Raw genomic sequence first — 57,671 nt, 5'->3', positions numbered from 1 at the left:
GCTGCAGGCGGTGCAGACGGTAACGCGGCGCATAGAGCAGCAGGCCAGCAAACACCGCTACCGCGTATTGCTGGACAATTTCAACCACGGGAAGCAAACCTCCTGGAACCTGCTGCTGCCGCTGGCCGGCGGGCAGGAAACCACCATTCATACCACCGCTATCGAGTACCTGGAATCCTGTACGGACAAATGCGCGTTTTACATGGATAATGGTATGGTGCTGTACGCAGAGCGTAACTTCCGCCATTACGCGGACCTGCTGATCCCCCTGCGTTTCTACCAGGTGAATAACACGCAGATGGTGCAGTTGTCGCATATCCACCGGGTGGCGCAGGACAGCCAGCACATACAACTGAACAGTGGTGCGCAACTGGAGATCACGGAAAGGAGAAAAAAGGACCTGCTGAGCTTTTACAACCGGTAAAATGCCGATTTTGGCAACATTTTAGCTATATAACGGTTATATTAATTACCATAGACTATGAAAAAGACTTTAAAAATTGTTTGCGGAATATTGGCTGCGGGCGTGCTGTTCAGCAGTTGCGTAGTGCACCGGGAGGCCGGGAACCCGCATGGCATACCACCCGGCCAGCAGAAAAAGATCTACGGCACAAAATCCGCCAAACCGTTTGCACCGGGTCAGCAGAAAAAACAATATTGATACGTTGAGTTGATAAAAAGAACGCTCCGGCAAGCCGGAGCGTTCTTTTTATATAGTGCTTTATAAAGTTTACCCGTTCATGGATATCAGGAACTCTTCGTTGTTCTTTGTGCCACGCATGTGCTGCAGCATAAAGTTCATGGATTCCTCCGTATTCATATCCGCCAGGTGGTTGCGCAGGATGTAGATACGCTTCAGCATATCCTTGTCCAGCAGCAGCTCGTCGCGGCGGGTAGAGGATGCGGTTACATCTATGGCCGGGAATACGCGCCTGTTGGCCAGTTTGCGATCCAGTTGCAGTTCCATGTTACCGGTACCCTTGAACTCTTCGAAGATCACTTCATCCATTTTGGAGCCGGTGTCTATCAAAGCGGTAGCCAGTATGGTGAGGGAGCCGCCGTTCTCTATTTTACGGGCAGCGCCAAAGAACTGTTTCGGTTTCTGCATGGCGTTGGCTTCCACACCACCGCTCAGCACTTTACCGGAAGCGGGAGCCACGGTGTTGTGCGCACGGGCCAGGCGGGTAATAGAGTCCAGCAGGATCACCACGTCATGCCCGCATTCTACCAGGCGTTTGGCTTTCTGCAATGCGATGGCGGATACCTTCACATGCTTTTCTGCCGGCTCGTCAAAGGTAGAGGCGATCACTTCGGCCTTTACGCTGCGTTCCATGTCCGTTACTTCTTCCGGGCGCTCATCTATCAGCACTACCATCAGGTATACTTCCGGGTGGTTGGTGGCGATAGCGTTAGCTACTTCTTTCAGCAGCATGGTCTTACCCACTTTAGGCTGCGCTACGATCAGTCCGCGCTGGCCCTTACCGATGGGGGTAAACATGTCCATGATGCGGGTAGAGTAGTTATTGGAAGTAGTAGTAAGCCTTAATTTTTCAAAGGGGAACAAAGGCGTCAGGTAGTCGAAAGGCACGCGGTCGCGCACTTCTTCCGGCTGCTTGCCGTTGATGGTTTCCACTTTGAGCAGGGCGAAATATTTCTCTCCTTCTTTCGGCGGGCGCACGGAACCTTTTACGGTGTCGCCGGTTTTAAGACCGAACAGTTTTATCTGGGAGGGAGAAACGTAGATATCGTCCGGGGAGCTGAGGTAATTATAGTCGGAAGAGCGCAGGAAGCCATAGCCGTCCGGCATCATTTCCAGCACGCCTTCGCTCACGATAATGCCGTCAAACTCGATGTTGAACGCAGGTTCCTTTTTGGGAAAGCGTTGCTGCTGGCGGGCCGGCAGTGGTTCTATCGGCATGTCGTCGGGCAGCACAAAATCGTCTTCTTCCTCTTCTTCTTCTACTGCGGGCGCTTCCTCTTCCTGTATGTCTTCTGTGAAAGCGGGTAACACAATGTCCTCGTCGTCATCAAAAGTAAGGGAGGGAATGCTGTCCAGGTCTATATCGAAGTCTTTTGCTTTGGGTTTGGAGGCGGTTTCTTTCTTTGGTTTTTCTTTTTCTTCCTCGGGCTCGGCAGCGCTTTTGGATTTGGCGGTGGTTTTTCTTCCGCGTTTGGCTGGTTTTTCATCTGCGGTAGCAGCTTCTTCAGCGGCTGGCGTTTCTTCTTCTTCTTCGTCTTTTTTTACAGGTTTCCGTTTACGAGTTTTCTTTTCTTCACCGTTGGCCGGGTTACCTTCAGAGGCCATGACGGCCTGCTTGTCGAGGATCTTGTAGATAAGATCCTGTTTGCTGAGCTTCTTTGCGTTGGTTACATCCAGCTTCTCGGCAATGTCAAGCAGCTCAGGAACGAGCATGTCGTTCAATTGTAAGATGTCGTACATCATTGTGAGTTGTCTAATTTTAGGAGTGTGTTGAGGCGGGTACCACTACATACCAACATACACCAATTACAAATAATTGTTTTTTTGAGTCCAATAAATTTAATTTGGTTTATTAAATCTGATAGGGATTGCTGAGTTCAGGACTGCTGATGAAGATGGAAAAATAAACTTGATCAGACAGATTGTAAATGCAAGATTAATACAAGTTTTACTAATCTCCAAAAAAAAGTGGCCATCTCCGGGGCCCAGAAACCATTGCCCATAGCCACGCTCCTGCATCCTGCCCTGTTCCAACCAGTCCTGTGGCCGGTTTCGCCGCTCCCCGATCTTCATCCGGTTACAGCCCCTACCGGCAGCTTTCCTGCAGATTTAACATTTTTTTATGCCGGTCCCTTTTTCCGGGTGGGATGCCGGCAGGTTATGGACTCTGACCTTTAACCCTTATTTTTGCAGTCCAATAAAACAAATACTATACAAGTTATGAGCCAAAGAGTGAAAGTCAAGCAGATCTTGTCAGATGACAAAGTGCAATATGACGTAACGGTAAAAGGTTGGATACGGTCATTCCGGAACAACCAGTTTATAGCATTGAACGACGGCTCTACCAATAATAACCTGCAAATAGTAATAGACCCGGCAACAGACCCGGCCGTACAGAGGCGGCTCACCACGGGTGCGGCCATCAGCGTAAAAGGGGAGGTAGTAGCTTCCCTGGGCAAGGGCCAGCGCGTGGAGGTAAAAGCCCGGGAACTGGAAATACTGGGCGACTGCGACCCGGAAAAATACCCCCTGCAGCTTAAAAACCGCCCCAGCCTGGAATACCTGCGCGAAATAGCGCACCTGCGCTTCCGCACCAACACCTTCGGGGCGGTGTTCCGCGTCCGGCATGCCCTGGCCTTTGCCGTACACCGTTTCTTTAACGAACGGGGATTTGTATACCTGCATACGCCCATCGTCACCGCCTCCGATGCAGAGGGCGCGGGCGAAATGTTCCGCGTTACCACGCTGGACCTGAAAAACCCGCCGCTGACGGAACAGGGAGACATCGACTTTTCGGAGGATTTCTTTGGCCGCCCTACCAACCTGACGGTATCCGGGCAACTGGAAGGCGAGCTGGGCGCTATGGCCTTTGGGGATATCTACACCTTTGGCCCCACATTCCGGGCAGAAAATTCCAATACGGCCCGCCACCTGGCAGAGTTCTGGATGATAGAACCGGAAATGGCCTTCTATGACCTGGAAGACAATATGAACCTGGCGGAAGCCTTTATTAAGTCCGTGATCGCCTATGTGCTGGAGCACAACCGGGAAGACCTGGAATTCCTGGCGCAGCGCCTGGCCGACGAGGAAAAGCAGAAACCCCAGCAGGAGCGCAGCGACATGGGCCTGCTGGAAAAACTGGAATTTGTGCTCAACAACGAGTTTGTGCGCATTACCTACACGGAGGCTATTGACATCCTGAAAAACAGCAAACCCAATAAGAACAAAAAGTTCCAGTACCCGATAGAAGACTGGGGCGCCGACCTGCAAAGCGAACATGAGCGCTACCTGGTAGAAAAGCATTTCAAAAAACCGGTGATCCTCACGGACTACCCCAAGGCCATCAAAGCCTTCTACATGAAGCAGAATGATGATGGCAAAACCGTGCGCGCCATGGACATTCTTTTCCCCGGCATCGGGGAGATCGTGGGCGGCTCCCAAAGGGAGGAGCGCTATGACAAGCTGGTGGAAAGAATGGAAGAGCTGCACCTGCCGGTAGAAGAGCTGAGCTGGTACCTGGATACCCGCCGCTTTGGCGCCTGCCCCCACGCCGGCTTTGGCCTGGGCTTTGAGCGGCTGGTACAGTTTGTTTCCGGCATGGGCAACATACGGGACGTAATACCCTTCCCCCGCACGCCCAAGAATGCAGCGTTTTAGAAAATTCCAAATCCCAAATTCCAAAATGGCGGTAATCACTTAACTATTTGTAACCGTTCAGTATTATTGATGGCCTGCTCCCATTTTGGAATTTGGAATTTGGAATTTTCCTTATGGATTTCCCGCACTAACGCATCTACATATACGAAAGCTTCTTTTCCTCATCTGTAAATCGTTATTGTATGGCTGAGATCAATACCGCCGCCACCGGACGCGGCCAGGGAGGCGTACGCCGCAAAGTATTGTCCACCCGGGTAGACATGACGCCCATGGTAGACCTGGGCTTTTTACTCATCACTTTTTTCATGCTGGCCACCACGCTGGCAGCCCCCAAAGCCATGGACCTGGCGCTGCCCCGCAACGACGGCGATTCCATGCAGTTGGCCGACAGCAAGGCCCTCACCATTATGCTGGGCGGCAACAACCGCATTGCTTATTACGAGGGGATGGGTAATGACCCCGCCCGGCCGCCGCAGGTACGGCATACCAGCTTTGCCATGCACAAAGGCATTGGGGATGTAATACGCGCCAAACGCCGGCAGGTAATGGAACGGCATGGTAAAAATGAGCTGATGGTGCTCATAAAAGCCGACTCCTCCGCCAATTACAGGAACATGGTGGACATAATGGACGAAATGCTGATCAATGATGTGCCCCGCTATGCGCTGGTAGCCCTGACGCCTGCTGAACAGGAAATGCTGCGCTGAAGCGCTGCCGGTTTTCATGGATTTTAACCCGTTCCTTTACCGGAACGGGCCAACCAGTAAGTATAGGTTGCTTTCAACTGCCCGGCGCTTTATATTTACTTACTACAGCCAGGCATTATACACGGTATACAACAACAATTCGATCAAATGGCGATGTAACGGCTTCCATTCAATTCCAAATGCCTTTACTATGTCAACAATTACCCCCGCCGTGGATACAGCGGCCATGATGAACAGTGACAAAATCGCCGCTTTTAAGGCCACCCTGCGTGGCGAGTTAATTGAGCCCGGAGACCCGCAATATGATACCGCCCGCAAGGTATATAACGGCATGATAGACTGCCATCCCCGTTTTATCGCCCGCTGTGTGGACGAAGCAGACGTTATCAACTGCGTTCATTTTTGCCGGGACAACCAACTGCTGACGGCCATCCGGAGCGGCGGCCACAACGGCGGCGGCCTGGGCGTATGTGATGACGGCCTGGTAATAGACCTCTCGCGTATGAAAGGCATTTCCGTAGACCCGGATGCACGTACCGCCTGGGTGGCGGCCGGCTGCACCCTGGGAGATATAGACCATGCCACGCATGCTTTTGGGCTGGCTACTCCCAGCGGCATTATTTCCACCACCGGCGTAGGGGGCATTACCCTGGGCGGCGGCCTGGGCCACCTGACGCGCCGGTATGGGCTGGCTATTGACAACCTGCTGGCAGCCAACATGGTATTGGCCGACGGCCGTTTTGTAAAAGCCAGCGCTACGGAAAACGCGGACCTTTTCTGGGCTATCCGGGGCGGCGGCGGCAATTTTGGCGTAGTCACCTCCTTCCTGTTCCGGCTGCACCCCATCAGCCAGGTATACGGCGGTCCCATGCTTTGGGAAATGGAACATGCCACAAAGATCCTGCAATGGTACCGCTCCTTCATCTGCATCGCCCCGGAAGAGCTGAACGGCTTCTTTGCATTCCTGACCGTACCGCCGGCGCCGCCTTTCCCCGAGCACCTGCACAATAAAAAGATGTGCGGCGTGGTGTGGGCCTATACCGGGGAAGCGGAAAAGGCGGAGGCCCTGCTGGGCAATATCCGCAGCCAGGAGCCGCCGGCGCTGGAACTGCTGCACTACATACCGGTGCCCGCGCTGAACAGCATGTTTGACGCCCTGTACCCGCCCGGCCTGCAATGGTACTGGAAAGCCGATTTCGTGAATGAGCTGAGCGATGAAGCCATTGCAGAGCATGTAAAATTCGGGGCACAGTTGCCCAGCATGCATTCTACCATGCACCTGTACCCGGTAAACGGGGCGGCCCGGCGCGTAGACAATACGGATACCGCCTGGAGCTACCGGCAGGCCAACTGGGCGGAGGTGATCGTAGGCGTAGACCCCGACCCGGGACATAACGATGTGATCACGGCCTGGACCAAGGCCTACTGGGAGGCCCTGCACCCCTATTCCGCCGGCGGCGCTTATGTAAACTTTATGATGAACGAAGGGGAAGAGCGGGTAAAAGCCACCTACGGCGAAAACTATGAGCGCCTGGTAGCGGTGAAGAACAAGTATGACCCCGGCAACCTGTTCCGGGTGAACCAGAACATTCGCCCCACTGTTGTTTGATTGAAGATAGTCCCGTATATTTAGTAACGGAGGATAAAAAATATCCTCCGTTACTTTTTTTATGCGCAAAACGGCATAAAATACGTTATAGAAAAGAACTGTGTCACACTTTTTATTACGGGACCTACAACATGTTAATACCCTGCAGAAAAAAACCAATGCCACTGAGCAGCAAGGCGCCTTACCTGTGGACGGCCCTGTTGCTGCTACTGGGATGCCTGAGCGCTTGCGATAAGGAAACGATGGAAAGAGCGCTGCCCGCATTCGGGCCTGCTGCTGCAGATGCCCAGGGCGGCACCTGGCGAACAGTGGTACTGGAAAGCGCTTCGGAAGTGCGCATTCCCGCTGCCGCCACCACGGGCAGCGCCGCCTACCAGCAGGAGATCAGCCAGATCGTACAGCTCCAGGCCAGCCTGATGGATACAGACCGCGCGCTCATTAATCAATGGAGAGGCAGCGGCATTTTACGCTGGAATGAAAAACTGCGCGCGCTGGTGGCCAAATACAACCTGCCCCCGGACCCCGATGCTGACAGTGTTCCTCCATTTTCCTTTGCACATCCTGCCTACGCGGCCCGTGCCTATGCCGCTTTTAATGTGGCGGTATACGACGCCATGGTTAGCTGCTGGTACTACAAGTTCCTCAACATGCGGCCGCAGCCGGCGGTGATCAGCGGGCAGATACAATCCCTGGAACCTTACCAGATAGAGCTGCCCGGCTATCCTTCAGAGGATGCCGTGGTGGCGCAGGTAGGCTACCGTTTGCTGAAGGCGCTGTTCCCTCAGGACAGCGCGTCATTACTGGAAATGGCGAATGCGCAGAAGAAGGCGAAACTGCTGTCCGGCATTGCTACTTTCAGCGATATTGCCGGGGGGGAAGCCATTGCCGATTTTGTAACGGACAAGGTGCTGGCCAGGCTGCGTAAGGATGGCCTGGAGCAGGCGCTCCGGCAGGTTGCGCAGCAGAAGCTTCTTCCTGCTGCAGATACGATACTGCGTATCAGCGGCGGACCGCGGGAAAACCCGGAAATTTCCAGCCAGCCGCCGGCATTTTTTGATGATATCATATTGTGGACGCTTTCCGTTGCCGAGCGGGACTCCCTGCGTCCCGGCCCGCCTCCCGCCCCCGGGTCGCCGGGCTTTAATGAAGCGCAGCAGGAATTACAGCGCTACAGGCAGGAGCCCGGCGCGGCAGCGCAGCTTGTAGCAAAACAGTGGGCGGACAGCGCAGGCTCCTGCACCCCGGCCGGCCACTGGAATGAAATAGCCTGCGCCAGCATCGCCCGGCAACGGCCTGGCGAACTAAGGGTGGCCCGCGCCCTTTGCCTGCTGAACCTGGCCCTCTGCGATGCCGGCGTTTGCGCCCTGGAGGCCGGCGCCCGCTATGCTTACCTCCGCCCGGCAGGGCAGCCGGCAAGCGCCTCCTGCCACGCCGCATTTGCAGGCGCTGCAGCTACCGTATTGGGCTACCTGTTTCCCGCAGATGCGCAACGCTTTAGCGACATGGCCGGGGAAGCCAGCCTGTCTCGTATATACAGCGGCGCGCAATACCGCTTCGAGGCGGACAGCAGCCTGCAATACGGGAAGGAAATAGGCAGCTTTGCCGTAAAACTGGGGCAGGCGGATGGCAGCCGCTAAGGCAGTAAAATTTATATTTTGCTTTTTTACGGTACCTTTATTTCTCCTAAAAAATCCATTATGGCAACAGTAACACATTCCATCCCTGTTGTGGACCTCGCCGCCTTTACCTCCGGCGACGCTAAAAGCAAGACCGGTTTTGTGCAGGCGCTGGGAAAAGCCTACGAGGAAGTAGGCTTTGTAGCGGTAAAGAACCACGGCATCCCCGACGCCCTGATCGCGGATCTCTACAAGTACGTGCAACGTTTTTTTGCATTGCCCCCCGATACCAAGTACCAGTACGAGATACCGGAGTTGGCGGGTCAGCGCGGCTACACCTCTTTCGGGAAGGAACATGCCAAGGGATTTGACGCGCCGGACCTGAAAGAGTTCTTCCAGTTCGGGCAAACCGTGGAAGATGAAGACCCCATTAAAGAAGAATACCCGCCTAACGTGGAAGTAAAGGAAGTACCGGAGTTTACCCCTACCTTTTTCAAGGCCTACCGCGCCTTTGAAAAATCGGGCCGCTACCTGCTGCAGGCCATTGCCCTGTACCTGGACCTGGACGAACATTATTTTGACGGCAAGATCCATAACGGCAATTCCATCCTGCGCGCTATCCACTATCCTCCTATCACGCAGGAGCCCAGGTCCGCCATCCGGGCAGAACAGCATGAGGACATCAACCTCATCACCCTGCTGGTAGGCGCTTCTGCAGACGGGTTGCAGATACTGGACAAGCAAAACAACTGGGTACCGGTCACCTCCCTGCCCGAACAGATCGTAGTGAACGTGGGCGACATGCTGCAGCGCCTGACCAATAACCGCCTGAAGTCCACAACCCACCGCGTGGTAAACCCGCCCCGGGAAATGTGGCATACCAGCCGTTACTCCATTCCCTTTTTCCTGCATCCCCAATCCGGTATGCGGCTGGACTGCCTGGAAAGCTGCGTGGATGCTGCGCATCCGCTGGAGTACGCGCCTATTACTGCCGGGGAATACCTGGACGAGCGGTTGAGGGAAATCGGGCTGAAGAAATAAATTCCAAATCCCAAAATCCAAATTCCAAAAAGAAACATATACCTTTCAACTAAAGGCAGACGGTTTTCATTACTGGTACGTTATCCCGTTTGGAATTTGGATTTTGGGATTTGGAATTTTAGCATTTGGAATTTCGCAAATTTATGTTTCTACGTCATATTCCTTTTTTAAAAGCTGTATTATTCCATAGCATCACCGCTTACGGGGGGCCCCAAGGCCACCTGGCCATGATGATGAAAACCTTTGTGAACCAGCGTAAAGACGTTACGGCGGAGGAGCTGATGGAATACAATGCTTTCTGCCAGTTGCTGCCGGGCGCTTCTTCCACCCAAACGCTTACCCTGATAGGTTTCAAACGCGGCGGGGTGCCCTTGGCCGTTGTTACCATGCTGATATGGGTAACGCCGGCCTGCCTGCTCATGGGCTCCCTGAGCTTCCTGCTGCAGTATTTTGACAAGAAGGCGCTGGACGTGGACATATTCAAGTATGTACAGCCGATGGCCGTAGGCTTCCTGGCCTTTGGCGGCATCCGGGCCTATAGCATCAGCATCCGCAACAAGGCTACCTTTTTTATTATGCTGGTGGCCATGCTGGGCTCCCTGTACCTGAAATCGCCCTGGGCCTTTCCGATCCTGATCATACTGGGCGGCGTGGTATCCAACTTCAGTAACAGGCGCATACCCGGCTCCACGGAGAAACCCAGGAAGCTGCAGTGGAACAACCTGTGGCTGTTTGCCCTGCTGTTCATCCTGGCCGGTTTTTTCTCCGAGCTGGCGCGTACGCATAACTGGATCACCCGCCGGCCGTTTAACCTGTTTGAGAACTTCTATCGTTTTGGCAGCCTGGTATTTGGTGGTGGCGACATGCTGATAGCCATGATGCTGGAGCAGTATGTTACCCGCGCCAAAACGCAGTTTATGACCGCAGAAGAGCTGCTCACCGGCGCGGGCATTATGCGGGCGCTACCGGGGCCTACCTTCTCCATGTCCGCCTATGTGGGCGGCATGGTAATGCGTAACCTGGGCATGGGCTACCAGTTCCTGGGCTGCCTGCTGGCCCCCCTGGCCATTTTCCTTCCCAGCCTGCTGCTGGTGCTTTTCTTTTTTCCGCTGTGGCACAATCTAAAAAAATACGTGGTGATATACCGCGCGCTGGAAGGGATCAATGCGGTAGTGGTAGGTATTATGTGGGCGGCCACCTTTATGCTGTTCTTTGCAATACCGGTGAACTGGTATAACCTGCTGATCATGCTCACCACCCTGGCAGTGCTTTGCCTTACGCAGGTGCCTTCACCCTTTATCGTACTGGCATGCCTGTTACTGGGGTGGTGGTTATAAATTATACTCCCTGATCTTATTGTACAACGTCGTCAGCCCGATCTCCATCAGTTCTGCCGCTTTTGTTTTATTGCCGCTGGTAAAGGCCAGCACCTTGCGGATATGCTGTTTCTCCATGTCTGCCAGGCGCAGGGAACCGGTTTCGCCGGCAGGGGGGCGCCACTGAAAATCCAGGGGCAGCACGGCGGCTTCCAGTACTTCCGTGTCCGTTAGTATGATAGCCCGCTCTATTACGTTGCGCAGCTCCCGGATATTGCCTTTCCACACGTGCTGCTGCAGGGCCTGCAGGAAGGCGGGCGCCATACCGCTTACCCTTTTATTGAGCTTAGGCCCCAGTTGCTGTATAAACCAGCCGGCCAGCAGGGGAATATCTTCCGGGCGCTGGTTCAGCGAAGGCAACTGCACCTGGAAACCGGACAACCGGTAGTAGAGGTCTTCCCGGAAGTGGCCGGCGGCTATCTCCGCCTCCAGGTTCCGGTTGGTAGCGGCAATAATGCGTACATCCGTTTTGGTAGGCACCGCCTCCCCTACGCGGTAAAACTCACCCGACTCCAGCACCCGCAACAATTTAGCCTGCAGTTCTACCGGCATCTCGCCTATTTCGTCCAGGAAGATGGTGCCGCCCCCCGCTTCTTCGAAAAATCCCTTTCTGTCCTTTACTGCACCGGTAAAAGCCCCGGCCACGGAACCGAACAATTCGCTTTCCAGCAACTCCCGGCCAAAGGCGCTGCAGTTCACCGCCACAAAAGGCTGCTGGCGGCGCCCGCTGCCCTGGTGAATCGCCTGGGCAAAGACTTCCTTACCCGCCCCGGTTTCGCCCAGCAGCAGCACGGTAACATCTGCCGGCGCCGCTTTCTCTGCCAGCGCAATGGCCGACCGGATAGCCGGGGATTGCCCGATGATATTGTCAAAACTGTATTTGCCGCCTATCTGCTTTTCCAGGTGCCGTACCCTGAATTGCAGCAGGGCCTTATCCATGGCCTTGCTCACCAGGGGTAGTATCCGGTTGTTGTCATCCCCTTTCACTATGTAATCAAAAGCCCCGTTCTTGATGGCCTGCACCCCGTCCGCTATATTACCGTATGCCGTCAGCACGATCACTTCAGTTTCAGGATACCGGTTTTTCAGCGTGGCGGTCCAGACCACCCCGTTGCCATCCGGCAGCTTCACATCAGACAGGACCACGTGCACGGCTTCCTTTTCCAGCAGCCTGGTGGCGGCGCGGATGCTGCCCGCCTCGTGCAGCGTGTAGCCTTCCAGCGTTAGCAAACGGCTGAGCAGCTTACGCAGTTGCTCTTCATCATCAATAATCAGGATATGACCTTTGGGCATGGTGCTTCAGATAAAACAGCACAAAGGTAGGTATTTGCGCAGCACGCCTAATCTTCGTAGGTGCTTTTCTGGTTCCGCTTAAAGTACATGGCGCCCATCAGCGAGGCCAGTATGCCTACTACGCCGTTGGAGAAAAAAACGTTACTGATCAGGAACACCCAGAAATTCCTCGGCACATCTACTCCCTGCGGGCCTGTTCCCTCACTGCCCTGCGCCGCGATGGCGCTGCCGGAAGGGTTGTTTAGTGCGATCAGGTGCAGTATAATGGAAAAAATGGTGAGCACCACGGTTACCACCAGGGTAATGCGCAGGCCGATGCCGAAAAGCGCCTTCATGGAAGACTTATCCTCGTGCTGCCGGTTGTAATGCCAGATAGCAAACAGCACGCCCAGGAAAAGCACCGCGTTTACAAAGTATCCTGTCCACAGCACTGAATACGTATTGGTGGCGTAGAAAATAATAGTGAGCACCAGCGATATGACAGAAATGACCAGGCTGTACAGGAAGCCTACTTTTACGGGATGATGCGCGGTAGCCATAATTTAACTGTTTTGTTCTCCTGTAAATTTTACAAACACTATTCCATTTCTGCCTGCGCCATTTTTTCGATCTGCTGTATCACTTTCCGCAGGTCGTTCTTTTCCTGTTGCACAGGCTGCCAGAGATCGCCCATAGCCTGTATGCGGTCCAGGGTATTGCCCATATGGAAGTCCGTTACATTCAGGCCATCGTTCACCTCCTCCCACAGCAGGGGTGTGGCCACCGGCGCGCCGGGACGTGGTCGTACAGCGTAAGGCGCGGCAATGGTCTGCCCCCGGCTGTTCTGCAGGTAATCCACATACACCTTTTTCCTGCGCTGGGATTTGGCGCGCACAATGCTGGTGGTGCGAGGCAACTGCTGATGGGTTTGCCGGGCAATGTATTCGGCAAACAGGCGACAGGTTTCGTAGGTATATTTTGCACCGGTGGGTACATATATATGCAGGCCCGAAGCGCCGGAAGTCTTGCACCAGGCTTTTATTTTCAGGTGGTCCAGGATGTCCTTGATGCAGAGCGCCGTTTCCACTACGTATTTAAACCCGATGCCTTCCGGGTCCAGGTCCATCACCAGGTAATCCGGGTTATCCAGGCGGCCAATGCGGGACAGCCAGGGATTTACCTCTATACATCCCAGGTTGATCATATAGGCCAGGGTGGCTTCATTGTTACATACCAGGTAATCCACGTTCTTGTTGGAAGAAGTGGAAAAGTGCGGCAGGGTCTTTACCCAGGAGGGCGTATTTTCCAGGTCCAGGTCTTTCTGGTAAAAACTGCTGCCTTTAATGCCATTGGGAAAGCGGTGCAGGCTCAGGGGCCTGTTCTTCAGGTAGGGCAGCAGGTATTGCGCGACGGACAGGTAGTAGTCTATCAACTGGCCTTTGGTGATCTTTTCATCCGGCCAGAATATCTTCTGCTGGTTGGTCAGTGTTACTTCTTTCCCGTTCAGCTTCAGCGTGCGCTCTTTGGCGGCTGGTGCAGCCGCCTTTCTGGTAGTAGCCATGTGCAATGATTTTGCGGTTTCCTGGTGCACCTCCTGTACCGGCTTGTCTTCCCGCAGGCCCAGGAATATGGGCTGGCGCAGGTGCCCGCCTTCAGTCCAGGAGGAGAATTTTACCTGGCATACCAGCACCGGCTTTACCCAGGTAACCGGCATATTGGTTTTGATCTTTTCTTTGAATACCGATGTGCGCTGGCGCAGGGGCTGCAGCTTTTCATACAGCAGGTTGATCATGGCGCCATTCAGCCCGCCGCCGCAATGCCCTATATACCGCAGCCCGCCTTTGTCATCCAGCACACCCAGCACCAGTGCGCCCAGCTTCTTTCGGCTGCCGCGCGGCGCCGTATAGCCGCAAATGATAGCCTCCTGCTGGTTCAGTATTTTCATCTTCAGCCAGCTCATGGTGCGCCGGTTCTCTTCATACTGGCTATCTGTTTTTTTGGCTATAATGCCTTCCCATCCTTTTCCCGTGGCCTTTTTCAGCAGCTTTTCCCCATCTGTGAGCACATGATCGGAATACAGTACTGTTTTGTCATTCAACTGCCGCACTACCTCCTGCAGCAATGTTTTTCTTTCGATCAGGGGCATTTGCAGCAGGTCTTCCCCGTTCAGGTACAACAGGTCAAACACCACGTAGGTGAGCTTTCCCTTCCCGGTGGTCTTGTAATTCTGTAAAGCCTGGAAATCGGATACGCCTTTGCTGTTCAGCACTACCACCTCTCCATCCAGCACCACACTGTGCGCAATTTTCTCTACGGCTTTTACGATAGGCACATAGTCTTTGTTAAAGGAGATGTTGTTCCGGGAGTACAGGTCTGCCTTACCATTCCGCACATCGGCAATAGCGCGGTAGCCGTCCCACTTGGGCTCAAACAGCCATCCTTCCCGGCTGAAAGCTTCGTCCACCAGGGTGGCCATAGTGGGCTTATACTTTTTGGCGGTGGGTACTTTTGCTTTTGGACGGGCTTTCTTTTTACTGCCGGCGCCGGACTTCTCCTGCTGCCAGTAGCGAATGCCTTTTGCTTTTTCCCGTTCCGGCGTGTAATCTTCACTGTTATACTCCTCTTTTACGGCATAATCGTCCTTATGCTTCAGCAGCAGCCAGGAGTTATCTTCCTTGTTCTTCATCTTCACCAGGGCAAATTCTCCTTTCAGCTTGTGGCCCTTGAGCCGGAGCTTCAGGTTGCCCTCATTGATCTCGCGCAGGGCGGTTTTGTCAAAATCCTTCCCGTTGGCATTCACCAGCTCATAAGCGCCTTTGTCCCATACGTACACGGTACCTGCGCCATAGTTGCCGCGTGGTATCTCGCCGGAAAAATCCTTGTAATCATACGGATGGTCTTCCACCTGCATAGCCAGCCTTTTATCGTTGGGGTTCAGGGAGGGGCCTTTGGGCACGGCCCAGCTTTTCAGCACTCCCGCCACTTCCAGGCGAAAATCATAGTGTATACGGGAAGCATGGTGGCGCTGTATCACAAATACGTGCTTCCCCCTGTCCGCCTTGCCTCCTTTTGGCTCCGATGTTTTCTTAAAGTCCCGTTTCTGGTGATACGTGGTCAGGCTCATGATGCGCGTTTTTTACCGCCGCCGCTCAGGCTGGCCTTCAGTTGGTTAAACAGGTCGTCGCTCTTGGTGTGCACCACCTTCATTTTACGGACGGTACGGCGCTTGCCGCTGGCCTTAGCTTTGATGATCTTCATCAGCTCCGCCGTATACTCATCTTTGTACTGGCTGATGTCAAAAGGCGCGCTGTACTGTTTCACCAGCTCCTCCGCCATATCCAGCTCCTTTTTGTTGATGCGCACTTTGCTGTCCGGCAGCGACAGGTCTTCGGGGTTGCGCAGCTCCTGCTCAAAACGCAGTTGCTGCAGCAGCAGGTAGTTATCCCGCGGACGCACCACCGCCAGGTGCTCCCTGGAGCGCAGCACAAAACGGCTGAGCCCCACCTTGCCGGTTTTCTGCAGGGTTTTCATCAGCAGCTCATATGCTTTGGCGCCGCCTTTGTCCGGCTCAATGAAATAAGGCATTTCAAAATAAATGTCGTCTATTTCACTCTCCTTCACGAAGGCCTCAATCTCTATGATCTTGCTCTTTTTAGGGCTGGCGTCCTCAAAATCCGCCTCTTCGAGGATCACATATTCATCGTTGTACAGGTAGCCCTTTACGATCTGGTCCCAGGGCACTTCCTTGCCGGTATCTTCGTTCACACGCTGGTAGCGGATACGGGCATGATTTTTCCGGTCCAGCATATCCAGGTCCAGGCGGCTTTCCTGCACCGCGCTGTACAGCTTTACCGGTATGTTTACCAGCCCAAACCCGATTGTTCCCGACCAAATGGATCGCATAGTAATAAGTTTGTGAGGTTTATGTCTTACTAGTACTTTACAAACAGGATGCCGGTGGCATAACTTTTGACTTTTATAAGGTGAACTAAACACCTTTTTTATGCAAGACAAACCAGGTGAAATGGCCACGCTTACCCAGGTAATGGAGAAGATGAGGGCCAAAGGTTACGAGCAGGAATTTAAGATGAGTGATCACGGCAGGATGCAGTTACCGGGCAGTAAGAAAGTATATAATGCCGAGGAGCTGAAGATCGTCAGAACCTTCCGTTTTGAGGGTGAGTCTGATCCTGCGGATTCCTCTGTGCTATATTTGCTGGAAACCCGGGACGGGGAGAAAGGCTTTTTACTGGATGCTTATGGTGCTTACAGCGGGCATGCGGAAAGCGGGTTTGACGAGTTTCTCAAGAAGATCCCGGTAGAGGACCGGGACGACCAGTTCTGATTGATCCATGTGCTGATATGCTGATTGATGGGTACCAGCCCCGTCCGGCATATCAGCACATCATTCTACCTGTTCTTTCGCAGGAAAGCCAGCAGCACTTTCTCATCATGGTGCAGGACGCCATTTTCAGGGCGGTTCCGGCTACTTCGCACCCGCTGCAGGTAAGGCTCCAGGGAACCATCCTCATACGCCTCCAGCAAGCGGGGGTGCACATAATATTTTTTGCAAACCGCCCTGGTATTCCCCAACCTGGCGGCTACGCCGTCCATTACACTTATCACATTGCGTTTGCAGGCGGTAGCCGATTCAAAGGGAGGCAGGTCTGCCAGCAGGTTCAGCGCATGCACGCTGCCGGCCCAGGTACGAAAGTCCTTACAGGAAAAATCCTCTTCCGTACATGCTTTCAGGAAATCGTTCATATCGCCGGAATCCAGGCTGCGGTGCTCGCCCTGTTCATCATAATACTGGAACAGCTCCTGTCCCGGGATATCCTTTACTTTTTTCAGCATCCTGGCCAGGGCCGTATGCCGGACCATGATCTGCTGCACAACGCCTTTTTTGCCTTTAAAATGAAAGAAAAGCGTGCTGCCGTTTATTTTCAGGTGCCGGTTGCGCAGGGTGGTCAACCCGTAAGAACCATACAGCTTCTCATAGGCGGAATTGCCTACCCGTATCCAGGTTTCCTGCAGCACGCTTAATGCAATGGCGGTCACCTTCTCCTTATCCATCTGCTTTTTCCTGAGCCCGGCTTGCAGCCGCTTTCGTATCTGGGGCAGTTTCTCCCCAAAATGTAGCAGGCGGTCGTACTTGGTCTCATTCCGCACCTCCGTCCAGGTGTTATGATAGCGGTACTGGCGGCGGCCCATCGCATCTATACCGGTAGCCTGCAAATGGCCGTTGGCATAAGGGCATATCCATACCTGCTCCCAGGCCGGCGGCAATACCAGCTTGCGGATGCGCTCCAGTGTGGCTTCATCTGTGATCCTTTGGCCCTGCCGGTCGGTATAATATACTTCCTGCCCGTTCTTCACACGGGTATAACCGGGCATGTCTGTTCTGACATAGCGAAGCCGGGCGGCCCTGGCCACCTCCAATGTATCCGCGATCTCCATATATGCACTATTATCCGTTGATGATCTCTCCGCCGTTGGGATGCAGCACCTGCCCGGTGATGTAGCTGGCATCGTCGCTGGCCAGGAATACATAGCAGGGCGCTACTTCTGCCGGCTCCCCGGCCCGTTTCAGCGGTACATCGGTGCCAAATTTCGCCACTCCTTCCGCCGGGAAGGTAGCCGGTATCAGCGGCGTCCAGATAGGGCCGGGCGCCACCCCGTTTACCCGGATGCCCATTTCTGCCAGCGCGGCGGAAAGGGAGCGGGTAAAGCTTACAATAGCGCCTTTGGTGGCCGCATAGTCCAGCAGGTGGGAGCTGCCGCGGTAAGCGGTCACCGAAGTGGTGTTGATAATGCTGCTTCCCTTTTTCAGGTGTGGCAGGGCGGCTTTTGTAAGATAAAAATGAGCGAAAATGTTGGTAGCAAAAGTACGCTGCAACTGTTCGGCGGTGATATTTTCAATGGAAGGCTGGGGATACTGTACGGCGGCATTGTTCACTACAATATCCACCTGCCCGAACTTTTTGATGGCCTGCTGTACAATACGCTGGCAATGCTTTTCTTTGGATACATCGCCGGCTACCAGCAGGGCCTTGCTTCCCCGCTCCTCTACCAGTTGCTGCGTTTTGCGGGCATCCACTTCTTCGTCCAGGTAGGCAATGACCACCTGCGCGCCTTCCCCGGCAAAGGCTACGGCTACTGCGCGGCCTATACCGCTGTCGCCGCCGGTAATGATGGCCACCTTATCCTTCAGGCGCCCGCCGGGCGGGGTGGGCGGCCTGGCATACTGCGGCTCGGGCCGCATTTCCTTTTCAATGCCCGGTTGCCTTTCCTGGTGTTGCGGCGGGCGTACCGGTTTTTTCTTGGCTGACTTTTGCATAATATCCTTTTTTAGTGATCACTCCATTCATGTCATATTCCCTGAAGCAGTTGCAGCAGTCGTGGATGATCCGCCATGCATATTCCTCCATAACCTTCTCCGGCTCCGTAGCTGCGGGCATGATCCGTTGTGCTGCTATAATGCTGCCTTTACAGGCAATGGCGTAATAAGCGTACAGCTCCCGGACGCCCAGTTCCGGTACCGGTGCGGCATAGCCGGTAACCGCCAGTCCCATGCTGCTGTTGAACAGCGTGCAAACACCCAGCGCCATCTGGGCGGCCACCTGTGGCGATATGGCGTTACAGGACTGCGCATGTATCGGCTCCACCCCCAGGTGCTTTACCTTCTGGCCGGTGTTATAGGCCGTAATGCCACCCTGGAAAAACTGCGTGGCGCCTGCTGCCCTGCTCAAAAGCATCTGCAGGTACCCGGCAGTTACGCTTTCTGCTACGGCAATGGTAAGGCCATTTGCCAGGCAGTGATCATGTATGAAGGTAATTGGTGATTGCATCGGCTCCGGAATTTAAAAGGCCGCCTGCATTTATATGCAGGGGGCCTTCATGGGTTTCCATTCAATGAAATACAGCATTATTCTGCAGCGGCTTCTTCATTAATAGAAGACTCTGCAATTTCGGTCAGCAGTTGGTCTGTTTCCTTCTCTTCGTCCAGCGTTTGTTCCAGCAGGGATGCTGCTTCCGTATGCCCCATTTTCATGGCCAGGGCGCGGAGGCTCCCATAGGCGGCTATTTCATAGTGCTCGATCTTTTGCGCAGCTATGATCAGGCCTGCATCCCTGACAGCGCTGTCCTCTTCCGTATCGCTGATCACGGTTTGGCCTTCTGCTATCAGGCCCTCCATGGCATCACATTTTTTCCCGGTGGCCCTTACGCCCATCATGTCAAAAATGTTTTCCAGGCGGGTTACGTGCTCCTTGGTTACTTCCAGGTGCTCTTCTATGGCATTGGCCAGTTCTTCGGAAGTAGCGGCCTTGCGCATTTTCGGGAGGGCTTTTACCAGGTGCTTTTCGGCCCAGTAAATGTCTTTAAGCTCGTCCATGAACAGGTGATGGAACCGGGAGTCGCCATTATGTTTGCTCCTGGAGGAAGCGGCCTTTGTAGTTCTGGATGATGTTCTTGTTGTACCAGCCATAAAAATTGAGTTTTAATGCATGAATAAAATAGTGTTGAACGTTTAGCTCTTTTTCCTGTCCTGCGGGTTGGCAGGAGTACGTTTTATTTCCCGTTCGGGTATCTCGTCCGGTATTTCGCGCTTGTCCGGCGATTGCTGCGATGGGTTGCTGTCTTTACCGGGCGGATGTTTTATTTCGGGCGGCACTTTCGGATTGCCTTTCGGCTTATCGCCCTTATCCTGTCCAGGTTTCATGATTTACGTTTTTGAGATGAGAAAATATGTGTGATGCATGTACCAGTTTGTAAAAGTCGTACAGTATACAACGTGTAAAACAAAGTTCATTCCATTGGCACATAGTATACCGTTTCCGCTTTTTTACAGAGATAAGCGCCGCAAGCTCTATTCGCCAATCGCCGCAAATGCCCGCCAGTGCTGTAGAAATCCATTTTCACAATGTGGAAATTCTTTCACGGGAAAAGATTGGTTATATTTGATACAGAAGTACTTAACGCATGCATAATCCGGTACAAAAGAAAATACGGCTAGGCTTTTTCATTGCTTTCTCGGTTATTATCGCTGCCTCTTTTTTTTCTTACCTGGTCACCAAGAACCTGCTGGACAACGCCACCAGGCTCAACCGTGCCATAGAAGTATCCAGGCGGCTGGAAACGATCGTAAAGCAACTGAAGGATGCCGAAGCCGCCATCAGGGGCTACAATCTTACCAACGACAGCTCTTTTCTGCGGCCGGACATGGAGGAGAGAAGCAACCGCATAGCGGATGAGTACCATGCGCTGCGCCGCATCACAGCCGGCAATCCCCGGCAGCAGGAGCACCTGGACACTTTAAGGCGGCTGCTGGATATCAAGTACGCGCAGCTAAGAGTGGGCGCCCGCCGGGACACCCCGCGGAAGGAAAAACAGTCCGTTACGGAGGGGGAACGCATCATGGAGCGTATTGAGCGGCGGGTGCAGGCCATGATGCATATTGAGAATGCGCAGCTCCATGAGAAGGCGGAGCTGTTCCGCTTCTTCTCCGCCATCTGGGTACCGGTGATCTTCATTTCTTCACTGGTGGCTATCCTGATCGGCATCTACTCCTATATTACCCTTACCAGGGAATTCAGGCTGCAATTGCATATTGAATCCAAGCTCAAATCCTACCAGCGGGACCTGCAGCAGAACATTATGCTGCTGAACAAAAGCAACCAGGAGCTGGAGCAGTTCGCCTATGTAGCCTCCCATGACCTGCAGGAGCCACTGCGCAAAATATCCACTTTCAGCGACCGGCTGCAGGTGAAATACCGGGAGCAGTTGCCGCCGGACGCCTCGCAACTGCTGGACCGCATGGTGGTAGCGGTATCCCGTATGCGGGTGCTGATCAGTGACCTGCTGGCATTCTCCAGGGCGGGCCGCACAGCCCCGGAAAGCGTTGCGGCCGTGGACCTGAGCCAGTTGCTGCAGAACGTGCTGAGCGACCTGGAACTGAGCCTGCAGGAAAAGAACGCCGTGGTAAATGCGGCAGAGCTGCCGGTGGTGGAAGGCAATGCTACCAATTTCCAGCAACTGTTCCAGAACCTGCTGGCCAATGCCATCAAATTTGCGCACCCGGACCGGCGCCTGGCCATCAACATCACCTGCCAGTTGCTGAAAGGAAAAGAGATCAACGTGATCAAGGAAAACCGCTGGGAGGACACCTTCTGCCGCATTTGTATAGAGGACAACGGGATCGGGTTTGACCAGGCGTACGCAGAGCGCATATTCCTGATATTTCAGCGCCTGCATGGCGTGAGCGAATATTCCGGCACCGGTATAGGGCTGGCCATCTGTAAAAAAATAGTGGACAGCCACCAGGGGTTCATTATGGCATACGGCTACCCGGACAAGGGAGCCACCTTTGTAATTATTTTACCATTAAAACAAAAAAAATGAGCCCAGGAACGCCGGCGGGAAAGTTTAGCATCCTAATTGCGGAGGATGATGCAGATGACAGGGAATTGCTGAAAGCGGCTTTTGACGAGCATGACTTTGACCACAACGTTAAATTCGTAGAAAATGGAGAGGAACTGATATGTTACCTGAAACGGAAAGGCGCTTATGCGGATGAGCTGCAACACCCGCTTCCGCAAATTATCCTCATGGACCTGAATATGCCAAAAAAGGACGGGCGGGAGGCGCTGAAGGAGATCAAAACGGACCATTACCTGAAAAGTATTCCCGTTATCATACTAACCACGTCGACGGAAGAAAAAGATGTATTAAACAGCTACGAGCTGGGGGTGAACAGCTTCATCATTAAGCCCGTTACTTTCCGGCAACTGGTGACCTTCACCCAAACCCTCTGGAGATACTGGTTTGAGTTCGTAGCACTGCCAAATGTTCAAACACTGCCATGACAGACCAACCCATACATATTTTGATGATTGATGATGACGAAGATGATTTTTTCCTGGTAAACGAGCTGCTGCAGGACATTTCGCCGGGGCAGTACCAACTGGAATGGGCGCCCACCTATGCGCTGGCCCTGACAGAAATAGAGCGCCGCGCGCACGACATTTACCTGGTGGATTACCGGCTGGGGCCCTATACCGGTATAGACATTCTCCACCATTTCCAGCAACTGCATTACAAGGCCCCGGTGATCATGCTGACCGGCAAGGGAGACTATAACATTGACAAGGAGGCTATGATGGCCGGCGCTTCCGACTACCTGGTAAAAGGCGACATCAGTGCAGACCTGCTGGAACGTTCCATCCGCTATGCGCTGGATGAAATGAACCACCTGCGCACCCTGGCGGAGAGCGAGAAAAAGTACTACGGCGTATTTGAAAAAGCCCATGACCTGATCCTGCTGGCGGATTGCGACAAGAACATTATAGATGCGAACCCTTCCGCTTTGAGGGTGCTGCAGTACAGCAAAGAGGAAATAATGCGCATGAACCTGAAGGACCTGTTCCTCTTCGAGGAGCAGTGCCGGCATTTCTTTGACCAGATATGCGGGGAGCAGGGCAGCGTACAAACGGAATATAATTTTGTGAACAAGGCTGGCAAAAAGCTGGACGTGCTCGTCAATGCCGTCATGCTGGATGAAGCAGAACAGATATTCCTGTGCGTGGTGCAGGACATTACGGAAAAGAAAAAAGAGGAGCAGGAGAAGCAGCAGCAGCAAAAGTTCGTGATCACCGGCCGCATTGCCCGGGTAATAGCACATGAAGTAAGGAACCCCCTCACCAATATCCTGCTGGCCGTGAGCCAGTTTAAACAGGAGCCGCCGGACTCGGAGGACAGCCAGTTATATACCGATATCATTGAACGGAACTGCATCCGCATCAACCAGCTCATTACCGAGCTGCTGCACAGCACGCGCATGATAGAGCTGCACATGCAGCCGCATGGCGTCAATGAACTGACAGAAAAAGCGCTGGGGCTGGCGCAGGACCGCCTGCAATTACATGAAGTAAAAGTGGAAAAACGGCTGGTAGATCCGGATATCCTGGTACCTGCCGATGCGGAGAAAGTGGAGATCGCCCTGCTGAATATTATCATTAATGCGATAGAAGCCATGCCGCCCGGCAAAGGCGAGCTGAACATCCACACCGCCCGCCAGAACGGCAAGGCCCTGATACAGATCAGCGACAACGGGATAGGCATCCCGGAAGAAATGAGAACAAAACTGTTTGATCCTTTCTTTACCAATAAGCCCAAAGGCAGCGGCCTGGGGCTGACCAGCACCCAGAACATCATTATTAATCACAAAGGGAATATCCACGTGGACAGCGAGCCCGGGAAAGGCACTACCTTCAGTATTATGCTACCGGTACAGTAAGCTGAATGCGCAGATGCGTGCACTATTTCCCCAGTTTCTCATCGGTCTTTTCTATTGCTTCCTCCACCGAGTGGGAGCCTTTCATATCAATGCGCTTTTTGGTTTCTTCCGCCAGGGTAGAGTAGTATTTATGCAGGATGTCCAGCTCCTCTTCCGTAAGGTCTTCCGCCACGATCAGGCGGTTGCTGGCAGCGCGGTTGGCTGCAATCAGCTCATTCAGCTTCAGTTGCACCGATTTGGATTCCTTGTTCTGCGATTTCTGGATCACGAACACCATTAAGAAGGTGATAATGGTGGTACCGGTGTTGATCACCAGTTGCCAGGTATCCGAGAAGCCGAACAAGGGACCGGTAACCGCCCATATGATCACTACTCCCAGCGCTACCGAGAAGGCCCAGGCAGAGCCGGTAGCATTAATGACCTTGCCGGCAAAGCGTTCAAAGAAACCGGCAATGCCCCCCTTGTTTCCATTTCCATTGGGCGGTGGAGGGTCCTGCTGCTTGTGCTGGTTTTTCATTACATGGCGTTCAATAGTTTATATTCAACAGGCGTAGTTTGTTATAGAGTGTTTTACGGTCTATATTGAGCAATTGCGCTGCTTTGGTCTTGTTATACTTCACCTCCTTCAGCACATTGATGATCTTGTTGTATTCCGCCTGCAGGGCTACTGTTTTAAGATCATTCTCATTGGCAATGGCGGCCAGCTCGCTTACATGATCCTCATCATAGCTTTGATTAAAAGCCTCTTTCATTTCCAGGGGCAGGGCAGACATGGTAATATCCTGGTGCTCCGGCGTGAGCAGGCAGGCGCGGCGTATAACGTTCTTGAGCTCCCGGATATTACCGGGCCAGGAGTATTTCTGGAAGCAGGCCCACACTTCGGGGTTGATCTTGCCGCAGTTCTTCTGCAGCTCTTTTTCCACCTGTGTCACGAACGCGTTCACGAACAGGGGCAGGTCTTCCTGGCGCTCGCGCAGCGGCGGTATATAAATGGTAAATTCATTGAAGCGGTGAAAGAGATCTTCGCGGAACTTGCCGCGCTGTACGGATTCCGACAGCTTCTCATTGGACGCTACAATGATGCGCACATCCACGGGTATTTCCTTCAGGCTGCCTACCCGGCGTATCACTTTCTCCTGTATTACGCGCAACAGGGCTACCTGTATATCGTAAGAGAGATTGGATACTTCATCCAGGAACAGGGTACCGCCATGAGCCTGTTCAAAGGCGCCTATCTTGGTATTAATAGCGCCGGTAAAGGAGCCTTTTTCGTGGCCGAACAGCTCGCTGGCAGCCAGCTCCTTGGACAGGCTGCCGCAATCCAGCGCCACAAAAGGCTGCGTGCTGCGCTTGCTGTGATGGTGAATGAGGTGGGCCACTGATTCTTTACCGGTACCGGTTTCACCGAAAATGATCACGCTATAGTCCGTAGGCGCTACGAGCTTTATCTGCCGGAACAGTTCCCGGGCGCCGGCGCTTTCGCCGTATACATATTTATTGGTCTGGTCCAGCGGTTCGGATACAGGCACCGCTCCATTACGCTCGCCGTTGCTTTCAGGACGGCCCTGCTCCTGCGGCTGGGAAACAGAAATAACGCTGTCCCGCTCACCCTGCGCATCCAGGTGCGCAAATGCCTTATGCACCAGGTTCAGTATCTCATCCGGGTACAACGGCTTGGAAAGGTAGTCATAGGCACCATTCTTCACCATTTCCACGGCCACCCGCACATCTGTATATCCTGTTATGATAATCACAATGGTGCGGGGGTTCAACTGACGAATATCCTGCATAAGCTGGGCGCCGTCGGTATCCTTCAGGCGGTAATCGCATAGTACCAGGTCATAAGGTTTTTCCTTCATCATCTTCAGCGCTGCGTTACCGGACATGGTGGTATCTACCTTAAAACCATGCTTGCCGAGGAATTTGCTCAACAACGTACAGATATTGATCTCGTCATCTATGATCATTATATTTCTCATAATGGTAATGTGATGTTGGCGATAAGCTTTTAAAGTTACAAATTAATTATGAGGCCGGCTAACTTTTAACATCCTGCATTAGCTCGTCCAAGTTCTTTATACTGAATGGTTTAGCAAGGAAATAACTGGCGCCGGCGCTCAGCGCTTTTTGCTTTTCCAAACCATTGTCATACGCACTGATGGTAATAACCCTCAGCGCCGGGTATTGCTGTTTGATGATCGGCAGTACCTCGAGGCCGGAGCCATCCGGCAGGTGAATATCCAGGAAAAGGATATCCGGTTGCTGGCGTTGTATATGTTGAAGTCCCGCCCTGAGATTATGCACATATTTTACGCTGTAACCCTGTTTTGCTAAACTCATTTGCAATAGTCTGCAGATGTCCGGTTCATCATCAATAATCAGGATAAATGAGCTTTTCATTTTTTTAGTTGAGACTAAGCCTGGCAACAGGCCCACTCCCTGCTTTCTGTGTTGTAACATACTTGTGCTTATTCCATTGTTCCATTAATAACCTGGCGATCAGGTAACAAACACTGGATTCCGCTCCCTGATTCTGGTTAACACTGGCTTTTTCCAATCCGTCGTAGCAGCCATGCGTGAGTGGGTTGTATATCAGTTGTTTAAGATGGTTATTGCCTAAATACCAACTGAAGGCCAGCCGCATCCGTTCCTGGTATGCCGGGTTGCCCGTGGCCAGGGTAAAGGTATGCAGGGCCAGCATGGTATAGGCTACTTCAATAGATTGCTCTCCCCCTTCACAAACGGCAGTATCATCCTTATGCTTATGGCACCAGGTTTTATTATTGATCAGTTTCATATAATTATCGGTAAACGTCCTGCTGGTCAGGAACTCCAGGCTCTCCTCCGCAACCCGCCGCCAGGCTGTGTTGCCGGATACCTGGTAAGCCATCATCATGGCTTCCGGTAAAACGGCGTTGCCATAGGTAAGCACCGGCTCAAACCATTTCCACTGTGCCTCCGCTTCCTGCTGGTAGCATTGGTAAAGGCGGGCTGCCAGCGTATGCAATATATCTTCGGCTATACCGCCAGGCCTGTACTGCTGGTAATAATACATTCCCTTTATAGCAAAAGCAAGCGCACGCGGCGAAGTGAGGCGCTCCAGCCAGGTAAAGCAGGGCTGCAGCACCCTGGCGGCCTGCTGTACCAGCATGTACGGAAGCCGCTGATGCAGGTGCAGCAGGTAGCCCAGCGCCCATACAGCACGCCCGTTGGCGTCCTCCAGGTTTACTTCGTGGTTCATGGCGGAAAAATACCCGCCAGTTTCCACGTAGTTCAGGAATGTACCGTCGGGCTGCTGACAATATTCTATGAAATCAAGGTATTTATGACAAAGGGAATATACAAAGCTGCTTTCCTTTACCGTGGTGGCATACATGCACGTGGCGATCAGCGCCCGGGCATTGTCATCCAGCGTATAGCCGGAGGAAGGGTCCGGCTGGTCAAACTTTGAGAACTGTATCATGCCGAATTCATCGGTCATACGGTCCAGGTGGTCCAGGTAGGCCGGCGGCAGGCTGGGCAGCGGCATTCTTTTCTCTTCCATTATTTCCCGGAACAGCGACATGTGGGCAACAGCCACATTGTCCCAGATAGCATTACGTGTTCTTTCAATGGCGTTGTTGCTCATCTGCCGGCGCAGCCCGGGATGCTGCAGCAGGTGAATGGCCTGCCGGGCAAGCTGCGCATGATCGCCGATATCTACCAGGTAGCCGCAACCATCGTCCAGCATTTCACGCGCCTGTGCAAAGGCGGTGCTTACAATGGGACAGCCGGCGCTCAGCGCGTACAGGAAAGTACCGCTCACGGCCTGGTACGGGTCTTTGGAAGTAAACAGGTAGATATCCGTTAAAGCCAGGTAATCCAGCAATGCATCCAGGCTGAGGTAGCTGTTCACGAAGCGTACATGCTGCTCCAGGCCCAGCTCCTGCACCAGTTGCTCCAGGCGCTGCCGGTACTGCTCCCCTTCCCTTGCCAGCACTACGGGATGCGTTTTACCCAGCACCAGGTACATGGCATCCGGGAACTGCTGCACAATAGGCACCATGGCGCGGATCGCGGTTTCCAGGCTTTTGTTCTCGCTGAGCAGGCCAAAGGTGGTCAGCACTTTCCTGTCCTGCAGGCCGTACCGGGCTTTCAGCGAAGGCACATCTTCCGTTATGCGGGCATGCACGCCATGCGGTATATGTACGATCTTATGGGCCGGCAGGTGGTATACGGACAGGAGTATATCTGCTGAGGCCTGTGTCATTACAATGATCTTACTGGCCAGGGAACCAATTATGCTGACCACTTTCCGGCATTTGGGGTCCGGGTAAGGCAGCACGGTATGGAACCGTACCATAAAAGGCTTGTCCAGCAAAGAGATCATGGCCAGCAGGTTATGGCCGTATTCTCCGCCATATAACCCGAACTCATGTTCAAAGCAGACCATGTCAATTTGTTCATCCGCATTTACCCGGTGTGCAAATGCTACGCAACCATCAATATCAAACGGATCCACCACGTACTCCACAGGCGGCTGTACTTTGGCCGTTTCACCGGCTGCCTGTAATGCACAGATGCTGATATTCAACTGTCCTGAAAATGATTTATGCAGGGCGTTTACCAGGTCTTGTGCAAAGGTTGCAATGCCGCATTCACGTGGTGGAAAGGAAGTAACAAAAAGCAAGGCCTTATTCATAAACAATATTTTTTCGCGTATAGGTTCATTATCCTACCTGGTATTCAGTTGTTCCAAATATCAATCCAACCACAGCGGTGTTAGTGTGCGGCTGTGTCATGCAGGAAGACTGCCCCAAACCTGTAGAAAAAACTCTACAATTTTTTCGTGTGCTCCACATTACCCGGACCACACCTTTCGAAAAAACAGGATATATGAAATGGAAATTTTCTTTGGGGCATTAACATCAAATTCACAATTAAATAAATGGTAGCGGCTAGATTTGTGATCAGGCGTTACCTCACCAGGTATCAACCATATCTATTTTAGAAAGCACTATTTTATTGGGACATTAAAAAAATCTACGCATGAGAAACCTTGCCTGTACATTTAAGGTAAATGGCGTTCCCAAAAGGATCTGCCTGAAGAAAATTGCTAAGGAAAGGAAATTCCGTGTAACGGTAGAAGGCGTGCAAATGGAATATTCCCTGACGGAGCAGGATAAAATTTTGCCGGTAAGCGACAGCCAGTTGCCGGACACTGCACTATTGCCGCATATTGAATGGATGATCCGGCATTACTTTAATAATACCAAGCAGCTTATATAATACCAACCGGTCAGCAGCCTGATTGCTATAAGGTTTGTTTTCAAATCTGGTCTAAAACCACTAACAGCCGGCCGGGCCATTATGCAGATGTCATTTCAGCCAACCATTAAAAAATGACTTGCGGCCCGGCTTTTTTTGGTATCATACAAATCCCTTTTCCAGCGCCAGGAATGCCTCCGTGGCGTTCAGGTGCTCCCACAGTACCGCATATACGGCCTGCGCCACAGGCATATAGGCGCCTATGGCATCGTTCATTTCATAAATGCATTTGCTGGCGTAATAGCCTTCCGCTATCATGTTCAGCTCCAATTGCGCGGCTTTTACGCTGTAGCCTTTGCCGATCATGTTGCCAAAGGTGCGGTTGCGGCTGTGCAGGGAGTAGCAGGTTACCAGCAGGTCGCCCAGGTAGGCGCTGGCCGTGTAGTTATGCTGCACCTCCGGCCCCTGCGCCGGGCCGGCCCAGGCGGTATACTTTTCCAGGAAATGCTGCATTTCCCGGAAGCAGTTGGCGATCAGCACACTCAGAAAATTATCGCCATACTCCAGGCCGTGCGCTATACCGGCGCCCATCGCATAGATGTTCTTCAGCACAGCGGCCAGTTGCACACCGGTCACATCATTGTTGACGGTAGTTTGCAGGTAGCTGTTGGTAAAAAGGTCGGCCATGTTTTGCGCATCATCCAGGTGCAGGCCGGAGAAAGTGAGATAGGATAATTTTTCGTTGGCGATTTCCTCCGCATGGCAGGGGCCTGTAAGGGTAAAGTACTGTTCCGGTGGCAGGTTAAAACAATCGGCCAGGTATTCATTGATCAGCAGGTTGCTGTCCGGGATCATTCCCTTAATGGCGGATATCACTTTTTTCCCTTGCAGGACGGTTGGCGGTAATACCTGCAGGGATTCCTCCAGGAAAGCCGACGGCACAGCCAGTATCAGCACTTCGCTGGCGGCTGCTACCTGCTGCAGGTCACTGCTGAGTTGCAGCAGGTGGGTGTCAAAATATACAGAGGTGAGATAATGCTTGTTGTGATGGCGCAACTGCATATGGCGGATGGTGTCCTCATTCCTGATCCACCAGTTTACCTGCTGCCCGTTGTCCGTTAGTATTTTTGCCAGTGCAGTAGCCCAACTGCCACTGCCGATAATGCCCGTTTTATATGTCTTGCTCAACCGTTGAATTTTCCGCAAAATAACTAAAAAGTGAAAAGTGACGCCTTCACTCCATTATTTTGCGCCCTCAAACAACTGGGCGGCAGGTACTACTTTTACTTTTTTCCCTGCTTTCAGATCACGGGAAACGGCGGCATAGGGGCCGCTTACTACCTGGTCGCCGGGCTGCAGTCCGGACAGTATCTCGATGTAGTTATCATCCTGGATACCGGTTTTCACTTCCACCTGCTTCACGGTATTGTCCTTTTGCAGTACAAACACCACCTCGCGGGTATCTTTCCTGGCAGCGGCGGCTTTGGCAGCAGGTGAGCCCTCTTCGGCAGCAATGGCCTTTTTCGGAATGCTGTCCTTTTGGCCAACTTCCACCTCGCGGGTGGTCACCGCGTTGATGGGCACCGACAGCGCCTGTTTCTTGCGGCGGGTCTGTATATCCACGCTGGCGCTCATACCCGGGCGGAAGGCGAAGTTCTTGGGACGCGAAGGATCGATCAGGTCTTTATAGCTGCTGTTCAGAATGCGGATGTGTACAATATAGCTGGTTACCTGCTCCGCGGAGGAGGTGGTACCTGTAGTGGAAGCGGTAGCCGCTCCCTTGCTGGAGCTGGCTATCTGGGTAACGATCCCTTTGAACTTGCGGTCGTTGTAGGCATCCACCTCAATCACCGCGGTATCGCCGTATTTCACGCGGGGAATATCATTTTCGCCTACATCCACCTGTACTTCCATCACGCTCAGGTCTGCAATGCGCATGATCTCCGTACCGGTCATTTGCAGGGTGCCTACTACGCGCTCGCCTTTCTTTACCGGCAGCAGGGAAACAATGCCATGCATGGGCGATACGATAGTGGTACGGCCCAGGTTCTTGTTGGCTTCCGTAAGGCTGGCCTGTGCGCTGGCCACTGCATATTTATAACTGTTCACCTGCTGTACCGCGGCATTGTAATCTGCCAGGGCGGAACGGTAGGCGGATTCTGCTGATTCAAACTCGCTCCTGGACACTACTTTCTGTGCAAACAGCTCTTTGTTACGGTCATAAGCAGCCTTGTACTGCTCCAGCTTGGCCTTGTAGGCATTCAGGGCGGCAGCGGAATTGGCCATCTGCGCCTGCGACTGGCTAAGGGCGGCCATGGCCTTGTCGCGCTGGGAACCGTAAATGTCCGCATAGATCCTTACCAGCACCTGTCCCTTTTTCACGGAATCTCCTTCTTCTACGGGCAGGTCCACAATCTCGCCGGAAACATCGGAGCTCACTTTTACTTCCACTTCGGGATAGATCTTACCGGTAGCGGCCACTACCTCAATGATATCCCTGGCGGTAGCCTTGTCTACAGCCACGCGGGTACCTTCATCCTTACCGATCACACCGGAGGCTTTGAGCACCAGCAATAATACAATGAGCGCTACCAGGCTACCAATTATCCAATAAAGTGTCTTTTTCTTCATAGAGCGGTTTATTACTAAGGCACGGGATTTACAGGGTTATTTTCTGGTCCCGGTAAAACTCCAGCAGTTTCATTCTGAAAATATAATCATATTGGGCCGATACTTTGTTGATCTGGGCCTGGAACAAATTATTCTGCGTGGTAATATAATCGATCGTGTTCATTAAACCTAAATTAAACCGTTTGGTGGCAAAATCAAAGGCTTTTTGCGAAGCATCCACTCCTTTGCTGGCGGCATAGAATTTTTGTATGGCGGCTACAGCGTTGGCATGGGCGGTATAAATATCCTGCCGGAGCTGTTGGTTATCCTGGTCGCGGGTCAGTTGCTGGTTATACAGGTCCAGCTTGGCCCTTTTATAATTGGTACGCAGTTGCCAGCCGTTCAGGATGGGAATGCTGAGACTTACGCCAACCTGTTGCTGGAAGTTGTTGCTGATCTGGTTGCCGAAAGGTATCTTTCGGGAAGTGGTATTAATACCCGGCCTTGTAACGGCATAGTGGGCGCCATTTACATCTACACTACCTATTGTATCTGTAGAAAACCCGGTAATCACCTGTTCTGTCACATTATTGGAATAGTTAGTACCTATACCTGCCGAAAGGGATAAGGTAGGAAGCATTGCTCCTTTTGCAGCAGCCACCGATCTTTCCATGGCTTTGATCAGCAGCGAATCGGCCCTTACCAGCGGGTTGGTGGCCAGGGAAGCGCTGTACACCATTTCCGGGTCTACCTCGCTCAGGCGGGGCAGCGGGATATTGGCAATATTGGCTGGTATCTCCGGCTTAAAAGGTATATCAAAATCCAGGTTCAGGAGGGCTTTCATCTGCAGGATGGACAGGGTCACATTATTCTGCGCCGTGATCAGGTTGGCGCTGTCCCTGGCCAGTTGCGCCTCCAGGTCGGCCTGGTTGCTTTCCGGCACGGAGCCGGCAATCACCAGCTTCTCCGTATTGGCCAGTTGGGCTTTGGTAAGCTCCAACTGCGTTTCATTCACATGCACCTGCTCATTGTTCTGCAGTATCTGCAAAAAGGCGGATGCTATGTTAAAGGACACGTCATTCTTTGCCTTTTCCAGCAAAAAACGGGATGCATGCGCCTGGTAGGTATTGGAGGCAATAGTATTCCGCCTTGAAAACCAGTTGAACAGGGTCACGCTGGTGCTTAAGCTGGCATTGGATGAAAAGAAGCCGGTCGTTTCATATGTGTAAGTCGTGGGGTTCACACTACGGCCCGCGTTATAATTACCGCTCACATTCCCGCTCAGGGTGGGTATCTGGGACAATTGGCTTTGCTTGAGCGTCAGCTCGGCAAAACGCCTTTGTACGTCCTGCTGTTTAATGGAAATATTGTTGGCCATCGCATAATCCACACAACGTTTGAGGCTCCAGGTATCCTGGGCGGTTCCAGTGTTAGCAAACAATAAACAGAATACCAGGAAAGCTCCCGGAAGTTGGTATAACTTCATAGCGTAACAAAAATATGGTAATTGTGATGACAGCCTTAGCCACTTCTTTATAAAAGGCAAATTTTTATTAGGTATGGCAGATGGCCACACTAATTTAATATAAAACATAGCATTTTATTTATAGTTTTTTCTGAAATGTATGTTAAATGCCGGTTTATTGCATGTTTACGAGGCGAATCACCGGATCTTTCCGTCCCTGATCTCTATGACCCGGTGCCCGAAAGCTGCGTTTTGTTCGGAGTGCGTTACCTGCACAATAGTGATCTTGTCGGTTTCATTGAGGTGCTTGAACAGTTGCATGATCACCCGGGCCTGGTCGGAATGCAGGTTCCCCGTAGGCTCGTCCGCGAAGATCACCCGCGGCTCCGCCACAATGGCCCTGGCAATGCCTACCAACTGCTGCTGGCCGCCGGAAAGCTGGTTGGGAAAGAGATCTTTTTTGGCCACAATGTTAAAGCGGTCCAGCACATCGGCCACCCGGCTTTTACGTTCTGAGGAGGGCACGTTCTTATACAATAGTGGGGTTTCTATATTTTCATAAACGGTCAGCTCATCGATCAGGTGATAGGCCTGAAATACAAAGCCAATACTGCCCCGGTGCAACTGGGTGCGTTTTTTCTCGCTCATTTTATGCACCGGCTCCCCTTCAAACAGGTATTCTCCGCCAGACGGCTCTTCCAGCAGCCCCAGGATATGCAGCAGGGTAGATTTTCCAGATCCGGACGGGCCCATAATGGATACAAACTCGCCTGCATGTATGGTTAGGTCTATATCATCCAGTACTGCATTTTTACCAAATCCAACCGGGTAATGCTTTGAAATATGTTTTAATTGTATCATAGCTTGTATTTTATTCCGTTCTGATAGACTTTACCGGGTTCATTAACGCGGCCCGCACCGACTGGATACTGACCGTGATAACGGCTACCAGCAGCGCAATGGCGCCGGCCAGGAGAAACACGCCTATATTCACCGGGATACGGTAGGCGTAATGCTGCAGCCATTGCTCCATAATATACCAGGCTACCGGGCTGGCGATCATTACCGACAGCAGTACCAGCTTCACAAAATCTTTTGACAGCAGGGTAACGATGCCTGCTACACTGGCGCCCAGGACCTTGCGCACCCCCACTTCCCGGGTACGCCGGGTCATGATCAGCACCGAGATGGCAAACAACCCCATACAAGAAATAATAATGGCCAGTACGGCGGCGCTGATGAATATACCGGAAAAACGCTGCTCCCTGCGGTACTGGCGGTCTGTATTCTCATCCAGGAAAGAAGGATCAGTGCTGCTGCCGGGGTACAGGGCCTGCCACTGCTGCTTTACCAGGTTCATATAGCCGGGCAGGTTGCCGGCAGCTACTTTTACAAATATGTATTGCAGGGGCCATTCCTTATTTATATTCAAGGTAAGCGGGCCTATTTCCTCTTTCAGGGATTTAAAGTTAAAATCTTTTACGATACCGATCACCTGCTGGGGATGTGCGCTGTCCTCTACCGGCAACAGTGCGCCCAGCGCAGCCTCCATGCCGCCCAGTTGCGCCGCCATTTTCTCATTGATCAGCAGCGCGCTGGAGTCCGTGCCGTAGGCCCGGGAAAAATCCCGGCCGGCCACCAGTTGCAGCCCCATTGCGCCTACATAATCATAGTCCACCCGCAGCCAGTGGGACCGCACTTCCCGGCCCTTGTAATCAAATGATACGATCGAGGTAGCGGAAGAGCCATCCCGGCCGCGGCCCATATTAATATCCGTGCCGGTAACCGCCAGGATGCCGGCATGGCCGGAGAGCTGGTTCCGCATGCGTGTCAGGGCCAGCTCCGCATCTACATTGTAAGGCACCGGAATGCTGATCACCTGCTCTTTACTGTAGCCCAACGGTTTTTTACGGAGATAGTTCAATTGCTGCCAGGCAATGAGCGTGCAGCATATCAGCAGGGAGGAGATCACAAACTGGGTAACGATCAGTACATTGCGCACGCGGTTGGACCTGCCCGTAAGCAGGCTCCCTTTCAGTACCTTGATAGTATTGAGGCGGGCGATCATGAGCGCGGGGTAGCCGCCGGCCACCAGCGTCACCAGCACAAAGACCAGGAACAATCCCGGTAGCAGCCATGGCTGCCTCAGCAGGTTCAGGCTGAGCCGGTTGCTGAACAGCGCATTGTACCCGGGCAGCAGGAAATAAGCCATCGCCATACCTGCCAGCAGGGCCAGCCCGCATACCAGTACGGCCTCGCCCCACAGTTGCATGATCACCTGCCCTCTGAAAGCACCCAGTATTTTGCGCATACCTATTTCCCGGGAGCGGCTGAAGGCCCCGGCAATGGTCAGGTTCATAAAATTGACGCAGGCGATGAACAATATAAAAATACCGATCAGCAGCAGCATGTAAGGATAGAACCTGCTGATAGCGCCGCCGGAAGAACTGATGCTGTTGAAATGTATATCGGTCAGCGGCATCAGGTGCAGGCCGATGAGCGCTCCATCCTTCCCGGGAACGGCGCCGTCCCGCTGCAGGTTACGGATACCTTCCGCGAAATATTTATTGACGAATGTTTTGGCGCGCCGTTCAAACGCCGCTGCAGTAGCCTGGTCGGACAACTGTACAAACACCTCATGAGTGCTGCTGTTCCAGGCATCTTTCTGGTCGGCGTAAGCCGGCACGTGCTCAAAACGGCACAGCATGTCAAACTCCAGGCTGGAATTGTCCGGCACATCTTCCGCCACTGCGCTCACTATAAAGGTCTTCCACCTGCCTTCCAGGTACATTTCCAGGGACTGCCCTACCGGCTCTGCCGACCCGAATATTTTCCGGGCCATCCTTTCCGTGATCACCACATTACTCAAGCTGCGCAAGGGCTGCTGCTTTTCCCCGCTTAGCAGCGGAAAGGAAAACATGCGCAGGAAATCCGGGTCTACTCCCATTACATCCGATCCGTACATTTTATCGCGATAGCGCACCATACCGCTGGCATCCATAAAGCGGCTGGCCGCCTTTACTTCCGGGAACTCCTGCTTGAGGGCGGGCGTAAGCGGCATCGGCAGGTTGGAGCGTTCTTCCGTTCCCTGCACATGATGCACGGATATATATAGCTGCTGCAACTGTTGCTTATGATCATGAAACTGATCAAAAGAAAACTCGCGTGCTGCCGTTAATACCAGCAGTATGCTGGCGGTAAAGGCCACTGCCAGGCCCAGGATGTTCACAGCAGTGAGCAGCCTCGACTTCCACAGGTTACGCCAGGCTATTTTCAGGTAGTTGCGGAACATAGCGCTTATTTTAGTTATTCAGTTCTCAATGCTTTTATGGGATTGGATAATGCCGCCCGCAACACCTGCGGCACAATCGCCACGAGCGCTACCGCCCACAGCAACAATGTACACAGCAAAGCGTTCCCGATCCCGAAAGGGGCCCGGTAGGCAAAATTCTGCAGGAACAATGCGCCCAGCAGGTATCCTGCCGGAACTGCGATAGCCGCTGCTATCATCAGCAGTTTCAGAAATCCCCGGGTCAGCAGCAGGGCCAGCAGACCGACGCCTGCTCCCATTACTTTGCGGATACCCAGTTCCTTACGCCGGGTTTCCACGGAATAGGTAACCAGCGCCAGTAGTCCCAGCGCGGCGATAAAAACGGATATAAAGGACAGGTATCCCATAGCGGTGATGGCCGAGCGCTGCGCGTACCTGCTGTGCATCTCTTCATCCAGCCAGTAAGCGGTAAATGGCTGGGAGGGCTGCACCTTTTTCCAGATGTCCTGCACCTGCTGCAGGCACTGTGCCTTATTTCCGCGTATGCTGACGTCCAGGTAACTGTAGTACGCTTTACCGGTGCGCAGCACCAGCGGCCTCACGGGAACGGCCATACTTTCGTAATGAAAATCCTTTACTACGCCGCTTACCTGCAGCCGGCTGCTATCGTTTATCCATATACTTTCCCCGATGGCGGCCTCGTTGCTTTTGAAGTTTAATGCTTTAACGGCCGTTTCATTCAGCAGCACGGACGATGCCTGCTCTCTTTCTTCCGCCAGCGGCCGGCCGGCCAGCAAGGTCAGTTGCATGGTGAACAGGATGTCCGGCCCGGTATAGTAATAGTTGAAGTGGACCGGCTGGTCGCCCTTGTGCTGTACAACAGCGGCGCTGCCGGTAGCCCGGTGGCCAAAACTGCCGGATACGGGGGCTATGCTTTCCACACCGCTCAAACGGGATATTTCACCAGCCAGCAGCTCCGGATCGGCGCCCTGCAGGGAAACCGCCAGCACCTGCTCTTTCCTGAAACCGGGATCTGCCGCGGACATATGGGAGAATTGCCGGTAAAAGGCCCACAGGAAAATGATGATGATCAGTGATGTAGCGAACTGGAATACGATCAGTGATTTCCGAAGGTGCACGCCGCCCCACAACTTTGCCTGCACCATCCCCCTCAGTATGCCGGCCGGCCTGAAGGAAGCCATTACCCATGCGGGCAGCCCTCCTGCCAACACGCCCGTGAACAGGCCGAAAAACAACAGCGCCAGTAGCAAAGGCATATCCACCGACAGCCGCGGCACAAATTCCCAGTCTGCATTAAAAGCCGCGGAATCCCGCATCCATAGCAGGATCAATACGGACAGCACCAGGGACAACAGGGATACGATGACCGCCTCTGTAACATACTGCATAAATATCTGGTAGCGCATGGCGCCGGCCGTTCTCCGGATACCTACCTCCTTTGCCCTGGAAAGCGAACGTGCAATGGAAAGGTTGGTATAGTTAAAACAGGCGGAGAGTAAAATGATAAATGCAATGCCCGGCACCGCCAATGCCTTGCCCCAGGTGGTAGCGCCGTGCATTTCATTGGCCACATCGCCAAAGGAAGGCGTAATACGGCTTACCGGCTGTGCGCTGAATGTAAGGCTGCCCTGCTTCGAGTAGCTGTTCAGCGCGGCCTGCCGGGCCAGCAAGTTTTCCAATGCAGCCTTCGTGGCATTAGATTGCAGTAGTACGTAGGTATAGGCATCATTGAAGCTGTTCCAGTTACTCAACCGCGCCGGCAACTGATGCTGTTTTTCAAGCTGCGGCACCGTGGCAGAGGAGGCCAGCGCATCATATGCAATGAGGGTCTTCCCGGGACTGTCCTGCAAAATGCCGGTTACCTGGTAAATGCCCAGGCCCGCCACGGTAACCATTTTTCCCAGGGGAGGCGCATTGCCGAAAAGCCGGGCGGCAGTGGCTTTACTCAATACAATGCTATTCGGCAACGCCAGTGAACTGTGCGCATTGCCAACCGCCAATGTGAAACCAAACAAACGAAAAAAGGAAGGTTCCGTAAATGCGCCGTTCAGGCTCACCGTATTTCTCCCGTAACTGATCTTGCCCTGCAATGCCGGGTACAGCCGTACTGTCCCTGCTACCAGGCTGCTATCCGCCGCCAGGGATTCTTTCAGCGGCAGGGGGGTACTGGCCAGGTTCCACTGCTTGCCGTCTCCGTTGGTCGCCAGGCTATTTACCCGGTAGAGGCGGTCCGGATGGGGGTGAAAACGATCATAACTTAGTTGCTCTCTTAAACCGACAATCGCCATCAACCCTACAGACATACTCAGCGCCAATCCAAAAATGTTGATCAGCGAAAACAGCTTGTGCCGGTATAGATTGCGTACGGCTATTTTAAGATAGCTTTTGATCATCAGGTTCAGGATTATATGGATTTACTCAGTTCTCAATGCTTTTACGGGATTCATCAGGGCCGCCTTTACGGACTGCAGCCCCATCGTAAGCAGGGCGATGAGCACTACGATCCCTCCCGCGCCTGCCAGCAGCCACCAGGATATGGTGATGCGGTAGGCAAAGTCCTGCAGCCAGCGGTGCATGATCCACCAGGCAAGCGGAGCCGCCAGCAGGATGGCAACGCCTACCAGCTTCATAAAATCTTTGGACAGCAAGGTAACGATGCCGGCTATACTGGCGCCCAGCACCTTGCGGATACCGATCTCCCGGGTGCGCTGCTGCGCCGCCAGCGCCACCAGGGCAAATATGCCGGCGCAGGCAATCAGCACGCTGATAGTGGTAAAGATGTTTACCAGGGTAATGATGCCCTCTATGCGCTTGTACTGCTCGTTAAATACTGCGTCTGCAAAGGCGTAGGAAAATAGCCGGTGAGCAGGTATCCCGCCGAACGTTTTGCGCAACATGGCCACTACAGCGGCTGCACGCTTAGGCTGTATGCTGATGTTCAGGTAATGGAACCCATCCTTCAGGGAGGAGGTACCGCCATAAAAATGGATCAGCGGCTCCACGGCGCCCGCCAGGGAACGGTAATGATAATCATCCGTCACGCCTACAACCGGGAAGGCTTCGCTCCCGCCCTTGCTGTGCAATGTTTTGTTTTCTATACTACTCCAGCCGAGTGCCTTCATTGCTGCCTGGTTGATCAGCACGGCATTGCTGTCTGTAGCCAGGTCCGGGGAGAAATTCCTTCCCTCCAGCAGGCGGATACCAAAAGTGGGCACAAACCCATTGTCGATATAGGTTTGCCGCATCCACACCTCCTTGTTTATATCATTGCCGGGAATATACGTGTTATAGTTCTCCCAGAATTCTCCGGGAACGGATTGGGAAGTAGATACTCCTTGCACGGCCGTGTGCTGCTGCAGTTGCGCAATCAGGTGATTGATGCCGCTGCGGGCCAATGCAGTGTCTTTAAACCCCAGGTCCAGGCTCACCGTCAGCACCTGTGCTTTATTGAACCTTAGATCCCCTTCCTTCATGTACTGCACCTGCCGGCGCATCACCAGGCTGCCGGCAATGAACACCACTGCTATAACAAACTGCACTACAATCAGCGCATGACGGCTGAACATGCCGCGGGGAGCGCACTGTAGTTTTCCCTTTACCGCATTGGCCAGCTTAAGCGCACTGATGTAGGCAGCGGGATAGCCGCCTGCTATAAGCGTCAGCAATGCGCCTGTAAGCAACCACATTCCCAGGAACGGAAGGGAATACAACATGGGAAGTGTCAACTCCAGGCCGCTCACCTGGTCATTCAGTACCGGCAGCAACATAAAGGCTGCCCCCCATGCCAGCAGCAGCGAAATGCTTACCGTTAGCCCCACTTCTGTAAAGAACTGCGCCAGTATCCCCCTGCGGCCGGAACCGAGCACCTTACGGATACCCACTTCCTGCACTCTTGTGAAAGATACCGCCATATTCAGGTTGACCAGGTTAATGACTACCAGCAACAAAATGAAGACCGCAATACAACTCAGCCCATACACGTAAAAATCAAAATTCAACTGGCCGTGCTTTTCCGCGTAGGCCTTATACGGCAACAGGTTCAGCACCCGGTCTTTTGCACCTTCCGCAAAGCGGGCTGCCACTACTTTTTGCAATTGTTGCTCCACTGCCGCTATACTGGCGCCGGGGCGCAACAACACATAGGTGCCCGTAAAATTATTGTACCAGTTCGCCACCGGTGCAAAGTCAGGATTGTCCGTAAGATGCTTGTTCCAGAGCAGTATAGCCGGCTTCAGGGAAGCATTGGGCGGTACCGGCTGCATCACCCCGGTTACGGTAAAACGGCGCTTGTCGGAAAAGGAAACTACTTTGCCCAGGGGGGGGGCACGGCCGAATAGTTTTGCCGCTACCTCGGAAGAGAGCACAATAGAGGACTTATCTTTTAATGCGGTGGCTGCATGACCATATTTCAGCGGGAAGGTAAAGGTGTTAAAAAAGCCGGTGTCCACGTAAGTGACCGCCTCGCTTAACTCCTTATTTTTGTAAGCTATCCAGGGCGCGTCCCAGCTATTGACCCGGGTACCGTTCTCCACTTGCGGAAAGTCTCTCAGCATTACATCCAGCAAAGGAAATACATTCTGCCCTGCATCTGCTGTCTGCACCAGGTATAAGCGTTCCAGGTGCTGATGATGCCGGTCTTTGCTCAGCATTTGCTGCACACATAAAAAAAGAAAGGCCACACAGGTGAGCCCCGTAGTAAGCCCCAATATATTCACGGCTGTAAACAGCTTACGCTTCCACAAATTACGCCAGGCTATTTTTATGTAGTTCCGAAACATAGCAGCACCACTTTTAGCTTAATAAAAAAAAGGTGGGGTATGTAAAAACATCCCCCTTCATTTGACTTGTTATTCTACTCGTAAACATGTACGTTTCGATAAGGCTGAGTATCTTTTATTCTGTTCTTAATGATTTTACGGGATTCACCAGCGCCGCTTTCACAGACTGCAGGCCTACCGTGACCATCGCCACCACTACCGCACCCAATCCCGCAAGCAGGAACATCCACCATTCAATATGAATACGGTAAGCAAAATCCTGCAGCCAGCGGTGCATCACATACCAGGCCACAGGAGTAGCGATGAGCATGGCGATCATGACCAGTTTCAGGAAATCCCTGGAGAGCAGGAGCAGCAGGTTTATAACGGATGCGCCCAATACCTTGCGTATCCCTATTTCTTTGGTACGTTGGGTAACGATATAGGAGATCAGCCCCAGTAAACCCAGGGAAGCAATTATAATAGCCAGTATGGCGGCAAGCAGTATCAGCCGCCCGAAACGGTAGTCGGTGCGGTATTGCCGGTCAAATGCTTCGTCCAGGAAGTAATAGCTGAACCGCCTTTCCGGCGCCAGTTGGGTAAACGCCTGCTCCAGCGCGGACAAAGTAGCGGGAATACCGGCGGTGGATACATTCAGCGACAGGACATCAAAATCACGCGGCTCCAGCCTGAGCGTAAGCGGCTCTACCTCCGCCCTTAAGGAGCGGTAATTGAAGTTCCTGACCACGCCAACGATGCGGCCCTCTCTTCCCCACTGCGAATAGCGCTTGCCAATGATATCCTGCGGCTGGGCGTAGCCCAGGCTGGATACCACCGCTTCATTCACCAGCAGGGCAGCGGTAGAGTCCGAAGCAAAGGCCGGTGAAAAAGCCCTCCCCGCTATCACCTTTACCTGGTATTGTTGTATAAAATCGTAATCCACACTGTACAGGTTAATATTGCTGGGTTGCATATCGCCGGCCTTATTCTCGATCAGGGTATAGGCGCTGGACTGGCCCTCGCCCGGTACGCTGGAAGAAAAGCTGGCGCGTTCCACACCCGGCAGGCGGGCGATCCGTTGCTTCATATCCGGCCAGGAGGTTTGCAGGTTACGCACGCCGGTAAAGTCCATCACCAGCATCTGCTCCTTTTTGAACCCCAAAGGTTGCTGGTGCATGTAGGCCAATTGCCGGTATACGATCGTTACGCCGGCAATCAATATAATAGCGGTTACAAACTGGATGGCCACCAGGCACTTGCGCAGGGACAGCCCTTTATCACTGCGGCCAAAAGCGCCCTTCAGCACCAATGCCGGCTTGTAGGCCGCCAGTATCAGGGCGGGATAAGCGCCTGCCAGCAGGCCCACCGCTACAGCCGTGCCAAAGAAATAATACAGGTCGCCGGCGCGGTCAAAAACATAGGTCCTTATCTCTTTTCCTACCAGCGCATTGAATGCGGGCAGCAGCAACTGGCAGCACACCAGCGACAGCACAAAGGCCAGCAGGCTTAATAAGATCGTTTCGCACAGAAATTGCAGGGTTAGCTGGGAAGTAAAAGCGCCGATGGATTTCCGTACCCCCACTTCCTTAGCCCGCTCCGTAGCTTTGGCGGTAGCGAGGTTTACAAAATTGAAAATGGCGATGAACAGGATAAACGCAGCTACTACCGCAAAAATATAAATGTTGGACAGGTTGCCCTTTACCGGTGCTTCCCTTGTAGAATGAAGGTACACGTCCGTCAGCTTCTCCAGGCGCAGCGTATAGTACATGCTGCCCCGCTTCATCATATCGCCTATATGGCTTTCCATAAAGGCAGGCAGCTTTCTTTCCAGTTGCATGGGATCGGCGCCCGGCGGCAGTACAACGTAAGTGCCCATACCGAAATTGCCCCATTGCTCATCAATACCCGGCTGTAATGCCTTTGTTAGCGTGGACATCGACGCCAGCATGTCAAAATCCAATTGAGAGTTGGCTGGTACATCCTTCATGATGCCGGTAACGGTAGCGCTGTATTCACCTTCTATCAATAAAGACTTGCCCATAGGGTCTGCATCCCCAAAATACTTGTGCGCTGCCCGCTCCGTCAGTACAATGCTGAAAGGCGCCCGCAATGCGCTGGCGGCGTTCCCCTTCAGCAGGCGGAAGCTGAATACATCAAAAAAGGAGGAATCCGCCAACAGTACCTTATCCTCCTGGTATTTGTTATCGCCCTGCTGTATCAGCCAGGAAGCGGCATTGACCCGGACCATGTTCAACACCTCGGGGAAGTCCGCTTTCATTGCAGGCCCCATAGGGGCGGAGGTAATAGCAGCCCGTATCAGCTCCGTAGGCGTTTTTACATCTGTAGATACCCGGTAGATCTGGTCCGCCTTCCGGTGAAAGGTGTCATAGCTCAGCTCAAACCTGACGAACATGAATATCAGGAAACAGCAGGTCATCCCTACGGTGAGGCCGAATATATTGATAGCGGAGTAGAACCTGTGCTTTACAATGTTCCGCCACGCTATTTTCAGGTAATTCCTAAACATGGAACTGTTCTTTGATATTTTCTGTCACCACTTTGCCGTCAAACAGGTTGATGATGCGGTGGGCAAAGCCGGCGTCGTAAGGGCTGTGGGTCACCATTACCAGGGTGGTGCCGGCATTGTTCAGCTCCTGCAGCAGCTTCATTACTTCCTCGCCGTTGGTGCTGTCCAGGTTACCGGTGGGCTCATCCGCCAGGATCATTTTAGGCTTTGCCACCACGGCGCGGGCAATGGCCACCCTTTGCTGCTGGCCGCCGGACAGTTGCTGGGGAAAGTGGTTGCGGCGGTGCATGATGTTCATGCGCTCCAGCACTTCTTCCACTTTTTGTTTTCTTTCGTGAGAGGGCACTTTCAGGTATAAGAGGGGCAATTCTACATTCTCGAACACGGTCAGCTCATCGATCAGGTTAAAGCTCTGGAACACGAAGCCGATGGAGCCCTTGCGCAACTGCGCCCGCTGGCGCTCGCTCATGCGGGCCACCTCTTTGTCCCAGAAATAATACTCGCCTCCGCTGGGGTTATCCAGCAGGCCCAGTATATTCAGCAGGGTGGACTTACCACAGCCGGAAGGCCCCATGATAGCTACAAATTCTCCATCCTGTATCTCGATATTAATACCGTTCAATGCGGTAGTTTCCACTTCTTCGGTTGTAAATAGTTTTTGAAGATTAACGGTTTTTATCATGTTGTCTGGTTTTTAAATTTTAAAGGGAAAAGGAAGAAAGGAAAAGGAAGAAGGGAATCGCTGCAAGTCCTTTCTCCCTTTTCCTTTTTCCCCTTTTCCCAACTTTTATATTTAACTTCCATCTTTTCATCCGGATTTGTTATGTCTAAAATTGAAAGGTTCGAAGATTTAGTTGTATGGAAAGAGAGCTTTGAGCTTGCCGTCAGTATATACCAATCCTTAGCCAACTGTAAGGATTTTGGTTTGAAAGACCAATTGTGTCGTTCTGCAGTTTCCGTTCCTTCGAACATTGCAGAAGGATTTGAACGCAACTCTAACAAGGAGTTTATCCGTTTCCTTAAAATATCAAAAGGTTCCGCCGGTGAATTACGAACACAACTGTACATTGCTATAAAAGTTGGTGCTATTGATCTATCCAAAGGACAAATGTTTATTAAAAAAAGTATCTCTATTTCCTCTATGCTACAAAAACTTATTACAACGCGCATGACCAAATTCGTATAACCTTTCTACCTTCTCCCTTTCTCCTTTCTCCCTTTCTAAAATACCAACACTTCCTTATCCCCGAAGTTCTCATAAGATGAAGTGATCACGCGGTCGCCGGGCTCCAGCCCTTCCAGCACTTCAAAGAATTGCGGGTTTTTCTGCCCCAGGGAAATGTTGCGTTTTATGGCGCGCTTTCCGCTGTTGTCCAGCACATACACCCAGTTGCCGCCCGTGTCGGAGAAGAAACCGCCTACCGGCAGCAGGATGGCTTCCGACGGCTTACCCAGTTCCAGGCGTATGGGGGACGACTGCCCGCGGCGGATGCCTTCGGGGGTTTCCTTTACAAAGTTCAGGTCCACGTTAAAGCGGCCATTGGTTACTTCGGGAAAGGCTTTGGTCACCACCATCTCATAGGACTTGCCGGCAAATTCAAAGGTGGCTTTCAGCCCGGCAAATACCCGGGAAATATAGTGCTCATCCACTTCCGCGCGCATCTTAAACCCGCTCAGGTCATCGATCTGGCCGATGTTCTGGCCCGTGGTGATGCTGGAGCCTACTTCCACATCCACGGAAGAGAGCTGCCCGGAAATAGGCGCCCGAACGACCAGGTTGTTCAGGTTCGCCTTCATCATCTCCAGGTTGCGCTGGGTGCGGGCAATCGTGCCTTCCAGTTGCTGTATCTGTATCCTGGCATTCTCCTCCTGGTATTGCTGGCTTTCAATTTCAATTTCGCGCTGCCGTACCAGCCCCTCGTATTCCATTTTGTTCTTGTTAAACTCCTGCCGGGCCACTATTTTTTCATCCACCAGCAGCTTGTTGCGGTCATACAAGTCCTTTGCCTGGGCTATCTTGTAGTTCAGCTCCGCCAATGTTCTTTCCATGGTAAAGCGGTTCTGCTTCAGGTTCAGCCGGGTGTTCTGCAGTTCATTGATCAGCCGGTACATTTCTGTTTCGTGGTTCATAAATTCCATCTGCATACGCTGGTTTTCCAGTCTCAGGATGGAATCGCCCTCTTTCACCTTGCTGCCGCCTTCCAGGTACTTGCGGCTCACGTACCCGCCTTCAATAGCATCCAGGCGGATGGTCTTTAAGGGTTGCACAACAGCGGTTACGGCGATATATTGATCGAAGGTTCCTTTGGTAACGGTGCTGATGGTGATCTTATCCTTCTCCACGTTCAGCTTGGAACGGTGATCGGCGAATATCAGGTTGTATAACAGCAGCAATGCCACCAGGGTGCCGCCGCTGATCATTAAAATACGTTTTCCCGACCAGAATTTCTTTTCTATTTTTCTATCCATAAAATGATATTCCAACATTTGGCTGCCTGGAAAGTCCAACCAATATGCCAAAGCCGTAAAACCTTTACCAGTAAGGGGTTCCGAAAAACAACCGTTTAAAATATGTCCCGTACCGGACAGCCCCTGTCCGTTTCCGGACACTTTTAAACGGCCCGTATAAAGCCGCCCGAAAAACGAAATCTTTGTTTAATATTGCCGGTAGCGGCCGCAGACCGCCTGATGCCCGCGCGGCCCGTATCAGGAATACTGTTTGCAGAACCAGATTATTATGACAACAACGCTTCCCGGAAAAATTCTGATCGTAGATGATGATATGGACGTGCTGCGCGCAGCCCGGCTATTGCTGAAACGCCATTTTGAACAGGTGGATTTTGAGCGCAACCCCCAGAAGATACCCTACATGGTCACCAATTTTGATTACGATGTGATCCTGCTGGATATGAACTTTACCCGCGACCTGAGCAGCGGCAAGGAGGGGTTTGAGTGGCTGGACCGCATCCTGGACATCAAGCCCCAGTCCACCGTAGTACTGTTTACCGCCTACGGGGATGTGGAGATGGCCGTGCGGGCCATTAAGGCGGGCGCCACGGATTTTGTGCTGAAGCCCTGGGAAAACGACAAACTGCTGGCCACCATGCAGGCGGCTTTTAACAAGCACCGGGCCGCCACGCAAAAGGAAAAGCCGGCGCCTGCGGACGGGCAGCTCATTACCGGCAACAGCAGCGCCATGCAGCAGGTGATGGACACGGCCCAGCGGGTGGCCGGCACCGACGCCAACATCCTGATACTGGGCGAGAACGGCACCGGCAAGGATATGCTGGCCCGCCACATTCACCAGTTATCCCTGCGCAGCAAAGCGCCTTTTGTAAGCGTAGACCTGGGGGCCATCAGCGAAACCCTGTTCGAGAGCGAGCTGTTTGGCCACGTAAAAGGCGCTTTTACCGATGCCCGGGAAGACCGTACCGGCCGGTTTGAGGAGGCGGCCGGCGGCACCATTTTCCTGGACGAGATCGGCAATATCTCCCTTCCCTTCCAGGCCAAGCTGCTCACCGTGCTGCAAAACCGCTCCGTGACACGGGTGGGCTCCAACAAGGCCGTGCCCGTGGATGTAAGGCTGATATGCGCCACCAACCGCAATATCCAGCAAATGGCGGCCCAGCACCTGTTCCGCCAGGACCTGCTGTACCGCATCAATACCATCGAGATATTCCTGCCGCCCCTGCGGGAGCGCACGGAAGACATCCTGCCGCTGGCGGAGCACTTCCTGCAGGTGTACCGCGATAAATACCGGCGGCCGGTAAGCAGCCTGCATGAATCCCTGGTACAGGAGCTGCAGCAGTACGACTGGCCGGGCAATATACGGGAGCTGCAACATGCTATTGAAAGGGCCGTTATACTATCACAGGGCAAATCCCTGATGCCGAAGGACGTATTTGTAAAAAGCCCTGCTCGCGAACAGGAGATGGACACAGGTTATAACCTGGAGGAAATGGAGCGCAACATCATTACCCAGGCCATGAAGAAATGTAACGGCAACATCACGGAGGCCGCCCGGGAGCTGGGCCTGAGCAGGGCCGCCCTGTACCGGAGACTGGAGAAGTATAATTTATAAAATTCCAAATTCCAAAACCCAAATTCCAAACGGAACAGGATATGCTTCAATAAGAAAGCGGCCTGCTTTTAATTTTGACATACTTTTCCGGTTTGGAATTTGAATTTCCCCATTGGGATTTGGAATTTGGATTTTGGAATTTTCAATCATGAATCGTTTCAGCCTAAATATATTCCTGCGCATCCTGCTGCTGACAGTTACCATAGCAGCCGGCGTATGGCTGTGGCATATAGCAGGCGTGGTACCGGGCATCATCATCGCCATCCTCGCCACTATACAGATCTACAGCCTGTACTATTACCTGAACCGGGTGAACCGCAAGCTGAGCCTCTTCCTGGAATCCATCCGCTACGAGGATTTTTCCATCCGCTTCAGTGCGGACAACAAAATGGGCAAAAGCTTCAAAGCGCTGAACCAGCAGTTCAACGCCGTACTGGAAGCCTTCCGCCAAACCCGGGCAGAGAAAGAGGCCAACCTGAAATATATTGACACCATCGTACAGCACATCAGCATCGGCATGCTGTCCTTTGATGCAGAGGGACAAATAGAGCTGATCAATCCCTCCGCTTTCCGCCTGCTGAACATTTACCGGTTGCGCAACATCTCGGAGCTGAAAAGCACGCATCCCGGCCTCCCGGAGCTGTTGCTGCAATTACGCTCCGGGCATAAGATACTGTACCGCACCCTGCAGGAGCACCAACTGTCCATACATGCCGCCACCATCCGCCTGCAGGGCCGGCTGGTAAAGCTGATCAGCATACAGAACATTCACACGGAGCTGCAGGAAAAAGAGCTGGAAGCCTGGCAGAACCTGACCAAAATATTGCGGCACGAGATCATGAACTCCGTAACGCCCATCGTATCCCTCATCAGCACCATGCAGGAAATAGTGGAGCAGGATATAGCACCCTACACACAGCAGCCGGAAGCCATTGCCGACCTGCAGGAGGCGCTGCAAACCGTGGAAAGCCGCAGCAAGGGCATTATGAACTTTGTGAACGCCTACCGCGATTATACCACCCTGCCCAAGCCCCAGTTTACCCGGGTAAACCTGCGGGCCCTCATTACCTCCGTGAGCAACCTGCTGCTGCCGGAACTGCGGCAGGCGGGCATCCACTACCAGTACCACCTGGACACGGAAAATGTAGACATCCGTGCAGACACGGCCCAACTGCAGATGGTGCTGATCAATCTTATCAAGAATGCAATGGATGCGCTGGAGCACACCACGGCGCCGCACATTCACGTGAAAGCCTATATGAGCGAGCCGCAGCAGGTATGCATCGCCATTACGGACAACGGGCCGGGTATTGACGCTGATGCCGTGAACAAGATCTTCATCCCCTTTTACACCACCAAGAAAAAAGGCAGCGGCATCGGCCTGAGCCTCTCCCAGCAGATCATACAATCGCACGGGGGGCAGTTGAGAGTGAGCAGCAGCAATGGCGAGGGCACCACTTTCCTCGTAACGCTGGCCAAGCGCTGACCGGCCGCTCATGTGCCAGCTTTTCTTATATTTATACCCGCACCAACCCTGTGTAAAACCGATTTATGAAGAAACAACCCTGGCTTTTCCTGTACTTCGCGGTGCTGGCCATTCATCTTACGGCCATTGCAGCGGGGGCGGACACTACCCGGTACCTTACCAAACCCCTGCTCATTCCCCTGCTGGGCGCTTACCTGCTGACAAACATCCATGCGCTGCAGCCAGCCGTTTTCCGCAACCTGTTGCTAACCGCACTGTTCTTTTCCTGGGCCGGCGATGTGCTGCTGCTGTGGGACCGCTATTTCCTGGCCGGGCTGGCCTGCTTCCTGCTGGCGCACCTGGCTTACATCGGTTTTTTCCTGAAGGTGCGGTATTCCAACCCTCCCCGGCCCCTGTGCAAAATTCCGCTTATCCTGCTGGTGGAGGCCGTGGTGCTGGCCTTCCTCTTCTTCATCTACCCCTACCTGGGCGGCATGACCGTGCCGGTAGTGATCTATGCCATTGCCATTTCCTTTATCCTCCTCTGCTCCCTGCATGCCTTCCGTTTCCGGGAGCAACCCATGGCCTGGTTCTGCGTGGGAGGCGCCATTCTTTTTATCGGTTCAGACGCCATGATAGCCCTGCAGCGCTTTTACCAGTCCTTCCCCACCGCCGGCATCTGGATCATGCTTACCTACGGCCTTGCCCAGTGGGCTATTACAGAAGGCAGCGGCAGGTATCTGATTTCACGCACTAAAGTGTAACTTTGATGGTTAGTCATCAGAAATATGCAAACAGACTTTTTAGTGATTGGTTCGGGTATTGCAGGGCTTACCTATGCCTTAAAAGTAGCGGAAGCATGCCCGGATAAGAAGATCACCGTTATTACCAAAACGCGTGAGGACGAAACCAATACCAAATACGCACAGGGCGGGGTAGCCGTGGTGAACGACCTGGAGAACGACAGCTTTGAAAAACATATCGAGGATACGCTGATCGCAGGCGACGGGCTATGCAATCCCCGCATCGTGGAAATAGTGGTGAAGGAAGGCCCGGAGCGCGTAAGCGAGATCATTGAATGGGGCGCCAATTTTGACAAGAACCCGGACGGAGAATATTCCCTGGGACGGGAAGGCGGCCACTCCCAGTTCAGGGTGATCCATCATAAAGATGTAACCGGCAAGGAGATTGAAAGAGCCTTGCTGGCAGCCATCCATAAAAGACCGAACATTGAGCTGGTCACCCATTGCTTTGTGATAGACCTGATCACCCAGCACCACCTGGGCTACCTGGTAACCAAAAGCACGCTGGACATTGAATGCTACGGCGTGTACGTGCTGAACCTCCAGACCAACCGGATAGAAAAGATACTGAGCCGCATTACCCTGCTGGCCAGCGGCGGCAACGGGCAGGTGTACCGCAGCACCACCAATCCCGCTATTGCTACCGGCGACGGCGTGGCCATGGTATACCGCGCCAAGGGCCGGATAGAGAACATGGAGTTCATACAGTTCCATCCCACAGCGCTGTACCAGCCGGGAGTGAACAATTCTTTCCTCATTACGGAAGCGGTGCGCGGCGATGGCGGCATCCTGCGCAATATTCACGGCGAGGAATTCATGCACAAGTACGATCCCCGCCTGTCCCTGGCTCCCCGTGATATCGTGGCCCGGGCTATTGACAGCGAGATGAAGATCACCGGTACGGAATACGTGTACCTGGACTGCCGGCATATGGATACGGAAAAGTTCATCCATCACTTCCCGAACATTTACGAGAAATGCCTGAGCATTGGTATTGACGTAAAGAAAGATATGATCCCCATTGCGCCATCCGCCCACTATAGCTGCGGCGGCATCAAGACCAACGAATGGGGCCGCACCTCCATCAACAACCTGTATTCCTGCGGCGAGTGCGCCAGCACCGGCCTGCACGGGGCTAACCGCCTGGCCTCCAACTCCCTGCTGGAAGCCATGGTATTTGCACACCGCTGCTACACGGACGCCGCAAAGAAAATTGACAGCATCTCCTTCCGGAACGATGTGCCGGACTGGGATACCACGGGCACTACCGCCCCGCGTGAAATGATCCTGATCACGCAGAGCCTGAAGGAACTGAAGCAGATCATGAGCGACTATGTGGGCATTGTGCGTACGGATGAGCGTTTGCAGCGCGCCATGCGCCGCCTGGACATCCTGCACGAGGAAACGGAGGCGCTGTACCAGAAAACAGAGGTGTCGCCCCAGCTCTGCGAGCTGCGCAACCTCATTACCGTTGGCTACCTCATTGTGAAAGGCGCCGCCTTCCGTAAAGAGAGCCGCGGCCTGCACTACAATACAGACTACCCGTACAAGAGTGAGCTGGTGCAGAATATAGTATTGTAAATTTGCCCTAATTTCGGAAATGTATTATCTCCTGCTGATATTGGCTTACGCCGTTTCCCTGCTGCCATTGTGGATACTGTACCGGCTAAGCGATGTACTGTACTTACTGGTATATTACATAGCCCGCTACCGGCGTGCAGTGGTGCAGGCCAACCTGCGACAGGCCTTTCCCGGGAAGACGCCCGCAGAGATAACCCTGCTGGAGCGGAAATACTACCGCAACCTGACGGATATGATGGTAGAGACCATCAAGCTGCTGACCATGAGCAGGCGGCAACTGCAGCGCCGCTTTATCTGCGACCTCACCGTACTGCACGAGCTGTACCGCCAGGGCAAAAGCTGCCAGTTGCACCTGGGCCACAATTTTAACTGGGAATGGGCCAACCTCTTCTGCATACAGGGCGTGCGCTATCCTTTCCTGGTGGTGTACATGCCCCTTACCAACAAAGCGGTGGACCGGCTTTTCCGGCATTTCCGGGAAAAGTCGGGCAGTAAGCTGATACCCGCCAATGATATTCGCAACAGCATGGCGCCCTGGCTGAGCAAACAGTACCTCATAGCCCTGGTAGCCGACCAGAATCCCAGCGATCCGCGCCGCTGCTACTGGTTCCCCTTCCTGAACAAGATGACCGCATTTTACAAAGGCCCGGAAATGACGGCCCGCCGGCATAACATACCGGTAGTGTTTGTGGACATACGAAAAGTAAAAAGAGGATATTATAAGGCGGAGCTGCAACTGCAGTTTGAATCACCATTGCAGGAGCCGGAGGGAAAGATCACCGAAGCATTTGCCCAATTCCTGGAAAAGAACATCCGGGAGCAGCCGGAGGTATGGGTGTGGAGCCATAAACGGTGGAAGCATGCATATCCGCAAAGTGAAAAGTAACGAAGCAAAAATTAAAAATAAAAAACCTTGAAGTGCCTTTCATGAAAAAGAATTGTCTTCTTGCTGAAAGACTGCACTACTATTTTTTATTTTTAATTTTTGCTTTCGTTACTTTTCCATCATACCGCGGGTATCTTCAGCTTTTGTCCCGGGTGTATCAGGTTAGGATCCTTGATCTGGTCCTTATTGGCTTCAAAAATATCTTTCCAGCTTACCCCGGGATAGTTTTTGGCGATCCTGCTCAGGCTGTCCCCGGCCTTTACTTCATACGTTTGCTCGCCGCCGCCTGCCCCTTCGGCAACACTGATATTCATCACCACATCCGCGGAGCGCATATCAGGGTCCAGCTTTTCATAGGTATCCCATAACTGGTCCTTGATGGCCGGGGAAGGCGCTGTACCGTTTATATACAGTACATTATCCTGCTCTGTCACCTGCAGATTGCTGATGCCGGCACTAGCAGCCTGGTCTATCAGTTGTTTATATTTATCCTGTAAGCTCATGGTGGTGGTTTTAAAGGGTTATTGCAATGTAAGTTTATTGTTCACCTTCTTGGGTTTGGACTCCTGGGCCACCTGCATGATCTTGCGCAGGTCGCTTCTTTTGGCGGTGCCTTCCAGGGTTACTTCTCCATTGGCTACGGAAACGGTTACTCCGGAATAGCCGGCGGCGCTGTATGCAGAATCCAGCGTTTGCTTCAGTACATCATCGGGGTTGATGCTGACGGGCGGGGAAGGGATGGGCGCCTGTACCGTAATGTTGTTGTTGACCGATTTAACGCCCTTTACATTTTTGGCGGCGTCTTCCGCGGTCTGCTTGGCGGTTTCGTCCATTACTTCACCACTCAGGGTTACCACGCCATCCTGCACGGTGGCGGTTACGCCCGGGGTGGCGCTCAGTTTTTCATTCACTGCCTGTTGCAGCTTGCTGTCATTAGGTTTGCAGCCAAAGAGGCATACGCCTGCAAACACAAGACAGGCCATTAATAAAGATCTGTACTTCATGGTTTAAATGATTTTTACAGGAATTTAACGAATAACAGGGTAACCAACAATTATTTTTCTGTTTAAGTAATTGTTAATCAATAAGAAACGAAGTATTTTGAAACTACAGCCGTAAATAAGACGGGATGCCAACGGCTGCTATCGCCTTGCAGTAAAGCATTACAGGCGATAGCACGAAAGCCGGAAGGTTGATGGAAAGTTAAAATATGATATAATGTGCTAATTTAATACATCTTTTTCCTGCACGGTTTCAATACCCTTCTCTTCTTTTATCCTGGCGTAGCCGCCGCTTACATTGCGCAGGTTATGGATGCCCTCCCGCTTCAGGAGGGAGCAGGCAATGATGCTGCGGTAGCCGCCCTGGCAATGCACATACAGGTTGTGCATCTCGTCAAAATCGGCCAGGCTGCCGGGGTCCGTCATTTCGCTCAGGGTAAGGTTCAGCGCGCCTTTTACGTGGCCGTCTGCATACTCTGCCGGCTTACGCACATCCAGCACCACCAGGTTATCGTCATGAGGCATATCCATGGCCAGTTCATCCGGGTCCACGTTAATGACCAGGTCCCGCTCTTCGCCGGCCGCTATCCAGGCATCATAGCCGCCCTCCAGGTAGCCGGCTACATTATCGAAGCCTACGCGGGCCAGCCGCACAATGGTTTCTTCTTCCCTGCCCGGCGCGGTTACCAGCACAATCTCCCCGTCAAAAGGCAGCAGGCTGCCGGCCCATTCTGCAAAGCGGCCTTCCAGCCCTATGCTGATGGAGCCCGGTACAAAGCCTTCGGCAAATACCGTTGCTTCCCGGGTATCCAGCACCACTGCATCCGCCGCTATCTTTTCTTTGAAAGCCTCTACGCTCAGGGGCCGCAGGCTTTTTTCCATAATGGCCTGCAGGGCGTTGTACCCTTCCTTGTTTATTTTCGCATTTACAGGAAAGTAAGAGGGTGGTGCAACCAGGTCGGAGGTCACCTCCTTTATGAAAGTATCTTTATCATCCGCCAGCAAGGCATAATTGCTGCTCTTTTCATCGCCAATAGTGCTGAAGGTATTCGGCCCCAGATTTTTGCCGCAGGCAGAGCCCGGGCCATGCGCCGGGTATACGATCACGTTATCCGGCAAGGTTTTTATCTTGGCATTCAGCGAGTCAAACAGCAGACCTGCCAGCTCTTCTTTGGTCAGGTTGCCGCTGAAGAGGTCCGGGCGGCCTACATCTCCCACAAAAAGCGTATCGCCGGTAAAAACACAATGCGGGTTACCGCTTTCATCGTACAGCAGGTAGCAGGAAGATTCCAGGGTATGCCCCGGCGTGTGCAGCACTTCCAGGGTAAGCTGTCCTATCGTAAACTTTTCTCCATCCGTCGCCAGGTATACCGGGAAACCGGTTTCCGCATTAGGCCCGTATACGATGGGCGCCTGGGTGGCGGCCGCCAGGTCCAAGTGACCGGACACAAAATCCGCGTGGAAATGGGTCTCAAAAATATACTTGATGGTAACGTTGTGCTCCTTTGCCAGTTCCAGGTAGGCGTCAATATCCCGTACAGGATCTATCACAGCAGCCTCTCCCCCCGATGCAATAAAGTAAGCGGCTTCCGACAGGCAATTGGTGTATAACTGCTTAATGAACATGGTTTTTGATTTCTGCAAATTTACAAAAGGTTTACGGGTTTGCTGAAAAGGACGCCTATTAGTTTATTTTATCATCTGGCGTATTCATGAATGGTGAAATAAACTAATACCCGTATAAAAAAAGTATCCGCCGGCGGCGGATACTTTTAAAAATATTGTTACTGGCGGGGGTTACTTTAATAAAGATCAACCTACCAGCTCTTCCACAAACTTTGCTACTTCAGCTATACGCTGCTTGTTGATAGTATAGTGGATAAATTTACCATCTCTTTCGGTAATTACAATGCCCGCCCGGCGTAGTATGGCCAGGTGCTGAGAAGCTACGGACTGCTCCAGGCGGAGCTTTACGTAGATCTCCGTTACAGTCATTTTCTTATGATCTTCCAGCAGCTTTATCATTTGCTGGCGCAGCTTATGGTTAATTGCACGCAACACCATAGCCGCCTTTTTAACGGCAATGTAATCCAATTTGATTTGGTCTTTTTCATTGTTACCTCTAGAAATAATAAGAGTATTAGAAGAGGTCGTTAATAATGTTTTTTCCATCGCATAATAGTTTTTTAAAAATGATGAAATGAAAGGGATCAACGGACAGTTTCAAACCCTCTTCTGTTAGAAAACAGTACCGGGTATCGATTTATACAAAATTATAATATTTATCACAATAAAAAAAACTTCTATGCCTTATTTTTTCATATATAACCGGGGTTACTTGCCGATTATGCATAATTTGACAATATTATGACAATTTACAACGGAAGTGTGAGGTCAATGTGGGAAAATGAGGCAAAAAATCAGTGTTTGCCACTTGCAGGTGTGTAAAACGGCTTGAGATAATAGGGGCTGAAATAGGCCAGGTCTGCAAACTGCTGTTGCGCAAAAGCCGCTTCAGACAAAGGTATCATGTGTACAGCGCTGATATGATAAGGAAGAAAAACGGCATTGGGATGCGGCGTCATTAACTGCTGCCATTTAGCACTGCCGTCACCAAAGAAGTATGTCTTTCCGCGGTCCAGCCATTCCCGGAAAGCATCCGGTGTTAATATCAGCGCCTGGGGCGCTACGAGGGGCTGCAATGCTGCATTATACAGGGCGGTGTACACTTCCTGCCTGCGGGCGTCCAGCATCGGACAATAAAACGCGCCGGCATCTTCCAGTTCTCCCGCCAGCCCCTGCGCCATCATCAGTAGCGTGGAAATGCCCAGCAGCGGCTTATTCCAGGCATAACACAGTCCTTTGGCAGTAGCTACGCCTACCCGCAGGCCGGTATAGGAGCCGGGACCGGCGCTAACGGCAATGGCATCCAGTTGCGCGGGCGCCACCTGCCGGGCGTCCAGTATCTGCCGGATGAACAGGGTAAGGGTAGCGGCATGGTCGCGCTCCCTGTCATTCATCAGCGTTTGCAGCACCACTCCGTCCCTTGCCAGGGATACGGAGCCAATAGCCGTAGCCGTGTCGATATTTAATATTAATGCCAATTGTTCCTTTTATTGGTGCGCTTCTTCCCGCAACAGCTCGCATACACGATAACGCTCATCTCCTGTTGCTTTATATACCGCGCTTAATACATCATATACATGTTTAATGCCTATTTGCTGCGCCCATTCAAACGGGCCGTGCGGGTAATTGGTGCCCAGGCGCATGGCAATGTCTATATCCTCCCGCGCAGCGGTGCCCGCTTCCACGGTAAAATACGCTTCATTGATGATCATGCACACCACTCGTGGGGTGACCATGCCTACCGCATCCTGCACCAGCGCATATTGCCAGCCCAACTGCTGCATCAGGCGGTCCAGCATCGGCTGCTGCTCCTCATCCAGTACAGCCGTTTCCGTAATAGGCCGGGCAATGAACCCGGGCAGCCAGTTGCAGGCCATAATGTTAAACCCCTGGCTGAAAGCGTGCCGGTGCATCAGCTCCGACAGAGAGGACTTGGCCAGGCCGGCCAGCACGGGCACCGAGGGTACCCTGGCATATACCGCCGCATGATCAGGCGCATCGTCCAGCACCAGGTCTATCACCAGGTCAAACGTACCAGGCAGGATGGCCTCCTCCGGGTGCCGCACGCGGCGCACATGGTGGCCGTCCAGCCCTTTCTGCTGCAGCTCCCTGTAACGGTTGTCATCGCCTACTACCAGGATGTTCATTACAAAAAATTTCTGCAAACCTAAGATTCAAACTCCAAATCCCAAACAGGGAAAAATTCCAAAATCAAAATTCCAAATCCCAACTGACTGCAATCTCTTTCATAAAAGCAGTCTGCTGGTAATTCAGGCGGCATGCGCCATTTTTGGGATTTGGATTTTGGAATTTGGAATTTGGGATTTGGAATTTACTTTTACAACTATGGAAAAACAGATCATTAACACCCCGCAGGCCCCTGCGCCCATAGGCCCCTATAACCAGGCCATCAAGGCGGGCAATATGCTTTTTGTATCCGGACAGATAGCCCTGCACCCGGAAACCAACCAACTGGTCATGGATGACATTGTATCGGAAACGCACCAGGTAATGCAGAACCTGCAACACATACTGAGCGCGGCGGGCATGACATTCAGCGATGTGGTGAAAAGCACCATATTCATTATGGACATGAATGATTTTTCCCGGATCAATGAAGTGTACGGCCAGTACTTCAGCGGCAGCTTTCCTGCGCGCGAAACCGTACAGGTGGCTGCACTGCCCAAGGGTGTGAATGTGGAAATATCGGTGATTGCCGCCCAATAAATTAATAATTAACAATACCTGTAACAGTTGTGTGCCATTGAAGCACCGGTGTTACGATTATTAATTGTTAATTATTCATTATTAATTACTGTGTCCAAAGAGCTGCGCTGCCAACCGGGCGTCATGATGGTACACATCATCCCGGAAATTGAGCTGGCCCTTGCTGTTCACGAATGCGGTAAAATAGCCGATGAACACGGGCACCTGGTCTTTCAGGGCCACATATTTTTCCTTGTTGCTGTTCATAGCCTGCTCTATTTTCTGCGATGTCCAGGCAGAATCATTGCGCAGCAGCCATTCCGCCAGCCGTTTGGGCTCCTGCACCCTTATAC

51 protein-coding genes (2 of these 51 running past the window's edge) are annotated in these 57,671 nt (G+C 52.7%); 20 read left to right on the top strand and 31 right to left on the bottom strand.

Annotation, left to right across the window (positions count from 1 at the left end; genetic code table 11):
* Window positions 1-424 carry the 3' portion of a LytR/AlgR family response regulator transcription factor gene (locus LX66_RS06695; protein WP_145711143.1) on the top strand. 323 nt of this gene lie to the left of the window's left edge, so 424 of the gene's 747 nt are visible here — the last part of the coding sequence; its start codon lies off the left edge, out of view; its stop codon occupies window positions 422-424.
* 57 nt (window positions 425-481) lie between these two features.
* Window positions 482-661, top strand: a complete 180-nt coding sequence (locus LX66_RS06690; protein WP_145711142.1) for a hypothetical protein — start codon at window positions 482-484, stop codon at window positions 659-661.
* A 69-nt stretch (window positions 662-730) separates the two neighbouring features.
* Here LX66_RS06690 and rho read toward each other — a convergent pair whose 3' ends face one another.
* Complete coding sequence (gene rho, locus LX66_RS06685; RefSeq protein WP_145712068.1) at window positions 731-2,440, bottom strand: transcription termination factor Rho; 1,710 nt, start codon at window positions 2,438-2,440, stop codon at window positions 731-733.
* Between the two features lie 480 nt (window positions 2,441-2,920).
* Between rho and asnS the strand changes: the two genes are divergently transcribed.
* The 6 genes from asnS (at window position 2,921) to chrA (ending at window position 10,667) form a co-directional block, all read left to right on the top strand.
* Window positions 2,921-4,357, top strand: a complete 1,437-nt coding sequence (gene asnS / locus LX66_RS06680; protein ID WP_145711140.1) for an asparagine--tRNA ligase — start codon at window positions 2,921-2,923, stop codon at window positions 4,355-4,357.
* A 182-nt stretch (window positions 4,358-4,539) separates the two neighbouring features.
* Entirely contained in the window at window positions 4,540-5,064 is a 525-nt protein-coding gene (locus LX66_RS06675; protein ID WP_145711138.1) for an ExbD/TolR family protein, read from the top strand.
* A gap of 190 nt (window positions 5,065-5,254) precedes the next feature.
* Window positions 5,255-6,673: an FAD-binding oxidoreductase gene (locus LX66_RS06670; RefSeq protein ID WP_244620317.1), complete on the top strand. Its 1,419-nt coding sequence runs from the start codon at window positions 5,255-5,257 to the stop codon at window positions 6,671-6,673.
* 158 nt (window positions 6,674-6,831) lie between these two features.
* On the top strand, window positions 6,832-8,310 hold the full coding sequence (locus LX66_RS06665) for a phosphatase PAP2 family protein (protein ID WP_145711136.1): 1,479 nt from the start codon (window positions 6,832-6,834) through the stop codon (window positions 8,308-8,310).
* A gap of 60 nt (window positions 8,311-8,370) precedes the next feature.
* Window positions 8,371-9,330, top strand: coding sequence for an isopenicillin N synthase family dioxygenase (locus tag LX66_RS06660; RefSeq protein WP_145711134.1), 960 nt, complete (start codon window positions 8,371-8,373; stop codon window positions 9,328-9,330).
* 143 nt (window positions 9,331-9,473) lie between these two features.
* Complete coding sequence (gene chrA, locus LX66_RS06655) at window positions 9,474-10,667, top strand: chromate efflux transporter (protein WP_145711132.1); 1,194 nt, start codon at window positions 9,474-9,476, stop codon at window positions 10,665-10,667.
* On the opposite strand, the gene LX66_RS06650 is transcribed toward chrA, so the two are convergent.
* From LX66_RS06650 to ku, 4 genes are read right to left on the bottom strand one after another with little or no spacing between them, the layout of a single operon-like run.
* On the bottom strand, window positions 10,662-11,999 hold the full coding sequence (locus tag LX66_RS06650; protein WP_145711130.1) for a sigma-54-dependent transcriptional regulator: 1,338 nt from the start codon (window positions 11,997-11,999) through the stop codon (window positions 10,662-10,664). The two genes, chrA and LX66_RS06650, sit on opposite strands and share 6 nt — an antisense overlap.
* Window positions 12,000-12,046: 47 nt before the next feature.
* Window positions 12,047-12,538, bottom strand: a complete 492-nt coding sequence (locus LX66_RS06645) for a hypothetical protein (protein ID WP_145711129.1) — start codon at window positions 12,536-12,538, stop codon at window positions 12,047-12,049.
* Between the two features lie 38 nt (window positions 12,539-12,576).
* On the bottom strand, window positions 12,577-15,102 hold the full coding sequence (gene ligD, locus LX66_RS06640; RefSeq protein WP_170232347.1) for a DNA ligase D: 2,526 nt from the start codon (window positions 15,100-15,102) through the stop codon (window positions 12,577-12,579).
* Window positions 15,099-15,881, bottom strand: a complete 783-nt coding sequence (ku, locus tag LX66_RS06635) for a non-homologous end joining protein Ku (RefSeq protein ID WP_145711125.1) — start codon at window positions 15,879-15,881, stop codon at window positions 15,099-15,101. Before ku ends, ligD begins: the two co-directional genes overlap by 4 nt.
* 100 nt (window positions 15,882-15,981) lie before the next feature.
* Between ku and LX66_RS06630 the strand changes: the two genes are divergently transcribed.
* Complete coding sequence (locus LX66_RS06630) at window positions 15,982-16,323, top strand: hypothetical protein (RefSeq protein ID WP_145711123.1); 342 nt, start codon at window positions 15,982-15,984, stop codon at window positions 16,321-16,323.
* A gap of 65 nt (window positions 16,324-16,388) precedes the next feature.
* On the opposite strand, the gene LX66_RS06625 is transcribed toward LX66_RS06630, so the two are convergent.
* From LX66_RS06625 to LX66_RS06605, 5 genes are all read right to left on the bottom strand, one after another.
* Window positions 16,389-17,435, bottom strand: coding sequence for a DNA topoisomerase IB (locus LX66_RS06625; protein ID WP_145711121.1), 1,047 nt, complete (start codon window positions 17,433-17,435; stop codon window positions 16,389-16,391).
* Between the two features lie 10 nt (window positions 17,436-17,445).
* A complete protein-coding gene (locus tag LX66_RS06620; protein ID WP_145711119.1) occupies window positions 17,446-18,315 on the bottom strand; it encodes an SDR family oxidoreductase in 870 nt (289 codons plus the stop codon).
* Window positions 18,248-18,826, bottom strand: a complete 579-nt coding sequence (locus LX66_RS06615) for a CinA family protein (RefSeq protein WP_145711118.1) — start codon at window positions 18,824-18,826, stop codon at window positions 18,248-18,250. The genes LX66_RS06620 and LX66_RS06615 overlap by 68 nt, the downstream gene beginning before the upstream one ends.
* Window positions 18,827-18,903: 77 nt before the next feature.
* A complete protein-coding gene (locus tag LX66_RS06610; protein WP_145711116.1) occupies window positions 18,904-19,464 on the bottom strand; it encodes a YciE/YciF ferroxidase family protein in 561 nt (186 codons plus the stop codon).
* Window positions 19,465-19,506: 42 nt separating this feature from the next.
* Window positions 19,507-19,698, bottom strand: a complete 192-nt coding sequence (locus tag LX66_RS06605) for a hypothetical protein (protein WP_145711114.1) — start codon at window positions 19,696-19,698, stop codon at window positions 19,507-19,509.
* Window positions 19,699-19,958: 260 nt separating this feature from the next.
* Here LX66_RS06605 and LX66_RS06600 point away from each other — a divergent pair, with 260 nt between their 5' ends.
* Genes LX66_RS06600 through LX66_RS06590 form a run of 3 tightly spaced genes read left to right on the top strand, consistent with a single transcriptional unit; the run spans window position 19,959 to window position 23,271 of the window.
* On the top strand, window positions 19,959-21,377 hold the full coding sequence (locus LX66_RS06600) for a sensor histidine kinase (protein ID WP_145711112.1): 1,419 nt from the start codon (window positions 19,959-19,961) through the stop codon (window positions 21,375-21,377).
* Complete coding sequence (locus LX66_RS06595; RefSeq protein ID WP_145711110.1) at window positions 21,374-21,841, top strand: response regulator; 468 nt, start codon at window positions 21,374-21,376, stop codon at window positions 21,839-21,841. Before LX66_RS06600 ends, LX66_RS06595 begins: the two co-directional genes overlap by 4 nt.
* Window positions 21,838-23,271, top strand: a complete 1,434-nt coding sequence (locus LX66_RS06590) for a hybrid sensor histidine kinase/response regulator (RefSeq protein ID WP_145711108.1) — start codon at window positions 21,838-21,840, stop codon at window positions 23,269-23,271. Before LX66_RS06595 ends, LX66_RS06590 begins: the two co-directional genes overlap by 4 nt.
* Before the next feature lie 22 nt (window positions 23,272-23,293).
* On the opposite strand, the gene LX66_RS06585 is transcribed toward LX66_RS06590, so the two are convergent.
* Genes LX66_RS06585 through LX66_RS06570 form a run of 4 tightly spaced genes read right to left on the bottom strand, consistent with a single transcriptional unit; the run spans window position 23,294 to window position 27,952 of the window.
* A complete protein-coding gene (locus tag LX66_RS06585; protein WP_145711107.1) occupies window positions 23,294-23,788 on the bottom strand; it encodes a low affinity iron permease family protein in 495 nt (164 codons plus the stop codon).
* Window positions 23,789-23,798: 10 nt separating this feature from the next.
* Window positions 23,799-25,250 (bottom strand): sigma-54-dependent transcriptional regulator, encoded by a 1,452-nt coding sequence (locus LX66_RS06580; RefSeq protein WP_145711106.1) that lies wholly within the window; start codon window positions 25,248-25,250, stop codon window positions 23,799-23,801.
* Window positions 25,251-25,308: 58 nt separating this feature from the next.
* Window positions 25,309-25,671, bottom strand: a complete 363-nt coding sequence (locus LX66_RS06575) for a response regulator (protein WP_244620316.1) — start codon at window positions 25,669-25,671, stop codon at window positions 25,309-25,311.
* 4 nt (window positions 25,672-25,675) lie between these two features.
* Window positions 25,676-27,952 (bottom strand): glycosyltransferase, encoded by a 2,277-nt coding sequence (locus tag LX66_RS06570; RefSeq protein ID WP_145711102.1) that lies wholly within the window; start codon window positions 27,950-27,952, stop codon window positions 25,676-25,678.
* 347 nt (window positions 27,953-28,299) lie between these two features.
* Between LX66_RS06570 and LX66_RS06565 the strand changes: the two genes are divergently transcribed.
* Entirely contained in the window at window positions 28,300-28,539 is a 240-nt protein-coding gene (locus tag LX66_RS06565) for a hypothetical protein (RefSeq protein ID WP_145711100.1), read from the top strand.
* A 141-nt stretch (window positions 28,540-28,680) separates the two neighbouring features.
* On the opposite strand, the gene LX66_RS06560 is transcribed toward LX66_RS06565, so the two are convergent.
* The 9 genes from LX66_RS06560 to LX66_RS06520 all read right to left on the bottom strand — a co-directional run bounded on the left by LX66_RS06560 (window position 28,681) and on the right by LX66_RS06520 (window position 43,851).
* Window positions 28,681-29,706, bottom strand: a complete 1,026-nt coding sequence (locus tag LX66_RS06560; RefSeq protein ID WP_170232345.1) for an NAD(P)H-dependent glycerol-3-phosphate dehydrogenase — start codon at window positions 29,704-29,706, stop codon at window positions 28,681-28,683.
* Window positions 29,707-29,760: 54 nt separating this feature from the next.
* A complete protein-coding gene (locus tag LX66_RS06555) occupies window positions 29,761-31,149 on the bottom strand; it encodes an efflux RND transporter periplasmic adaptor subunit (protein ID WP_145711098.1) in 1,389 nt (462 codons plus the stop codon).
* A gap of 28 nt (window positions 31,150-31,177) precedes the next feature.
* Entirely contained in the window at window positions 31,178-32,614 is a 1,437-nt protein-coding gene (locus LX66_RS06550) for a TolC family protein (RefSeq protein ID WP_158642552.1), read from the bottom strand.
* A 177-nt stretch (window positions 32,615-32,791) separates the two neighbouring features.
* On the bottom strand, window positions 32,792-33,454 hold the full coding sequence (locus LX66_RS06545) for an ABC transporter ATP-binding protein (RefSeq protein WP_145711094.1): 663 nt from the start codon (window positions 33,452-33,454) through the stop codon (window positions 32,792-32,794).
* Window positions 33,455-33,464: 10 nt separating this feature from the next.
* Window positions 33,465-35,885 (bottom strand): ABC transporter permease, encoded by a 2,421-nt coding sequence (locus tag LX66_RS06540; protein WP_145711092.1) that lies wholly within the window; start codon window positions 35,883-35,885, stop codon window positions 33,465-33,467.
* A gap of 14 nt (window positions 35,886-35,899) precedes the next feature.
* Window positions 35,900-38,278: an ABC transporter permease gene (locus tag LX66_RS06535; RefSeq protein WP_145711091.1), complete on the bottom strand. Its 2,379-nt coding sequence runs from the start codon at window positions 38,276-38,278 to the stop codon at window positions 35,900-35,902.
* Between the two features lie 21 nt (window positions 38,279-38,299).
* Window positions 38,300-40,663 carry an ABC transporter permease gene (locus tag LX66_RS06530; protein ID WP_145711089.1) on the bottom strand — a complete coding sequence of 788 codons (2,364 nt, stop codon included), beginning with the start codon at window positions 40,661-40,663 and terminating at the stop codon, window positions 38,300-38,302.
* Between the two features lie 115 nt (window positions 40,664-40,778).
* Complete coding sequence (locus LX66_RS06525; protein ID WP_145711087.1) at window positions 40,779-43,169, bottom strand: ABC transporter permease; 2,391 nt, start codon at window positions 43,167-43,169, stop codon at window positions 40,779-40,781.
* Window positions 43,162-43,851 (bottom strand): ABC transporter ATP-binding protein, encoded by a 690-nt coding sequence (locus tag LX66_RS06520; RefSeq protein ID WP_145711085.1) that lies wholly within the window; start codon window positions 43,849-43,851, stop codon window positions 43,162-43,164. Before LX66_RS06520 ends, LX66_RS06525 begins: the two co-directional genes overlap by 8 nt.
* A 141-nt stretch (window positions 43,852-43,992) precedes the next feature.
* Between LX66_RS06520 and LX66_RS06515 the strand changes: the two genes are divergently transcribed.
* Window positions 43,993-44,355 (top strand): four helix bundle protein, encoded by a 363-nt coding sequence (locus LX66_RS06515; RefSeq protein WP_145711083.1) that lies wholly within the window; start codon window positions 43,993-43,995, stop codon window positions 44,353-44,355.
* Between the two features lie 35 nt (window positions 44,356-44,390).
* Here the strand turns inward: LX66_RS06515 and LX66_RS06510 are convergent, their stop codons facing one another.
* Complete coding sequence (locus LX66_RS06510) at window positions 44,391-45,638, bottom strand: efflux RND transporter periplasmic adaptor subunit (RefSeq protein ID WP_145711081.1); 1,248 nt, start codon at window positions 45,636-45,638, stop codon at window positions 44,391-44,393.
* A 268-nt stretch (window positions 45,639-45,906) separates the two neighbouring features.
* Here LX66_RS06510 and LX66_RS06505 point away from each other — a divergent pair, with 268 nt between their 5' ends.
* The 5 genes from LX66_RS06505 to LX66_RS06485 all read left to right on the top strand — a co-directional run bounded on the left by LX66_RS06505 (window position 45,907) and on the right by LX66_RS06485 (window position 51,985).
* A complete protein-coding gene (locus LX66_RS06505) occupies window positions 45,907-47,250 on the top strand; it encodes a sigma-54-dependent transcriptional regulator (RefSeq protein WP_145711079.1) in 1,344 nt (447 codons plus the stop codon).
* A 148-nt stretch (window positions 47,251-47,398) separates the two neighbouring features.
* A complete protein-coding gene (locus LX66_RS06500) occupies window positions 47,399-48,736 on the top strand; it encodes a sensor histidine kinase (RefSeq protein ID WP_145711077.1) in 1,338 nt (445 codons plus the stop codon).
* A 65-nt stretch (window positions 48,737-48,801) separates the two neighbouring features.
* Window positions 48,802-49,479 carry a lysoplasmalogenase gene (locus tag LX66_RS06495; RefSeq protein WP_145711075.1) on the top strand — a complete coding sequence of 226 codons (678 nt, stop codon included), beginning with the start codon at window positions 48,802-48,804 and terminating at the stop codon, window positions 49,477-49,479.
* 24 nt (window positions 49,480-49,503) lie between these two features.
* Complete coding sequence (gene nadB, locus LX66_RS06490; protein ID WP_211366037.1) at window positions 49,504-51,099, top strand: L-aspartate oxidase; 1,596 nt, start codon at window positions 49,504-49,506, stop codon at window positions 51,097-51,099.
* 19 nt (window positions 51,100-51,118) lie between these two features.
* Window positions 51,119-51,985 carry a lysophospholipid acyltransferase family protein gene (locus LX66_RS06485; protein ID WP_145711071.1) on the top strand — a complete coding sequence of 289 codons (867 nt, stop codon included), beginning with the start codon at window positions 51,119-51,121 and terminating at the stop codon, window positions 51,983-51,985.
* 119 nt (window positions 51,986-52,104) lie between these two features.
* On the opposite strand, the gene LX66_RS06480 is transcribed toward LX66_RS06485, so the two are convergent.
* The 6 genes from LX66_RS06480 to LX66_RS06455 form a co-directional block, all read right to left on the bottom strand.
* Window positions 52,105-52,488, bottom strand: a complete 384-nt coding sequence (locus LX66_RS06480; protein WP_145711069.1) for a LysM peptidoglycan-binding domain-containing protein — start codon at window positions 52,486-52,488, stop codon at window positions 52,105-52,107.
* An 18-nt stretch (window positions 52,489-52,506) separates the two neighbouring features.
* The gene (locus tag LX66_RS06475; protein WP_145711067.1) at window positions 52,507-52,989 is read right to left on the bottom strand and encodes a BON domain-containing protein; all 483 of its coding nucleotides are present in this window, start codon (window positions 52,987-52,989) and stop codon (window positions 52,507-52,509) included.
* A 219-nt stretch (window positions 52,990-53,208) separates the two neighbouring features.
* A complete protein-coding gene (locus tag LX66_RS06470; RefSeq protein ID WP_317130562.1) occupies window positions 53,209-54,630 on the bottom strand; it encodes an MBL fold metallo-hydrolase in 1,422 nt (473 codons plus the stop codon).
* A 168-nt stretch (window positions 54,631-54,798) separates the two neighbouring features.
* Window positions 54,799-55,050 carry an ArsR/SmtB family transcription factor gene (locus LX66_RS06465; RefSeq protein ID WP_198315147.1) on the bottom strand — a complete coding sequence of 84 codons (252 nt, stop codon included), beginning with the start codon at window positions 55,048-55,050 and terminating at the stop codon, window positions 54,799-54,801.
* Window positions 55,051-55,406: 356 nt separating this feature from the next.
* Window positions 55,407-56,090, bottom strand: coding sequence for a tRNA (adenosine(37)-N6)-threonylcarbamoyltransferase complex dimerization subunit type 1 TsaB (gene tsaB / locus LX66_RS06460; RefSeq protein WP_145711065.1), 684 nt, complete (start codon window positions 56,088-56,090; stop codon window positions 55,407-55,409).
* Between the two features lie 9 nt (window positions 56,091-56,099).
* Window positions 56,100-56,759 (bottom strand): 3-hydroxyacyl-CoA dehydrogenase family protein, encoded by a 660-nt coding sequence (locus LX66_RS06455; RefSeq protein WP_145711063.1) that lies wholly within the window; start codon window positions 56,757-56,759, stop codon window positions 56,100-56,102.
* Window positions 56,760-56,958: 199 nt separating this feature from the next.
* On the opposite strand from LX66_RS06455, the gene LX66_RS06450 reads away from it, so the two are divergent.
* The gene (locus tag LX66_RS06450) at window positions 56,959-57,339 is read left to right on the top strand and encodes a RidA family protein (RefSeq protein ID WP_145711061.1); all 381 of its coding nucleotides are present in this window, start codon (window positions 56,959-56,961) and stop codon (window positions 57,337-57,339) included.
* An 81-nt stretch (window positions 57,340-57,420) separates the two neighbouring features.
* On the opposite strand, the gene LX66_RS06445 is transcribed toward LX66_RS06450, so the two are convergent.
* On the bottom strand, window positions 57,421-57,671 hold the 3' portion of the coding sequence (locus tag LX66_RS06445) for a L,D-transpeptidase family protein (protein ID WP_145711059.1). Its footprint extends 1,411 nt past the window's final position; 251 of the gene's 1,662 nt are visible here — the last part of the coding sequence; its start codon lies off the right edge, out of view; it ends in the stop codon at window positions 57,421-57,423.

Source organism: Chitinophaga japonensis (genome assembly GCF_007830125.1).
Taxonomy (GTDB): Bacteria; Bacteroidota; Bacteroidia; order Chitinophagales; family Chitinophagaceae; genus Chitinophaga; species Chitinophaga japonensis.
The sequence above is the reverse complement of the archived record's forward strand: the minus strand, read 5'-3'. Positions and strand labels throughout refer to the sequence as shown.

Coding starts and splice junctions, on each gene's coding strand:
- LX66_RS06690 (WP_145711142.1), top strand. CDS start 482: ATGAAAAAGACTTTAAAAATTGTTTGCGGAATATTGGCTGCGGGCGTG.
- rho (WP_145712068.1), bottom strand. CDS start 2,440: ATGTACGACATCTTACAATTGAACGACATGCTCGTTCCTGAGCTGCTT.
- asnS (WP_145711140.1), top strand. CDS start 2,921: ATGAGCCAAAGAGTGAAAGTCAAGCAGATCTTGTCAGATGACAAAGTG.
- LX66_RS06675 (WP_145711138.1), top strand. CDS start 4,540: ATGGCTGAGATCAATACCGCCGCCACCGGACGCGGCCAGGGAGGCGTA.
- LX66_RS06670 (WP_244620317.1), top strand. CDS start 5,255: ATGTCAACAATTACCCCCGCCGTGGATACAGCGGCCATGATGAACAGT.
- LX66_RS06665 (WP_145711136.1), top strand. CDS start 6,832: ATGCCACTGAGCAGCAAGGCGCCTTACCTGTGGACGGCCCTGTTGCTG.
- LX66_RS06660 (WP_145711134.1), top strand. CDS start 8,371: ATGGCAACAGTAACACATTCCATCCCTGTTGTGGACCTCGCCGCCTTT.
- chrA (WP_145711132.1), top strand. CDS start 9,474: ATGTTTCTACGTCATATTCCTTTTTTAAAAGCTGTATTATTCCATAGC.
- LX66_RS06650 (WP_145711130.1), bottom strand. CDS start 11,999: ATGCCCAAAGGTCATATCCTGATTATTGATGATGAAGAGCAACTGCGT.
- LX66_RS06645 (WP_145711129.1), bottom strand. CDS start 12,538: ATGGCTACCGCGCATCATCCCGTAAAAGTAGGCTTCCTGTACAGCCTG.
- ligD (WP_170232347.1), bottom strand. CDS start 15,102: ATGAGCCTGACCACGTATCACCAGAAACGGGACTTTAAGAAAACATCG.
- ku (WP_145711125.1), bottom strand. CDS start 15,881: ATGCGATCCATTTGGTCGGGAACAATCGGGTTTGGGCTGGTAAACATA.
- LX66_RS06630 (WP_145711123.1), top strand. CDS start 15,982: ATGCAAGACAAACCAGGTGAAATGGCCACGCTTACCCAGGTAATGGAG.
- LX66_RS06625 (WP_145711121.1), bottom strand. CDS start 17,435: ATGGAGATCGCGGATACATTGGAGGTGGCCAGGGCCGCCCGGCTTCGC.
- LX66_RS06620 (WP_145711119.1), bottom strand. CDS start 18,315: ATGCAAAAGTCAGCCAAGAAAAAACCGGTACGCCCGCCGCAACACCAG.
- LX66_RS06615 (WP_145711118.1), bottom strand. CDS start 18,826: ATGCAATCACCAATTACCTTCATACATGATCACTGCCTGGCAAATGGC.
- LX66_RS06610 (WP_145711116.1), bottom strand. CDS start 19,464: ATGGCTGGTACAACAAGAACATCATCCAGAACTACAAAGGCCGCTTCC.
- LX66_RS06605 (WP_145711114.1), bottom strand. CDS start 19,698: ATGAAACCTGGACAGGATAAGGGCGATAAGCCGAAAGGCAATCCGAAA.
- LX66_RS06600 (WP_145711112.1), top strand. CDS start 19,959: ATGCATAATCCGGTACAAAAGAAAATACGGCTAGGCTTTTTCATTGCT.
- LX66_RS06595 (WP_145711110.1), top strand. CDS start 21,374: ATGAGCCCAGGAACGCCGGCGGGAAAGTTTAGCATCCTAATTGCGGAG.
- LX66_RS06590 (WP_145711108.1), top strand. CDS start 21,838: ATGACAGACCAACCCATACATATTTTGATGATTGATGATGACGAAGAT.
- LX66_RS06585 (WP_145711107.1), bottom strand. CDS start 23,788: ATGAAAAACCAGCACAAGCAGCAGGACCCTCCACCGCCCAATGGAAAT.
- LX66_RS06580 (WP_145711106.1), bottom strand. CDS start 25,250: ATGAGAAATATAATGATCATAGATGACGAGATCAATATCTGTACGTTG.
- LX66_RS06575 (WP_244620316.1), bottom strand. CDS start 25,671: ATGAAAAGCTCATTTATCCTGATTATTGATGATGAACCGGACATCTGC.
- LX66_RS06570 (WP_145711102.1), bottom strand. CDS start 27,952: ATGAATAAGGCCTTGCTTTTTGTTACTTCCTTTCCACCACGTGAATGC.
- LX66_RS06565 (WP_145711100.1), top strand. CDS start 28,300: ATGAGAAACCTTGCCTGTACATTTAAGGTAAATGGCGTTCCCAAAAGG.
- LX66_RS06555 (WP_145711098.1), bottom strand. CDS start 31,149: ATGAAGAAAAAGACACTTTATTGGATAATTGGTAGCCTGGTAGCGCTC.
- LX66_RS06550 (WP_158642552.1), bottom strand. CDS start 32,614: ATGAAGTTATACCAACTTCCGGGAGCTTTCCTGGTATTCTGTTTATTG.
- LX66_RS06545 (WP_145711094.1), bottom strand. CDS start 33,454: ATGATACAATTAAAACATATTTCAAAGCATTACCCGGTTGGATTTGGT.
- LX66_RS06540 (WP_145711092.1), bottom strand. CDS start 35,885: ATGTTCCGCAACTACCTGAAAATAGCCTGGCGTAACCTGTGGAAGTCG.
- LX66_RS06535 (WP_145711091.1), bottom strand. CDS start 38,278: ATGATCAAAAGCTATCTTAAAATAGCCGTACGCAATCTATACCGGCAC.
- LX66_RS06530 (WP_145711089.1), bottom strand. CDS start 40,663: ATGTTTCGGAACTACATAAAAATAGCCTGGCGTAATTTGTGGAAGCGT.
- LX66_RS06525 (WP_145711087.1), bottom strand. CDS start 43,169: ATGTTTAGGAATTACCTGAAAATAGCGTGGCGGAACATTGTAAAGCAC.
- LX66_RS06520 (WP_145711085.1), bottom strand. CDS start 43,851: ATGATAAAAACCGTTAATCTTCAAAAACTATTTACAACCGAAGAAGTG.
- LX66_RS06515 (WP_145711083.1), top strand. CDS start 43,993: ATGTCTAAAATTGAAAGGTTCGAAGATTTAGTTGTATGGAAAGAGAGC.
- LX66_RS06510 (WP_145711081.1), bottom strand. CDS start 45,638: ATGGATAGAAAAATAGAAAAGAAATTCTGGTCGGGAAAACGTATTTTA.
- LX66_RS06505 (WP_145711079.1), top strand. CDS start 45,907: ATGACAACAACGCTTCCCGGAAAAATTCTGATCGTAGATGATGATATG.
- LX66_RS06500 (WP_145711077.1), top strand. CDS start 47,399: ATGAATCGTTTCAGCCTAAATATATTCCTGCGCATCCTGCTGCTGACA.
- LX66_RS06495 (WP_145711075.1), top strand. CDS start 48,802: ATGAAGAAACAACCCTGGCTTTTCCTGTACTTCGCGGTGCTGGCCATT.
- nadB (WP_211366037.1), top strand. CDS start 49,504: ATGCAAACAGACTTTTTAGTGATTGGTTCGGGTATTGCAGGGCTTACC.
- LX66_RS06485 (WP_145711071.1), top strand. CDS start 51,119: ATGTATTATCTCCTGCTGATATTGGCTTACGCCGTTTCCCTGCTGCCA.
- LX66_RS06480 (WP_145711069.1), bottom strand. CDS start 52,488: ATGAGCTTACAGGATAAATATAAACAACTGATAGACCAGGCTGCTAGT.
- LX66_RS06475 (WP_145711067.1), bottom strand. CDS start 52,989: ATGAAGTACAGATCTTTATTAATGGCCTGTCTTGTGTTTGCAGGCGTA.
- LX66_RS06465 (WP_198315147.1), bottom strand. CDS start 55,050: ATGGTGTTGCGTGCAATTAACCATAAGCTGCGCCAGCAAATGATAAAG.
- LX66_RS06455 (WP_145711063.1), bottom strand. CDS start 56,759: ATGAACATCCTGGTAGTAGGCGATGACAACCGTTACAGGGAGCTGCAG.
- LX66_RS06450 (WP_145711061.1), top strand. CDS start 56,959: ATGGAAAAACAGATCATTAACACCCCGCAGGCCCCTGCGCCCATAGGC.